Origin of the sequence: Butyrivibrio sp. LB2008 (genome assembly GCF_000621565.1) — a bacterium.
GTDB lineage: Bacteria > Bacillota > Clostridia > Lachnospirales > Lachnospiraceae > Butyrivibrio.
The window spans coordinates 134,937-192,607 of the sequence record NZ_KK211305.1; the positions used below are offsets into that span (position 1 = coordinate 134,937).

Annotated in this window: 47 protein-coding genes (1 of these 47 only partly in view); all 47 read left to right on the forward strand. The window is 41.5% G+C overall.

All coding sequences use genetic code 11. From position 1 onward, the window contains the following. On the forward strand, positions 1-1,833 hold a 1,833-nt coding region (locus T356_RS0110590; protein WP_026514458.1), incomplete at its 5' end, for a hypothetical protein. Between the two features lie 2 nt (positions 1,834-1,835). Then, entirely contained in the window at positions 1,836-2,375 is a 540-nt protein-coding gene (locus tag T356_RS0110595) for a hypothetical protein (protein WP_026514459.1), read from the forward strand. 115 nt (positions 2,376-2,490) lie between these two features. Beyond that, the gene (locus tag T356_RS0110600) at positions 2,491-3,693 is read left to right on the forward strand and encodes an ATP-grasp domain-containing protein (RefSeq protein WP_026514460.1); all 1,203 of its coding nucleotides are present in this window, start codon (positions 2,491-2,493) and stop codon (positions 3,691-3,693) included. Continuing rightward, the gene (pseF, locus tag T356_RS21715; protein ID WP_081777812.1) at positions 3,690-5,612 is read left to right on the forward strand and encodes a pseudaminic acid cytidylyltransferase; all 1,923 of its coding nucleotides are present in this window, start codon (positions 3,690-3,692) and stop codon (positions 5,610-5,612) included. Before T356_RS0110600 ends, pseF begins: the two co-directional genes overlap by 4 nt. A gap of 20 nt (positions 5,613-5,632) precedes the next feature. Next, positions 5,633-6,700 carry a pseudaminic acid synthase gene (gene pseI, locus T356_RS0110615; protein WP_330370928.1) on the forward strand — a complete coding sequence of 356 codons (1,068 nt, stop codon included), beginning with the start codon at positions 5,633-5,635 and terminating at the stop codon, positions 6,698-6,700. Between the two features lie 16 nt (positions 6,701-6,716). Continuing rightward, positions 6,717-7,802 carry a UDP-2,4-diacetamido-2,4,6-trideoxy-beta-L-altropyranose hydrolase gene (pseG, locus tag T356_RS0110620; RefSeq protein WP_026514462.1) on the forward strand — a complete coding sequence of 362 codons (1,086 nt, stop codon included), beginning with the start codon at positions 6,717-6,719 and terminating at the stop codon, positions 7,800-7,802. Continuing rightward, entirely contained in the window at positions 7,799-8,860 is a 1,062-nt protein-coding gene (locus T356_RS0110625) for a glycosyltransferase family 2 protein (protein ID WP_026514463.1), read from the forward strand. Before pseG ends, T356_RS0110625 begins: the two co-directional genes overlap by 4 nt. Positions 8,861-8,863: 3 nt before the next feature. Then, on the forward strand, positions 8,864-9,940 hold the full coding sequence (locus T356_RS0110630; RefSeq protein WP_026514464.1) for a glycosyltransferase family 52: 1,077 nt from the start codon (positions 8,864-8,866) through the stop codon (positions 9,938-9,940). A gap of 39 nt (positions 9,941-9,979) precedes the next feature. Further along, positions 9,980-11,743, forward strand: coding sequence for an ABC transporter ATP-binding protein (locus T356_RS0110635; protein ID WP_026514465.1), 1,764 nt, complete (start codon positions 9,980-9,982; stop codon positions 11,741-11,743). Positions 11,744-11,779: 36 nt separating this feature from the next. After that, the gene (locus T356_RS0110640) at positions 11,780-12,913 is read left to right on the forward strand and encodes an acyltransferase (protein ID WP_026514466.1); all 1,134 of its coding nucleotides are present in this window, start codon (positions 11,780-11,782) and stop codon (positions 12,911-12,913) included. Beyond that, complete coding sequence (locus T356_RS0110645) at positions 12,907-14,679, forward strand: hypothetical protein (RefSeq protein WP_026514467.1); 1,773 nt, start codon at positions 12,907-12,909, stop codon at positions 14,677-14,679. The genes T356_RS0110640 and T356_RS0110645 overlap by 7 nt, the downstream gene beginning before the upstream one ends. A 3-nt stretch (positions 14,680-14,682) precedes the next feature. Further along, positions 14,683-15,159: a GtrA family protein gene (locus tag T356_RS0110650; protein ID WP_026514468.1), complete on the forward strand. Its 477-nt coding sequence runs from the start codon at positions 14,683-14,685 to the stop codon at positions 15,157-15,159. 35 nt (positions 15,160-15,194) lie between these two features. Beyond that, positions 15,195-16,331, forward strand: coding sequence for a dTDP-4-amino-4,6-dideoxygalactose transaminase (gene rffA, locus T356_RS0110655; RefSeq protein WP_026514469.1), 1,137 nt, complete (start codon positions 15,195-15,197; stop codon positions 16,329-16,331). Positions 16,332-16,346: 15 nt separating this feature from the next. After that, the gene (locus T356_RS0110660; protein ID WP_026514470.1) at positions 16,347-18,119 is read left to right on the forward strand and encodes a hypothetical protein; all 1,773 of its coding nucleotides are present in this window, start codon (positions 16,347-16,349) and stop codon (positions 18,117-18,119) included. Positions 18,120-18,121: 2 nt separating this feature from the next. Beyond that, positions 18,122-18,658, forward strand: a complete 537-nt coding sequence (locus T356_RS19160) for a GNAT family N-acetyltransferase (RefSeq protein WP_051563374.1) — start codon at positions 18,122-18,124, stop codon at positions 18,656-18,658. Between the two features lie 50 nt (positions 18,659-18,708). Continuing rightward, positions 18,709-19,659: a glycosyltransferase gene (locus T356_RS0110670; protein ID WP_035780971.1), complete on the forward strand. Its 951-nt coding sequence runs from the start codon at positions 18,709-18,711 to the stop codon at positions 19,657-19,659. Then, positions 19,646-21,313, forward strand: coding sequence for a DUF6020 family protein (locus T356_RS0110675; protein WP_026514472.1), 1,668 nt, complete (start codon positions 19,646-19,648; stop codon positions 21,311-21,313). The genes T356_RS0110670 and T356_RS0110675 overlap by 14 nt, the downstream gene beginning before the upstream one ends. A gap of 86 nt (positions 21,314-21,399) precedes the next feature. Further along, positions 21,400-24,018, forward strand: a complete 2,619-nt coding sequence (locus T356_RS0110680) for an O-antigen ligase family protein (RefSeq protein ID WP_026514473.1) — start codon at positions 21,400-21,402, stop codon at positions 24,016-24,018. Between the two features lie 12 nt (positions 24,019-24,030). Next, complete coding sequence (locus T356_RS19165) at positions 24,031-25,983, forward strand: polysaccharide biosynthesis protein (RefSeq protein WP_035780973.1); 1,953 nt, start codon at positions 24,031-24,033, stop codon at positions 25,981-25,983. A gap of 50 nt (positions 25,984-26,033) precedes the next feature. After that, on the forward strand, positions 26,034-27,257 hold the full coding sequence (locus tag T356_RS0110690) for a DegT/DnrJ/EryC1/StrS family aminotransferase (RefSeq protein ID WP_442856038.1): 1,224 nt from the start codon (positions 26,034-26,036) through the stop codon (positions 27,255-27,257). A gap of 31 nt (positions 27,258-27,288) precedes the next feature. Further along, a complete protein-coding gene (locus tag T356_RS0110695; RefSeq protein ID WP_304412646.1) occupies positions 27,289-27,909 on the forward strand; it encodes a sugar transferase in 621 nt (206 codons plus the stop codon). A 4-nt stretch (positions 27,910-27,913) separates the two neighbouring features. Continuing rightward, the gene (locus tag T356_RS0110700) at positions 27,914-28,909 is read left to right on the forward strand and encodes an ATP-grasp domain-containing protein (protein WP_035780975.1); all 996 of its coding nucleotides are present in this window, start codon (positions 27,914-27,916) and stop codon (positions 28,907-28,909) included. Positions 28,910-28,911: 2 nt separating this feature from the next. After that, positions 28,912-30,009: a glycosyltransferase family 4 protein gene (locus T356_RS0110705; RefSeq protein ID WP_026514477.1), complete on the forward strand. Its 1,098-nt coding sequence runs from the start codon at positions 28,912-28,914 to the stop codon at positions 30,007-30,009. Positions 30,010-30,112: 103 nt separating this feature from the next. Then, a complete protein-coding gene (locus T356_RS0110710) occupies positions 30,113-31,429 on the forward strand; it encodes a nucleotide sugar dehydrogenase (protein ID WP_026514478.1) in 1,317 nt (438 codons plus the stop codon). Between the two features lie 106 nt (positions 31,430-31,535). Continuing rightward, entirely contained in the window at positions 31,536-32,510 is a 975-nt protein-coding gene (locus T356_RS0110715; protein ID WP_026514479.1) for an SDR family oxidoreductase, read from the forward strand. After that, entirely contained in the window at positions 32,507-33,256 is a 750-nt protein-coding gene (locus T356_RS0110720) for a DUF2334 domain-containing protein (protein WP_026514480.1), read from the forward strand. Before T356_RS0110715 ends, T356_RS0110720 begins: the two co-directional genes overlap by 4 nt. 6 nt (positions 33,257-33,262) lie before the next feature. Then, positions 33,263-34,705 carry a glycosyltransferase gene (locus T356_RS19170; protein ID WP_051563376.1) on the forward strand — a complete coding sequence of 481 codons (1,443 nt, stop codon included), beginning with the start codon at positions 33,263-33,265 and terminating at the stop codon, positions 34,703-34,705. Continuing rightward, positions 34,705-35,904 carry a glycosyltransferase gene (locus T356_RS0110730; RefSeq protein ID WP_026514481.1) on the forward strand — a complete coding sequence of 400 codons (1,200 nt, stop codon included), beginning with the start codon at positions 34,705-34,707 and terminating at the stop codon, positions 35,902-35,904. Before T356_RS19170 ends, T356_RS0110730 begins: the two co-directional genes overlap by 1 nt. Beyond that, on the forward strand, positions 35,904-36,839 hold the full coding sequence (locus T356_RS0110735; protein WP_026514482.1) for a methionyl-tRNA formyltransferase: 936 nt from the start codon (positions 35,904-35,906) through the stop codon (positions 36,837-36,839). The genes T356_RS0110730 and T356_RS0110735 overlap by 1 nt, the downstream gene beginning before the upstream one ends. Positions 36,840-36,841: 2 nt before the next feature. Further along, on the forward strand, positions 36,842-37,945 hold the full coding sequence (locus T356_RS0110740; RefSeq protein WP_035780977.1) for a glycosyltransferase: 1,104 nt from the start codon (positions 36,842-36,844) through the stop codon (positions 37,943-37,945). A gap of 13 nt (positions 37,946-37,958) precedes the next feature. Next, a complete protein-coding gene (locus T356_RS0110745) occupies positions 37,959-38,720 on the forward strand; it encodes a hypothetical protein (protein ID WP_026514484.1) in 762 nt (253 codons plus the stop codon). Between the two features lie 9 nt (positions 38,721-38,729). Then, positions 38,730-40,673, forward strand: a complete 1,944-nt coding sequence (asnB, locus tag T356_RS0110750; protein ID WP_026514485.1) for an asparagine synthase (glutamine-hydrolyzing) — start codon at positions 38,730-38,732, stop codon at positions 40,671-40,673. A 15-nt stretch (positions 40,674-40,688) separates the two neighbouring features. Next, complete coding sequence (locus T356_RS0110755) at positions 40,689-40,934, forward strand: acyl carrier protein (protein ID WP_026514486.1); 246 nt, start codon at positions 40,689-40,691, stop codon at positions 40,932-40,934. 4 nt (positions 40,935-40,938) lie between these two features. Next, positions 40,939-41,328: a VOC family protein gene (locus tag T356_RS0110760; protein WP_026514487.1), complete on the forward strand. Its 390-nt coding sequence runs from the start codon at positions 40,939-40,941 to the stop codon at positions 41,326-41,328. Next, entirely contained in the window at positions 41,315-42,526 is a 1,212-nt protein-coding gene (locus T356_RS0110765) for a glycosyltransferase (RefSeq protein ID WP_026514488.1), read from the forward strand. The genes T356_RS0110760 and T356_RS0110765 overlap by 14 nt, the downstream gene beginning before the upstream one ends. 17 nt (positions 42,527-42,543) lie before the next feature. Then, positions 42,544-44,337 carry an HAD-IIIC family phosphatase gene (locus T356_RS0110770; protein ID WP_330370930.1) on the forward strand — a complete coding sequence of 598 codons (1,794 nt, stop codon included), beginning with the start codon at positions 42,544-42,546 and terminating at the stop codon, positions 44,335-44,337. Positions 44,338-44,397: 60 nt separating this feature from the next. After that, on the forward strand, positions 44,398-46,287 hold the full coding sequence (gene asnB / locus T356_RS0110775) for an asparagine synthase (glutamine-hydrolyzing) (RefSeq protein WP_026514490.1): 1,890 nt from the start codon (positions 44,398-44,400) through the stop codon (positions 46,285-46,287). A 62-nt stretch (positions 46,288-46,349) separates the two neighbouring features. Then, a complete protein-coding gene (locus tag T356_RS0110780) occupies positions 46,350-47,903 on the forward strand; it encodes an MBOAT family O-acyltransferase (RefSeq protein ID WP_026514491.1) in 1,554 nt (517 codons plus the stop codon). 71 nt (positions 47,904-47,974) lie between these two features. After that, the gene (locus T356_RS0110785; RefSeq protein ID WP_026514492.1) at positions 47,975-49,183 is read left to right on the forward strand and encodes a hypothetical protein; all 1,209 of its coding nucleotides are present in this window, start codon (positions 47,975-47,977) and stop codon (positions 49,181-49,183) included. Between the two features lie 381 nt (positions 49,184-49,564). Then, complete coding sequence (locus T356_RS0110790; protein ID WP_026514493.1) at positions 49,565-50,437, forward strand: alpha-1,2-fucosyltransferase; 873 nt, start codon at positions 49,565-49,567, stop codon at positions 50,435-50,437. 37 nt (positions 50,438-50,474) lie between these two features. Continuing rightward, complete coding sequence (locus tag T356_RS0110795) at positions 50,475-52,274, forward strand: ABC transporter ATP-binding protein (RefSeq protein WP_026514494.1); 1,800 nt, start codon at positions 50,475-50,477, stop codon at positions 52,272-52,274. 92 nt (positions 52,275-52,366) lie between these two features. Next, entirely contained in the window at positions 52,367-53,410 is a 1,044-nt protein-coding gene (locus T356_RS0110800) for an alpha-1,2-fucosyltransferase (RefSeq protein ID WP_026514495.1), read from the forward strand. Positions 53,411-53,454: 44 nt separating this feature from the next. Next, positions 53,455-54,216, forward strand: a complete 762-nt coding sequence (locus tag T356_RS19175) for a DUF5672 family protein (protein WP_242846594.1) — start codon at positions 53,455-53,457, stop codon at positions 54,214-54,216. Then, on the forward strand, positions 54,213-55,253 hold the full coding sequence (locus tag T356_RS0110810) for a glycosyltransferase family 2 protein (protein WP_026514496.1): 1,041 nt from the start codon (positions 54,213-54,215) through the stop codon (positions 55,251-55,253). Before T356_RS19175 ends, T356_RS0110810 begins: the two co-directional genes overlap by 4 nt. 2 nt (positions 55,254-55,255) lie before the next feature. Beyond that, a complete protein-coding gene (locus T356_RS0110815; RefSeq protein WP_026514497.1) occupies positions 55,256-56,209 on the forward strand; it encodes a glycosyl transferase GT17 family protein in 954 nt (317 codons plus the stop codon). Positions 56,210-56,214: 5 nt separating this feature from the next. Beyond that, the gene (locus tag T356_RS0110820; RefSeq protein WP_026514498.1) at positions 56,215-57,390 is read left to right on the forward strand and encodes a hypothetical protein; all 1,176 of its coding nucleotides are present in this window, start codon (positions 56,215-56,217) and stop codon (positions 57,388-57,390) included. Then, positions 57,383-57,671 carry the beginning of a DUF3329 domain-containing protein gene (locus T356_RS0110825; RefSeq protein WP_026514499.1) on the forward strand. 1,160 nt of this gene lie beyond the right edge of the window, so only the first 289 of its 1,449 coding nucleotides appear in the window; its start codon is at positions 57,383-57,385; its stop codon lies beyond the right edge, outside the window. Before T356_RS0110820 ends, T356_RS0110825 begins: the two co-directional genes overlap by 8 nt.

The following is a 57,671-nucleotide window of genomic DNA, read 5'->3' on the forward strand; positions in this document are numbered from 1 at the left end:
AAACTTGAAATGTTCGATGAATATGCAGAGTCGATGATGTTCAAAAAAGATATAACGGGAAAATCAGCTTTACTTCAGGATAATATCAGAAACACTGCAGGGGCTCTTGATGCCATGAAAGTATACAATCCAAGTATTGCCCACAATTCTGTAGGACTTGTTGCACTTGGAGCAAATGCGTCATATCTTGATAACGGGCTTGCATCTTTGTGGGCTGCAGCTTCAAATGGCACAAAGATGAATGTTAAGATCTTTGCTACTGACAAAGATGCAGCTGAATATCTTGATGCACAGATGAAAATTCTTTGCGATGATGACGATTCAAATGACGCAGCTGCTATAGCTAACATCAATGCTACTGTCCAGGGATTCTTATATATGGAAGTTGTTGACGGCAAAAAGTATGTTGCATATGACCAGCAAAAGATTGAAGGTACACTAAAACATCTTGAAAAGGGCGGACTTGCGTATCAGCTATTATCTTCAGTTGATGAGCAAATAAAGGAGAATAAGAAGAAAGGCGTTGCTGTTCCTAATGCAATAACAAAGTTAGGAATTGGCGGACGATTTGAAAATACAAAGCTTGAAGTAAGGAAAGACGGCGCAGGTGTTCGATTGGAGGTAACTTCAAATAATGATCTTTTTCCGCTTGATGAGATAAAGCATAAAATGGTAGCTTATGCTGCAACAGAAGAATCGGCAAAGAACTACTTTATGAATGGAAAAAGCTACGATTGGGAGGCTATTGAGGCTTGGTATAAAACTGAGGATGATTGTAATGATAACTATCATCATGAGTCGATAGAATATGATGTATTAGCATTTGAGATAAATAATATGAGTGATTATGATGTTACACATTTAATTAATTCTGCCGTATATAGTAGTGATCCTCGACAATTAGTATATGGTGTTTCCGTAAAATTAGATTATTTAACAGATAGATATATAGTGCAGATGCAGCAATTAAGACTAATGGATGCTGAGGCACAGGCCCAAATACTTGGCGAAACAGGGATGGCTTTTGAAGATAAATATACTAGAGCTGTTCTTATAAGAACGCTTGCTGAACAATTGGAACGAGCAGATAACTTTTACAAACATAATGTTGATATTAGTTATTCGATTAATGATTATGGTAAAAAAGTGTATATTGGCAATGTTAATAGAAACAAAACTACGACAAGTGATCCCAATATGCTAGAAGCTTATGATGCATATACAGACAAAGAAACTGTTACTGTATATCCTTATAGTGATTATAGGGAAATAGATAGTAATATAGATAAAGGTGTTAGTACTACTGCTAAAAATATGTCTTCTTCTGTTTCGAAAGAAGCAAAAAGTTTTGTTTTTGATCAGAGTTTAGGTTATCTTACGGGAAAAGTTAATGCCTATTATCCATATGCGCTTCTTTCTGAGACGAAAAATTTAAGAGATGCATACACGTCAGAAGTTTCTGCTAAAGGGATACAAGACGCTCTAGAATATGGGAATGCAGCTCAAAGTATGATGATGAAAGGTGCAACTGTTGAAATAATAGGAACTGACGTTAATTCATTCTATGTGTTTATGCCTGATTATGATGATAGAAGACTTGTTTTTAATGTTGCAGCATATAATGAGGAAAAAGGGACAAACTATACAATAGAACAGATGAAAAAAGAATATGAAAAGGGTTCGGAGGTATTTAACAGTTATAATACTTGGTGCATTCATGAAGGAGAAAAACAAAGCTTAGAAATGTATAAGAGAATAGTAAAAGAAAAGGGCGTTGATGAAGTTGAGGATATGAGTATAGATGAAATAGAACAATATTTTAAGGAGAATTAAATTTGAAGCGGAAAACTATATTTATGCTTGCAATATTGCTGACTACTTTTTTGATTATGATTATTATTTGTTGTATGCAAAAAGAAAGATCGATAAAACAAGCGGAAAGAAAAGAACAGGAACAGTTATATTACAAACAAAATACAGCTTTCGAAGTGTGTGATGATCTTATTGAAAGGCAATATTATCATGGAGTTGATAAGCTAAGATTGAATAGAATATTTGTTGATTTATATGTTTATAATGGTAGTCAAAAAAAATATAATATCTCAATTAATGACGTTGTAGATTATTTTTGTAAAGAATATGATTCTAATGGAAAAAAAAGAGTGTATTATATACCACAAAATATTAATGACTATATTGCGTGGTATTACAACGGCGGAGAAGATAAAATATGGAGTTTTTGTAAAGGGTTTAATAAATATTTATTAGCGAATGGATATGAAATGTATTGGGATATTAGTTATGAAGAAGTTGTTGTCGCGCTGGATGAATATAAGAACAGTTCTGAATATATTCCACCAGAACAGGAAAAATAACATGATTTCTATCTAGAAAGGGAATATGTCAATTCTCTCAATTTTGACCTTTAATCTGTCATATATTATACTAAAGATGCGTAGTTTAGCACCTTTTTAAAGGAGGCGTAGGTATATGACAGCAGCAGTAATCGGAGCAAGCTCCGAATCAATTTATGTGATAAATAAGGCAAAAGAGCTCGGACTTAAAGTAGTGGCTCTTGACGGAAATCCGGAAGCACCTGGTCTTAAAGCGGCCGATGCTTCCTTTGTTGTAGATATAAGAGATCCGCAGAAGGTTTTTGATATATTGGACAAAGAAAAGCCCGACGTGGTTCTCCCCGTTCCGATCGGAAGATACCTGACTACGACCGGCGCGGTTAATGACAAATACAATCTTTGCGGCGTATCTTTTGATGCCGCAAATACATGCACAGATAAATATGAGTTCCACAAAGTTCTTGCTGCGGAAGGTCTTAGAAAAGCAGAACTTTATCTGATCCCTGCGGGCGAAGAAAATACAGATGTTGATGAGATAAATACAATCTATCCCGTAATAGTTAAGCCCAGATTCGGCTCGGGCAGCCGCGGTGTTGAGATGTACAACACTCCGAAGGAACTTAAAGAGAAGTTCCTCTCGGGCCAGCCTTATGATGAAGACTATTGCGTTGAGACCTGCGTTCCCGGAACTGAGTACGGAGTAGACGGAGTCTTTGTGGACGGAGAATTTAAGCTCATCCTCCTTAGAGGAAAAAAGAATACACCGCCTCCGTACAGGGAGTGTGTCGGATATTATTCCGTGATCGAGACTCAAAAGAATGCAGAGTTTTTCAGAAAGACACAGGAGATTATCTCAAAGGCGGGAGAAGCAATAGGCTTTAAGAGCAATATTATTCATGCGGACATAATAAAGGATAATGACGGAAATCCCTTTATTATTGAGATCTCTGCGAGACCGTCCGGACATAACCTTCATAATCTCTTTACACCTCTTGCAAGCGGTGTTGATGAGGTTACGGAGTTTATTAAATACGCCGTTCCCGCACTAAATAAGACATATTCTTTTGAACCCGATGTGGAAAAGAATATGCTCATCAGATATTTTGACTTTGAAAACGTGAGAGTAAATAAGGTTCCCGATGAAAAGGAACTTTTCAAAAAATATCCGTTAAAGGCCTGGTGCTGCAATCTCAAAAAGGGTATGTATCTTGGTAAAGTCACAAACGGAGCTTCAGTCATGGGAAGAGGATATTTCTGTGTTGAGGCGGATTCACCTTTTGAACTGGACGGATACAGCGATGCGATCCTAAGTGAATTTGAGCTGGAGGATAACAGATGAGTTCTGTTGCAATAATTACTGCAAGAGGCGGTAGTAAAAGAATACCGGGAAAGAATATAAAGAATTTTTGCGGAAAACCCATAATAGCTTATTCAATAAGTGCCGCGATAGAAAGTGGTGCATTTGATGTCGTAATGGTATCGACGGATGACGAGAAGATAGCTGAAGTTGCCAAAAAGGCAGGTGCGGAGATACCGTTTTTCAGATCTGACGATACTGCCGGAGACTATGCGACGACCGATCAGGTTATTGCGGAAGTTCTTAATACATACAGAGAAAAAGGGCAGAATTTTGACAAATTCTGCTGTATTTATCCTACGGCGCCATTCATAACAGCTGATAGGCTTAAAGAGGCGATGGATAAGCTTGATGAGCACGAGTCTGTCACACCGGTTTGTCAGTTTTCTTATCCACCTCAGAGAGGCTTTGTTGTGGAAAACGGTCGTCTTGTGAGGAAATATCCTGAGTTTTCAACGGTAAGATCACAGGACCTTGATAAACTATATCATGACAGCGGACAGTTTTATGCATGCAGGACGGATGCTTTCTTCAGAGACGAAACAACCGATGTTGACGATATGGTTCCTTTGATTCTCGATGAGGACGAGGTTCAGGATATAGATACTTTCAAGGACTGGGAGATTGCGGAAGCTAAGTTTAAAAGGCTTTGCGCAGAGGGCAAAAGAACTTTGCCTGCAAAAGAATCTTTTTCCAAATATGATGACGCATCACTGAAAACACCTTATTACAGAGTCGATGAAAGTCAACTTGATGCGGACATCGATATGCTAAAGTCCGCTCTGGAAAAGGGATGGAACAATTACATATGTTCTTTTTCCGTAAAGACAAACTCACTTCCCTGGCTTCTTAAGCATTTTAAGGACAGCGGATTTTATGCCGAGGTTGTTTCTGGGGAAGAGTACGAGCTGGCAAAGAGACTTGGATACATACCGGATCATGTGATATATAACGGACCGATCAAGGACAGAGAGTCGTTTGAAGAGGTCGTTCTTGGCGGCGGTATTGTGAATCTTGATTCCAACTATGAACCTGAGTGGGTAAAAGAGATTGCAGTCGCAAACAAGGATAAGAAGATCAAAGTCGGACTCAGAGTAAATTATGATATTCAAAAGCTCATCCCCGAAGAAGTGTTTGCAGATGAAGAGGGAAGCAGATTCGGATACTGCTATGAAAACGGTGCGCTTAAGGATGTTATTGAGAAACTTAGGGCAAATGAGAATGTTGAGATAGTAGGACTTCACCTCCATTCTTCAACAAAGTCCAGAACGATAAATGCGTTCAAGGCTCTTGCTAAGGTTGCGCTTATTGTTTCTGATGAATATGACCTCAGCCTTGAATATGTTGATATGGGCGGCGGATATTACGGCGGAGTTCCGGGTAAGCCTGATTTTAGGGATTACGTTCCGGCCATTGCGGAAGTTCTTTCAGAGAAGTTTGATATGAGCAGGACAAAGCTTATTATGGAGCCCGGTGTTTCCATGGTTTCATCAAGTTTTGATTTTGTGACAAGTGTTATTGATACAAAGAAGGTCAGAGAGCACACTTACGTAGTGATCGACGGAAGCAGGGTTAACTTAAATCCGCAGGTCACAAGAAGAGTGTATCCTCACAGACTTGAATATAAGAATGATGAGAACAGAGAAGTTATTCCAACTCAGATGATATGCGGTGCGACTTGTATGGAATACGACAGATTGTTCCCGGCAGAAAATGAGCGTGAGCTCAAGACGGGAGACAGAGTCATCTTCACAAACGCAGGTGGATACACGGTTTGCCTGACTCCTCTTTTTATCCATTATTTCCCGGCCGTTTATGTAAAGAAGAAGGACGGCAGTTTGTTCGTTGCAAGAGAGCCGTGGACAAACGATGAATATATGACAAAGAACAGGTTTGAGTAATTTTTTGGAGGACATAGGAAATGTCTATGTTTGAACTTAATCAGAGGATCAAGCTCGCAGATCACTATATCGGAGCAAACGATCCAGTATATATTATTGCTGAGATGTCAGCGAATCATCTTCAGGATTATAACAGAGCAGTTGAGATAATACATGCCGCAAAAGAAGCAGGCGTAGATGCCATAAAGCTGCAGACTTACACGGCTGATACGATAACAATCGATTCCGATAAGAGCTATTTTCAGATTACGGGCGGAACTATCTGGGACGGAACCACTCTTCATAAATTATATGAGGAAGCTTATACTCCCTGGGATTGGCAGCCTAAACTCTGTGAAGAAGCTGGGAAGCTTGGGCTTGATTGCTTCTCGTCTCCGTTTGACAGCACGGCTGTTGATTTTATGGAACAGATGGATATGCCCGCATACAAGATAGCATCTTATGAGATAACGGATATTCCGCTTATAAGACAGTGCGCTTCAAAGAAAAAGCCTATGATCATCGCTACGGGAGTTGCAAGAGAAAGCGATATAAGGCTTGCAATAGAGGCTTGTCTGTCAGAAGGCAATAAAGACATCATTCTTCTTAAGTGCACATCCGCTTATCCGACACCATATGAAGATGTGAATCTTAATATGATACCTACGCTTGCGCAGGAATACGGCTGCGTTATGGGGCTTTCCGATCACACTATGGGAAGTGCCGTTGCAGTGGCTTCGGTTGCACTTGGAGCAAGAATGATAGAAAAGCATCTTACGCTTAAGAGAAGCGATGGCGGCCCTGACGGAGCTTTTTCAATGGAACCTCAGGAATTTGCCGAGCTTGTAAAAAATGTCCGAATGGTCGAGAAAGCACTTGGAAGCAAGGAATACAAGCTTACTCCCGTTCAGGAGACGGAGAGAGAGGGAGCAAGATCTCTTTTTATAGTAAAAGATATCAAGCAGGGCGAAGAGCTTACCTGCGAGAATATCAGATCGATACGTCCGGGAAACGGACTTCCGCCTGTAGAATATGACAATGTTGTCGGGAAAAGAGCATCACACGACCTTTTCAGAGGCGAACCGCTCAAATACGAAGATTTCAATTGATTGTCAGGAGGACTAAATGGGAAAAAGAGTCTGGATCAAAGCTGACGGTAACGGAATAATTGCGACGGGGCATATAAGAAGGTGCATGACGATTGCAAAAGAGTTATCAGATCTGGGGGCTGAAGCGGAATTTATATTGGCTGATGACAGCAGTGCCAATCTGCTTATGAACTTGTCCGGTGAAGACGGAGTATGTTATCACGCGAGGATCTTGAATTCTGTTTTTTCCGATCCGATGACGGATTTTCCTGTCATTAACGAGATGCTTGCCTCGGAGAAACCAGATTTTTTCCTGATAGATTCATACTTTGTGACTGAAGAGTACTATGAACTTCTGAAGGAATCCATTAAAGAGAACAGTCCCAAAACAAAACTCGGATATATTGATGATCTGTGCAAGTTTGATCATCCGGTTGACATTGTTGTCAATTATGACCTTATTGTCGATGAGGATATGTATCATGCGCCGGTAAAGCTGCTTGGCGGCGAGTATGCCCCGCTTAGAAAGCAGTTTGGCAACATAGATTACAAGGTAAAGGATGTTGCGGAGAGAGCGTTTCTTTCTACGGGAGGAACCGATCCGTATCATGTTATAGGAAGAATCCTTGAGAGTGTATATGAAGATTTTAAGATCAACAGGAAGGCACTTCAAGATCTTTATCATATTTCCTGTGATGTTATAGTTGGAGCTCTTTTTGAAGATGATTACAAGCAGGAATTATACGAGCTGTCCAAAAAGTATCCAGAGATTACGCTTCACGAATATGTGACGGATATGTCAGAGCTTATGAAAAAAGCAGATTTTGCCGTGACAGCGGGAGGAACAACGCTTTATGAGCTTTGCGCGATCGGAGTTCCGACAGTAGTGTTTAGTATGGCGGATAACCAGACGGATTTTGTGAAAGGCTTTGATAAAGTGGGAGCTGCCAAGTACGCCGGAGATGTTCGCGAGGATGAAAAGGTGATACGCAAGATAGTTACTTGGGGAGTTGCCTCTGTGGATAACAGTTCATTCAGACAGAAGATGAGCGATGAAGCAAGAAAAATAGTCGGAAGAGACGGGGCAAAAAAGATAGCTGAGGCAATTTTGGAGCTTACATGAAAAAACTGAGTATAATAGTGCCTGTTTACAACATGGCAGCAGAAGGAAAACTTGATTATTGTTTAAAAAGTCTTGTGGCACAGACGCTGGATCCTAAGGACTTTGAGATAATAGCGGTCGATGACTGCTCGACGGATAATTCTTATGATATACTTCTTGATTACAGCAAGAAGTATCCGGAGAATTTCATTGCACTTAAATCAGAAGTCAATCACCATCAGGGCGGAGCTAAGAATATCGGACTTGCTGCAGCTCAGGGTGAGTGGCTTGGATTTATAGATGCCGATGACTGGATTGTTCCCGATTACTACGAAAGGCTTATTAAGAAGGCCGAAGAGACGGGAGCTGACATGGTCGGATGTGACTACTGCTTTGTGGATAAACATACCTTCGAAGTCGGAAAGGTAGTCCACAACAACAATTTTTCCCAAACAGGCGTTATGGATAAAGAGCGCTATAAGAACCTACTTATAGAGACAGGAAGTCTTGTTGTAAAGGTTTATAAAAGAGAGATCATAGTCGGAGATTATGTTCCGGGAACAAAAGAAAAACTGGATGTTTTCCCCGAAGATATTTTTTACGAGGACAATGCGGTAAGTAATACCTGGATGATAAGGTCCAAGCATTTCGAATATATTGAAGAGCCGCTTTATTTTTATTATCAGCACAATGCTTCGACGGTTCACAGCATTTCCGAGAAGAACCTCGAAGACCGAATGACCGCCGGAAGACAGATACTTACGGAAGCTAAGGAAAACGGTTACTTTGATGACTATAAAGACGAGATTGAATTCCAATACACCGTGTTATTTTATGTGAACACACTTTTTTCCGTAATGCCCAGGAAATCAGGGATTAAGAACAGCTACGGCTTTGCAAAGAAGCTTGCAAAAGAAATGAAAGAGACTTTCCCGGGTTTTCAGAACAACAAATATTATATTGAAAAAGTCCATGCGGAAGAAAAGAAGCTTATTAAGATGCAGATGAAGTCACACCTTCTGTTTTATATTTATTACAGACTGTTGTGGTTTTACAGAGATCTAAGGAACGGAAGATAAGAGATGTTCGATAGAATTTATGTCTGTCACACTTTTTACCATGTGTATGTGGCATGCTTAAAAGAATTTTATATTGCTGACGGCGGAAAAGCTTCGCTTGTTCTTTCCAAGATGTCCAATAAATTCGGAAATATGGTGGAGAGAGCGAAGAAGAGCGATATCTTTGAGGAAGTCTTTGAGTACGACGAGAAGGAAGATACTTTTTTCCCTGAGCTCAAAGAGCTTAAGACTGATTCGGGAAATATCGCGGCGAACATGATAAAGAGAATGAAGTTCTGCAGGAAATTCGGCAAGCTTCAGGAGAAGTATATTCCCGTTGATTTCAGGAAATACAAAGATATTTATGTTTTCTGTGATTCAGATCCGATAGGCTATTATCTTAACTACAAGAAGATAAGATATCACGCTGTTGAGGACGGACTCGATTGCATAAGATATTACGATACGGCCAGATATGATAACAGAGGTCATTTTAAGATCAAAGCATTTATCGCATCTCTGGGACTTATCCATATCCAGAACGGCTACGGAAGATATTGCATAGACATGGAAGTTAATAACATATCGGTGCTTCCTTATCCTTGTAAAAAATATGTCGAACTTCCGAGGAAGATGCTCACGGACAGACTTACTTCGCAGGAAAAAGAGAAGATGCTGGAACTCTTTGTCGATGATATTAAGGAACTTAAGGATAAGCTCTTTAAGGAAAAAGACGGAAAGACACTTCTTGTTTTGTCAGAGCCTCTGTGCGATCTGGAGACCAGAGAGCGTATATTCAGAGACATTATTGACGCCTATGGTAATATAGATGGAAGGGATGCTGTGGTAATGATAAAACAGCACCCGAGAGATTACCTCGATTATACCAAGGCATTTCCCGATGCGATCGTGCTTGACGGATCATTTCCCATGGAGATGCTCAACTTTATAGAGGGACTTTCATTCGACAGACTTGTGTCTGTATATACAGTTGTTGATTCGATTAATTTTGTAAAAGAAAAGCATTATCTCGGCGATGATTTTATGGACAAGTACGAAGCGCCCGAGATACACAGGCAGAACGAAGCGATAACGGATTAAAGCATAATGTAAATAAGTCGGAAGGGTTTAATTGATTTTATGCGTAAAATTTATAAGAAACTGATACTCTTGCTCGATGCAAGGCAGAAAAAGCAGATGGTGGGCATGGTTTTCATGATGCTTGTGGGAGGTATGCTTGAAGCCATCGGAATTGCGCTTATATTGCCGATACTAAAGATTATTTCCACTCCGAAGGAGATAGCAAAGAGCAAATATTTATCTTTTGTCTGCAATGTGCTTAATATTGATTATTCAGATGTTGGGCGTCTTACAGGAGTATTTTTGGTAGCAATTATATTGGTTTTTGTCATAAAGAATGTATTTTTGTTTTTTATGAATAAAGCTCAGCTAAAATTTGTTTATACCAACCAGTTTGCGACATCCAGAAGAATGATGATCAATTTTATGCAGCGCCCGTATGAGTATTATCTCAACGCCGATACCAGTGTTATTCAGCGTAACATCACATCGGATGTAAATAATATGTATGGACTTATTCTTAGTTCACTGCAGCTTATAAGTGAAGTCATCGTATTTATTTTTATCGTAATATTCCTTTTGAAAACAGATGCAATCATGACGATTTCAATTGCATCACTTCTTGTTATCGTTCTTTTGCTTGTTAAGTATAAAATAAAACCTGTTATGGTTAAGGCGGGACAGGAGAATCAGGACTATTACAGCGGGCTGTACAAGTGGATCGATGAGTCTGTGACAGGTATAAAAGAGATCAAGATTGCAAATAAAGAGAATTATTTTATAAATGGATATGCTGATTGCGGAGCAGGTTATGTTAATGCGGTACAGAAGTATAATCTGTACAATTCGACTCCGAGACTTCTTATCGAGACTGTAGCAATTATAGGATTGATGGGATATATGCTGTTTGACATGGCTGTGCTTGGTGCGGATATCAAACAGCTTGAGCCGCAGCTTGGTGTACTTGCCGCAGCTGCAGCACGTCTCCTTCCAAGTGCCAACAGAATTAACAACTACCTCACAAGTATCGCCTATTTTGAGCCTTTCCTCATGAATGTAAGCGACAATCTTCAGGAGGAGATTAACGACAGCTCTATTTCATACAACAGCGAAGATTACAGGAAGAAGCTTGAGACCAAGAAGCTTCCCGTTAATAAGACCATTTCACTTAAGGATATCACTTACAAATATCCGGGGGCTGACAGATATGTGCTCAATCATGCGGACATGGAAGTTCCTGTAGGAAAGTCCGTAGGTATCGTTGGTACATCAGGTGCGGGCAAGACTACGATTGTAGACGTTATGCTCGGACTCCTTCAGACAGAGAGCGGACACATCTATGCCGACGGTGTCGATGTAATGGAGAACTACAGCGGATGGCTCAAGAATATTGGCTACATTCCGCAGACAATCTTTATGATTGACTCAACTATCAGAAAGAATGTTGCTTTTGGTTATGCCGATGAAGACATCGATGATGCCAAAGTATGGCAGGCACTGAAAGAAGCATCGCTCGATGAATATGTTAAGTCTCTTCCCGAAGGTCTTGATACCAAGATCGGAGAGAGAGGAATACGTCTTTCGGGCGGACAGAGACAGAGAATCGGTATCGCGAGAGCTCTTTTTGAAGATCCGGAGGTACTTGTTCTCGATGAAGCAACTTCAGCTCTCGATAATGAGACTGAGGCAGCTATCATGGATTCAATAAACAAGCTCCATGGAAGAAAAACGCTTGTTATTATCGCGCACAGACTTCAGACAATTGAGAAGTGCGATATGGTTTACAACATCAAAGACGGCAAGGCTGTCGTAGACAGAAAATAAAGATATAAGACCGGCTGAAATATAAACGGAGGTGCAATGGACAGTCAGAGTATTACGAAAAAAAAGAGGGATGCGAATATCGAACTTCTCAGAATCGTAGCCATGCTTATGATCATCACTCTCCATTTTAACAACCAGTCAAAAGCACTGCTTGTGCTTGGGGAGCCTGCTTCGAATGTGCAGATTTTTGCAACGGTACTTGAAGCCATTGCGATCACCGGTGTCAATGTCTATGTGCTTATCAGCGGATATTACCTGTCTTCTTCGAAAGTGAAACTCAGTAAGGTATTACTGCTTATTTTGCAGGTTTATTTCTATACACTGCTCATTTCATGTGCAATGATGTTTGTCGGAGCATATTCTGTTAAGCCTGAAGATAAGCTCGACAGGGCTTTAAGATATCTTTTCCCGATATCGAGTGAGCACTACTGGTTTGTGACGGCGTATGTGATCATGTATGTGCTGGCACCTGTTATGAATGCGGCGGTGAATACTCTTAAGAGAAAACAACTTAAGACAGTTATAATAGGACTTCTTACATGGTTCTGCTTTATCAAGAGCATTGTTCCCGTAAAGTTTGGCACAGACAGAATGGGATATGATTTCGGCTGGTTCATCTGTCTTTATCTTATCGCGGCATATATCAGAAAATACAATGTTGTTCTTTTTATAGATGCCAAGAAAAGCGCTCTTGTTTACCTGGTGTCGGTTGTTGTTATAGCTGCATTCAGCCTGGTCTTTTATATGATCAATCTTGCGACGGGCAATTTTAATTACTACGCAGAGGTTCCTTGCCACTATAATTTCTTCTTTGCCCTTACCGGAGCACTCGGGCTCTTTTCGGTATTTAGATTTATGAGGTTAAAAGAAAATCTTCTTGCCGAAGTGATAAGGATAATAGCGCCATATACTCTTGGCGTATATCTTCTTCATATGCACTTTGAAATAGCGGACAGATGGGTTGAGTGGATAGAGCATATTATCGGAGAGACACCGCTTGATAATGCGCTTACTTTCTTTATCCATCTGGTTGTCTCGGTTCTTATAGTGTTCTTTGCCGGAATCTTTGTGGACTGGATCAGAAAGTATATTTTTAACTTTTTCGGAAGAGTACTTGGAGATACGAAGGTATTCAGACTTATTAAACGTGTGGATGAAGACTTATGTTAAAAAATATCAGAAGCTATTTTGCGAAATTTAAGGGATTTAGGCGTCCGCTTGAAAGATACTTCTTTCCGGTGGTTCTGTTGCTATATCCCTTTTTTGGTATAACAAGGGGACTTGATATTGTTGATACAACGTACAACTTAGGGAACTATGAGTTCATGGGAAGTGTCGATCCGATGTGGCTCTTTTCCACATTTCTGTCGAACCTTGTCGGAAGTATCATCATGAAATTCCCCGGCGCGGGAACTATGCTTGGTTTCTCTGTCTATTGCACTTTCATAATTAGTGCAATGGCACTTGTATCATACTATCTGCTTCAAAGATGGATTCCGGCTTGGATAATATTCGTCGGGGAACTCATCGCTGAAAGCCTTTGCTGGGCACCGAGAGTGATCCTGTATCATTATCTCCCGTATCTGATGGTGACACTGGGAACGCTTTTGCTTCTCTTAGGTATTTTTTCAAAAGAAAAACAGAACATTTTTCTTTTTGCGGCAGGAGCGTGCCTGGGACTTAATATACTGATGCGATTCCCTGCAATCCTTGACTCCGGGCTTATCCTGGTTCTGTGGTTCAATTCGTTTATTGCAAAAGATAAGTTTGCTGATGCGGCGAAAAAGACAGGCACTTGCATTGCGGGTTACGCCGCGGGATTTGGCCTGCCGCTTTTACTTATATCTTTTAAATACGGCTTTAACGCATACCCCGATGCGATAGGTAAGCTTTTTGCCATGACAGGCGAAGCTACAGATTACTCATCGGGCGGAATGCTTACGGATATCCTGGAAGCATATACACATACTCTTGGAAATATGCTCATAATGATTCCGTGTCTTATCGCAGGTATCATTATGTTTCGTGTGGCAAAAGATAAATTTGTAACACTGAAAAAGTGTCTTTATGTTGCAGGACTTCTTTTGCTTGCCGTGTATTATGTGAAAAAAGATGTGTTCTCAAGAAACTATTATTACTATGAATCAATGTTCCAGGCGGCAATGATGCTTTTGATAATAATCGTTATCGTCTCGATTGCGGCAGCATGTGGATTTCTTAAGACCGGGAATGAAGAAAGAACGCTTTCGTGTGCGGCTCTTATGTTGATATTTATTCTGCCGGTCGGAAGTAACAATCGAACAATGCCGCTTGTGAACTGCCTTTTTCTCGTTGTCCCGATTGGATTGTGGATAATACGAAGATTTATGCAGAAGTTTGTGGATAATAAATGGAATTTCGCGTGGCAGGCGATGATAACGGGAGTTATCGTTGTGCTTCTGGTGCAGGGCGCAATTTTCCATGCCAGTTTTTCTTTTGCAGATCATAATGAGGCTACGCCGGAATTAAATTTGGATACTAAGGTTACGGATATAGCCAAGGCAAACGGGCTTGTGACAACGAAGGATAATTACGATTCTGTTTGTGAACTTAAGACTTGTCTTGAGGACAATGGACTTATGCAGAATAAGATCCTGACCTTTGGCAACGTTCCCGGAATAGCATATATCTTTGACATTGCACCTGCCATCGATACTACCTGGCCCGATCTCGACAGCTATTCGATTAATAGCTTCAAAAGCTCGATTGATAAGCTCGATTCGCCGGATGAACCGAAACCGACTGTAGTAATTGGAAAGCTTGATGCGGTCATGCGGGACAATCCCAATATCATGGCCAAGAATGAGATGTTATTGGACTATATCGACAAAAACGATTATAATAAAGTCTTTGAAAGTGATAGATTTACGGTTTACGCCGTTGGAAGTGAGGAATAACGGATGGATATGGAAAATATTGAGAAAAAAGATATTTTTGACAAGATCATGTCATTACCTGTTTTGAATATTTTTGAACCTTTTTACAAAAAATATAAGGAAGCCCTTCTTTATCTGTTTTTTGGAGGATTGACTTTCTTTTTGAGCATTTTCCTGTTTTGGTTTATGGATGAGGTGCTTCATATTCACGAGCTTATCAATAATACCATTGACTGGGTGATCTGTGTGGCATTTCAGTTCTTCACCAACAGAACCTGGGTATTTGATGCAGAAGTTGATAATAAAAAAGATTTTTGGAAACAGGCAGGTTCATTTACCGCCGGAAGACTGTTTACGCTTGGAGTTGAAGATGGTCTGCTTCTTATTTTCGTAACCATAATGGGACTTCCCAAGATGCCTATTAAGCTTGGGGCAACCTTTATTGTAATAGTGCTCAATTATATTATCAGTAAACTGATCGTTTTCAAGAAAAAGGACTGATCGGACCTAGGCACAGAGCCTTGGAGGAGTAGAGTATGCGTATAAATTTCAATGTACCGCCTTATACGGGAAAAGAATTTGATTATATAAAAGAGTGTGTGGAAGCTCAGAAGATCTGCGGAGACGGTAAGTACACAGAACTTGATAATGAGTGGATTGAGAAAAAGACAGGTGTTTCAAAAGCACTTCTTACCACATCATGCACACACGCAACAGAGATGGCTGCTATTCTTGCAGAGATAAAAGAAGGCGACGAAGTTATCATGCCTTCTTACACATTTGTATCAACTGCAAATGCCTTTGTTTTAAGAGGAGCCAAGGTCGTATTTATCGATATAAGACCTGATACAATGAATATCGATGAGAAGCTCATCGAGCAGGCAATAACACCTAAGACAAGAGCAATCGTTCCTGTTCACTATGCAGGTGTCGGATGCGAGATGGATACCATCATGGATATCGCAAAGAGACATAATCTCCTTGTTATCGAGGATGCTGCTCAGGGCGTAATGTCAACATACAAGGGTAAGGCACTTGGCGCAATCGGTGATTTCGGCAATTACAGCTTCCATGAGACCAAGAACTACAGCATGGGTGAGGGCGGAGCACTTCTTATAAGGGATGAGAAGTATGTCGATGACGCCATCATCATAAGAGAGAAGGGAACAAACCGCACTCTCTATAAACTTGGCAAGGTTGATAAGTACAGCTGGATAATGCCCGGTTCTTCGTTCCTTCCAAGCGATATGAACGCCGCATATCTCTATGCACAGCTTCAGATGGCGGATGAGATCAATAATGACAGATTAAAGAGCTGGAACAGATATTACGAGGAACTTACTCCGCTTGCAGAAAAAGGACTTATAGAACTTCCTTATATTCCAAAAGAGTGTGTTCACAATGCGCACATGTTCTATATCAAGTGTAAGGACTTTGAAGAGAGAAAGGGGCTTATTGATTATCTTATGTCCAATGATATTCTTCCTGCTTCTCACTACGTTCCGCTTCATTCTTCAAAAGCCGGAGTTAAGTACAGCGAATTCAGAGGCGAGGACAAATATACAACCAAGGAGAGCGAGAGGCTCCTTCGTCTTCCTTTGTATTACAAATTATCGGAAGACGATCAGGAAGAAGTCATCACCAGAGTTAAGGAGTACTACAAGTTTAGCTGATATACGGAGCTTTACATGAAAAAGACCAATATAACATCAAATTTCATAATATCTATAGTGTTGGTGCTGATAGCAGTTCTTTTCATGGGATATGTTGGAGATTATTTTTTTGATCTTAATGATGATGTCCTTATGAAGGACTTACTTTCGGGAGCATATTCAGGTGCTCCCGAAGCTCATAATATACAGATGCTGTATCCGATAAGTGCTATTATTTCTCTGTTTTACAGGGCGGTAAGGAGCATTGACTGGTATGGCATTTTTTTGTGCGTTTGTCAGTATCTGTGCGTGTTTGTTATTTCCTATAAGGCCCTGAATGCATGCAGAAAGCTTGAGCACAAGATTCTTTCCGCACTATTTGTGCTTTTTTTTGCACTTGGAGTTATCGGCGCGCATTTTCTTTTTGTCCAATATACATTTACATGCGGCTTCATGTCGGCTACGGCTGCATTTCTTATTCTCACGCATGAAAAAGATTTGGATAAAAACTTTGAGATGGCATTCGCATTTATTTTAGTTGCATTTTGGCTCAGATCAGAGATGCTTCTTTTGACTCTTCCCATGGTATGTGTTGCTATTTTTATCAGATGGATGCTTAACATGACCAAAGAAGAGTTTTTTGCCTGCCTTAAGCTCTTTGGTGCGATCGTTGCTATTCTTGCACTTTCACTTGGCATACATAAAATGGCATTTTCATCTCCCGAGTGGAAGAAATATTGTGACATTTTTGATGCCAGAACGGTACTCTATGATTATCAGTACATTCCAGGTTATGAAGAAAACAAGGATTTCTATGACGGGATTGGGCTTGATAAGAGTGAATATGAGCTGCTTGTAAATTACAATTTTGCTATCGATGATGAGATAGATGAGAAGGTATTAAATGAAGTTGCTGCCTATGCAGATAAGATAAGGAACGACGAAGAGCCGTTTGCACAGCATTTAAAGGGCTCTGTTTCCAAGTATATCTACGGGCTTCACAATTTCTCCGGACAAAAGAATTATGACATGGCTTCGGAGAATTATTATCCGTGGAATCTTATTGCTATTATTCTTTATCTGGGAGTGCTTCTTTCGTATATTTTCCCGAGGAAGGACAGCAGCAAAAAAGAGACTATCCGCGTGGTCTTATCTCTTATTCTTTTGTTTATGTGCAGAACAACTCTGTGGGTTTACATTATAATGGGAAGAAGAACGCCGATAAGGATCTCACATCCATTGTATCTTATCGAGATTTTTGTGTTGTTTGCGATGCTGCTTGGACGTGCGGAGAAGAGCAGGATTTTACCTTACAAGTTTGTGGCGGTAGCAGCACTTTTGTCACTTATCGCAATCCCGAATCAGAAAGCGGCGATAGATGAGGAACTGCATTCAAGAGAGCTTATGAGAGCACACTATGATGCACTCTATGATTATTTTGCAGCCAACAGGGACAACTTTTATTTTATTGATGTTTATACATCCGTTTCGTGTGAGGAGGAAATGGAGCAGGGAGAAGCTACTTTTTCAGAGAAACTTTTTGAAAGAGTGGACAACTCATATGCCAATCATGATCTTATGGGCGGCTGGGGAGCGAAGAGCCCTCTTACGGACAAAAAGCTGTCAAGAGCGGGCTATAATGACATGCAATCGGGGCTTTTGTCACAAAATGCATATATGGTGCAGACAAAGTCAAAGAGCGTCGATTGGATAATTGATTATTACAAAGATAAAGGCATTGATGTTACAGTTGACCGTGTGGAAGATGTAGCCGGTGCTTTTGCGATTTATTCGGTCAGGGAGAAATAAGAATGGAAAGAGACACAAAGGACTTTGTTATCTGTGGAGAAAAGGTATCTCTCAGAAAGATTACCTTAGAAGATACAGAGCTTATCGTAAAGTGGAGAAATAATGAGAGAGTAAGAAACAATTTTGTTTTCAAAGAAGTATTTACAAAAGAAATGCATGAGAACTGGTTTAAGACCAGGATCATGACGGGAGTTGTAGAGCAGTTTATCATATGTGAGAACGATAATGACAATAAACCTGTTGGAAGCGTGTATTTCAGGGATATCGACAGGGATGAAATGTCTGCGGAGTACGGAATATTCATCGGTGAGGATGATGCCATCAGTAAAGGCTACGGCAACGAGACCGCAGTTCTTGCGCTTACTTATGCAAAAGAGAGTATAGGTCTTAAGAGAGTTTTCCTTAAAGCGTTTGCCTATAATAAAGTTGCGATAAAGAGCTATTCAAATGCGGGATTCGTTAAGGTTAAGGACCTTACACAGGTAGAGTGCAGTGATGGGCAAAAAAGTGATATGATACTTATGGAAAAAATGTTATAAGATCGCTCCGCTACGGATGCAGACCATAAGTCGAAAGGTTTTGGATTAGAATGCAGAAAAAATCAGTAAGTTTCATAATTCCATGCTACAGATCCGAGAACACACTTGGTGAAGTGGTGGATGAAATTGTAGATACAATGAAGGATTCCGATGAGTACACATATGAGATCGTGCTTGTAAATGACGGATCACCCGACAATACGTGGGGAACTATCAGTGAGATTGCTAAGAAACATTCCGATATCGTTACCGGAATCAATTTTGCCAAGAATTTCGGTCAGCACGCAGCGCTCATGGCAGGCCTTAATGCTGCGAAGGGTGATTATGTCGTATGTCTTGACGATGACGGACAGACACCCGCGGGTGAAGTATTTAAGCTCCTTAATGCACTCAGAGACGGCGCGGATGCCGTATATGCAAGATATGCGCACAAGCAGCACAACGGCTTTAGAAATTTTGGAACCGCAATGAATGAGTGGATGGCGGAAGTTATGCTTGGTAAGCCCAAGGAACTCTATGTTTCCAGCTATTTCGGAGTGAGAAGATTTGTTGTTAACGAGATGATCAAGTACGATAGCTCTTTTCCCTATGTTATCGGCCTTGTGCTCAGAACAACGAGCAATGTTGTAAATGTTGATGTCAATCACAGAAAAAGAGAAGTCGGACAGAGCGGATATAATCTCGGAAAGCTCTTTATGCTTTGGATAAACGGCTTTACTGCGTTTAGTATCAAACCGCTCAGACTTGCGACTATGGTCGGATTTCTTTTGTCTGTAGCCGGATTTTTGTTCGGTATTTATACGATCATTTTGAAATTTGTTTATCCGTATGCATCAAATTATAAAGGATATTATGCTCTTATGTCCGCATTGGTATTTATCGGCGGAATGATACTTTTCATGCTTGGAATGGTGGGAGAGTATGTCGGAAGGACATACATTGCGCAGAACAAGAATCCTCAATATGTAATTCGAGAGACGACACGAGATGATAAAGAGTAACTTGGGGTTAGATCAAGATAATAACAAAAAACAAAACGTATTAGCCTGGCTTATGTCAGGCTTATTTGGCATTTTATCGGGTGTTTTTCTGGTATTTGGCTATCAGCTTGAAAAATATGACAATGTAAACTTTAAAGACGCCGGAACCTTTGCATTTGTTCTGTGCCTTGCGCTCATTCTTACGATAGATGTCAGGTATGTCTGGAAAAATTATGACGCCGCAAGACATGGGAAGAAGCTCTTTGGTTTTATAACTTTAAAAGAGGCGGCTGAGCCTGCAGAAGATAAGAATTTTATGTTTAGGGCCTGGGCTGTTATGGCGGTTCTAAATACGATTGTCATACTTGCCGAGTATCCGGGATTTTTTGTCTATGATGCGCAGGAGGAACTAAATGAGGTTCTGACAAGAAGCTTTACAACGCATCATCCTCTTTTGCATGTGCTTCTTTTGGGCGGCACGATAGCATTCTTTCATAAACTCACGGCGGATTGGAACCTGGGAATATTTGTATATACTTTTTTCCAGATGCTCGTGATCACGCTTATTCTTGCATATGTCATGGACTATATGAGAAAAAAAGGAATCGGAAAGCGCTCGCTTATCGCATGGATCCTGTACTACGGTATCTTTCCCGTTATTGTCATGTACAATCTCTGTTCGAGCAAAGACGGTCTTTTCACCGCTTTTTTACTGTATGTGACATTGTCGCTTGTTAAGCTTGTCGAGGACAAAAAAGCCTTTTTAAAGAGCAGGTTCTGCATCATAAGCTTTATTGCGGCAGCTGTTCTCATGCCTTTATTCAGACACAACGGCTTTTATGCTTATCTTGTATTTTTACCTTTTGCATTTATATATTTCAGAAAAGAGCTAACAAAGAAACTTTCGATTATTCTTGTCATCCCCGTGGTGGCATATATTGTTATAAATGCAGCTCTTTCGGCAGCCTTTTCCACAAAAGGAACAGATCATCAGGAGATGCTCACGGTGCCGATAATGCAGATGGCAAGGGTATATACCTATGAAAGAGACTCTGTATCTCCTGAGGATATTGAGCTTCTTAAAGCTTATATTCCTGAGGAGAATCTGGCAAATTACACGCCACGCGTCTCAGACCTTGTAAAATTCGGCTTCAACAACGAATTATATGAAAAGAACAGCGGCGACTTCCTTAAGCTTTGGGCAAGGCTCGGAGTCGGACATCCCGCCACATATCTTAACGCATGGCTTCTAACTTCGTACGGATACTGGTATCCGCCGGCTCTTATCAATGTGTATAAGGGGACTACGGTATTTACGTTTACCTATACTGACAGTTCTTATTTTGGTTATGAAGTGGAACAGCCCGGAAAGCGTGCCAGCTTTATTCCTGCGATAGACAAGCTGTACAGATACATATCCATAGGAACCTTCCATAAGGACGCACCGGTATTGGCACTTTTGTTTTCGCCCGGATTTTGTATGCTCCTGTATCTTTTTGTCATGTTGTACCGCTTATCAAAAGCAAGGTTTGGCGGTGTTCTGCCTTTTATGCCGATAATACTGACATGGATGACAGTTTTGCTGGGGCCCACATACCTTGTCAGATACGTGGCTATACTGTGGTATGCCCTTCCTATATTGTTTGTGGCACAGCCGGGTACTGCGCGTTCATAGTGTGTGCATGTTTGATTAAGAGGGTTAGGTATGATAATATTTAACTTGGCTTAGTGCCTAACAAAAGAGGGAAAAAACATACTTGTATGAGAAAAATAGTTGACAGAAAAACAGCGTACAGAGCAGTACTACTCATATTTGCCTTATTGGCCGTTTTGAGTATCTGGCCTTGCCGCCTTTGGACTGAGGTTATGGAAACTTCCGCAGGCGGAACAAGGATGGAAGAGGATCTGGAAGTAAATCCGGATCATATATATACACAGAGATTTGTTGCAAGATATGACAGATTGAATTCTGTGGATGTTTACATCTCTGAGATGGAGAAGGGAAGCTACATTGATATTACGATATGTGATCTTAACGAAAAAGAACTTGTTAAGACTGCGGTTGATACCGACGGAATGGCGATTCCGGGGTATGTAAGAGCTCCTCTTGAGTTAAACGTAGAAGTTGGAAAAGAGTATGTTCTTTGGATAAGGGGATGCAGGTCCAAGTTTTTCATAAATCTTGAGACGGTTCCCGACAATTCGGAATATATCGGAAGCATGTTTGAGAACGGTATTGAGATTCCGGGAATGCACGTAGCTGCAAGATATAATTACAGACTTCCGATATCGAAGAAAATCTCAGTTGTGATCATTGCCGCTATCGCTGCGGTTACCGCACTTTTATACGGGCTTATCGGATTTTATTTTTCGAAACGTCCGGACAAAAACAATATCATTACTGTCGAAAAGTGTGTGAAATGTACAGCAAATCCGATAGCTGCGATTTTTTACATTACACTCATGATCATGGTATTTCCGCTTAAGATTTTTGATATAAGAGTTGCGGATATTATCTTTTATGAATTGGGACTTATTGTGGCAGCAGGTATAACCTTCTATGCCATTAATCATAAAGCCGTAAAGAGTGAAGCAGGTATTTCATTTATCGACGGAATTGATGCCGGTGAAAAAGTGAGATACTTCTTTATCATGCTTTCAATGGCAATGGCAATCTGGTATGGATGCGAATATATGAACGGTATGGCTGATATATTCCACACATTATCGGAGAGAAGAATGGTTATCTGTCTTGCGGTTATGATCATTCTTACATTTACCGCAAAAGAAGCATTTAACGCGATAAATCTGGTATGGCTTGTTGTGTCAGGGGTAGCCGGTGTTTATTACTACAGGCAGAATCTGTTCCCTGAGACGGAAAAAGAGTTTGACTTAAAGAATGCAGCCTTAAAATATGCTGTGATAATTGCTGTTTTGGGCGGATTTGTTGCTATAAATCTTATAAAGCTCCTTGTAAATTACATTCAGGAGAAGCTTAATAAGAATATCCGTGTCAATGAAGAAAGAGCAAGCGTGTCCGCTTACGGAATATTGGGATATCTCTTGTTTGTTGTTCTTATCATCATGAAAAACAACAGATGGTGGGAAGTTGCACTTGCTGTCACATTTAGCTGTCTGTATATAAGAGGGCTTGTGTGGAAGGGAAGAAAAGACTGGCTCTACATTCTTTCGGGCGGTCTTATGCTCAACTTTGTTATCTCACTTGTGTACAGTCTTTTGCACAGATGCTTTGCGGGATATACGAGCGGAAGATTTGGTTTCCTGTTCGGAACACAAACGGTAGCGGCAGAATATCTGACGGTGATCGGAGCGACTGCGGCAGTTCTTCTGGCAGTTAAGATTGTTTCACTTCCTCAGAAAGCGGGAGTAAAAATACTTATTCAGACTTCATGGAAAGAGTTGCTGCTATTTGGATGGGTTTCGTCATATGCAATATTTACCGTTTCAAGAACGGCTTATCTTTCACTTTTTGTCTGTGTTTTCTGTATACTTATATACTATAGAAAGAAATTTATTAATATTCTGGCGTTGATGATCGTATCCGTAGTTGTATGCTTTGCGCCTGCGTTTACTTTGCAGAGAATGGTTCCTGCAATAGTGGGAGATCCGGTATTACTGGAAGTTGACGATACCGATCCTTTTGTAAGAGGCGGAGCTGCTTGGGGAAGCCCCAACTATATGTGTGTTGAGCGTTTTGTCAATCTCTTTGCCGGTAAGATATTCGGACTTGATGTGGATACTTACAATTATCCGCATGATATAAAGAATTACGATCCCGAAACGGGACTTCCGTATTGTGATCTTTATGGTAATCCGATCGAGGAAGGCGGGGAAGAAAGCTATGAAGAAGAGGAAACAACCGGAATGGCAGAGCCTGCAAATACCGATAATCTTCTTGCATCGGCGCAGTTTACACACGCAGAGGCTGTGATGCTCCTTGATGCTTTGAATGACTACGTGGATGAGTCAAACAAATGGGATGTTATATCTAACGGCAGGATCACTATATATAAGACATATTTAAGTGAACTTAACATGATCGGACATGATGTACAGCCTACACTTCCAAACGGAGAAATAGCGCTTCATGCTCATAATGCATATCTGCAGGTTGCATACGACAGCGGAATTCCGGCAGGAGTCTTGTTTGCGGCATTTATTATAGGCGGTTTTGGCTGTGGAATCATCTTTTGCAAAAGAAATGAGAAGGTTCAGCCCCTTGCGCTTGTACCTTTTGCGATAATAGTAGGCTTCATGGTTGCCGGAGTGAGTGAATGGGTATTCCAGTTCAGCAATCCCACAACTTTGGCACTTATGCTTTCAATCTTTCCTTTGATGCAGAATAACAAATCAAGATAACAGAGAATGGCTATGGATAAAAAGAAAAAAGAACCTTTCAATTTTCAAAAATTATATAGGCGTACGGGACTTATTATCTATGATGTGATAAGTATAATTTTTGTCAGCTATATCGCGGTAATCATGAGAACGGATTACTTTAACGTTGACAGAGTTGAACCGCACTTTTTGACTGCTATAAGCGGGTATTTGCCTTTTAACATAGTAATTACTCTGATCATATTCTATGTGTTTAAGTTATATGACAGTTTGTGGGCATATGCAGGAGAGAGAGAACTGCAGAATCTTGTAATGGGATGTACCGTTTCAAGTGCCATCACCGGAATCGGAGTTCAGTTCTTTAAGGTTCCCGGCGAGGAACTTGCGGTTCCTATGAGTTATTATTTCCTTTACACCTTTTTGCTAATAACTCTGATCTTCGCAAGCAGATTCTCATACAGGTTCTTACGCAGTGCAAAGCACCATGCGGAGAAGAATAAAAATGCCAAAGCAGTAATGGTGATAGGAGCGGGCGAAGCTGCAAATATCATCATAAAAGATATTATCAAGAGCAATTACAATACAATGTCGATTAAATGTATCATCGACGATGATTCTGACAAATGGGGCAAGTATATCCAGGGAATCAGAGTTGTCGGCGGAAGAGACAGGATCGTTGAATGCGCTGATCTCTATGATATCGATGAGATCATTGTTGCGATGCCTTCTGTTTCAAGACAGGAGCTTAAGAAGATTCTTGATATTTGTAAGAATACACACTGTAAGATGCGTGCACTTCCCGGAATGTACCAGCTTGTAAACGGTGAGGTGAATGTATCAAGACTTCGTGATGTTGAAGTAGAAGACCTTTTGGGAAGAGAACCCATTGCGGTTGATATTGATTCAATAGCAGGTTATGTCAGAGGCAAGACTGTCATGGTAACGGGCGGCGGCGGCTCCATCGGATCGGAGCTCTGCAGACAGGTTGCCGGACATAAGCCTAAGAGACTCATAATAGTAGATATATATGAGAACAACGCTTATGACATTCAGCAGGAGCTCAAGACAAAGTATCCCGAGCTCGACCTTGTTGTCCTGATCGCATCTGTAAGAAATACGCTCAGGATCAATATGATATTTGAAAAGTATAAGCCTGAGATCGTATACCATGCGGCTGCGCACAAGCACGTACCTCTTATGGAGGACAGCCCGAATGAAGCTATCAAGAATAACGTATTCGGAACCTGGAAGACGGCTATGGCGGCAGCTACGAACGGTACAGAGAAGTTTGTTATGATCTCGACGGACAAGGCTGTTAATCCCACAAACGTTATGGGGGCAAGTAAGCGAATCTGCGAGATGATCGTACAGACTATGAATAAGCACTACAATACTGAGTTTGTGGCTGTAAGATTCGGAAACGTACTTGGTTCAAACGGTTCGGTTATACCTCTTTTTAAGAAGCAGATTGCGGCAGGCGGTCCTGTGACCGTTACCGATCCTAATATCATCAGATATTTTATGACAATCTCTGAGGCAGTTTCTCTGGTACTTCAGGCAGGAGCCTTTGCGAAGGGCGGAGAGATATTTGTCCTTGATATGGGTGAGCCTGTCAAGATACTTGATCTTGCCGAGAACCTTATAAAGCTTTCCGGCTATAAGGTTGGAGAGGATATCAGAATTGAGTTCACGGGACTTCGGCCGGGTGAGAAGCTCTATGAAGAGATGCTCATGGATGAAGAAGGGCTTCAGGATACCGAAAACAAGATGATCCATATCGGAAAGCCAATCGAGCTTGACGAAGCCAAATTTTTCTCAGAACTCGAAAGACTTAATGTTGCGGCAAAAGAAGAATCACCCGAGATAAGAACTCTTGTAAAAGAGATTGTTACTACATATCATCCTGCCAATAATGAGGCGGATAAGACAGAAGAGCATAAGGAAATGCTCAAACAACTTGCAGAAAAAATCAACACGGAGGAATGATCGTGGATATTAAACCTTTTGAGAAAAAAATTTGGCTTTCATCTCCCACAATGCACGGCGATGAGATCGCATACGTGCAGGAAGCATATGAAACCAACTGGATGTCTACTGTCGGAGAGAATATCAATCAGACAGAAAAACTTATATGTGAAAAAATAGGATGCAAGGACGCCGTTGCGCTTTCTTCCGGAACAGCAGCACTTCATCTTGCCATAAAACTTGCAGGAGAAAGACTTTATGGTCAGCCAAGACCGGGACACGGAACACTTGAAGGAAAGAAAGTATTCTGTTCGGATGTTACATTTGATGCTACTGTAAATCCCGTTGCCTATGAGGGCGGAGAAGCAGTATTTATCGATACCGAAGAAGATACCTGGAACATGGATCCCGAAGCTTTGGAAAGAGCTTTTGAGATATATCCCGATGTTAAACTTGTAGTTGTAGCACATCTCTACGGAACTCCCGGAAAGATGGACGGAATCCAGAGAATCTGCCGTGCACACGATGCGCTTATTGTTGAGGATGCGGCTGAATCTCTCGGCGCAACATACAAGGGAAAGCAGACGGGACTTTTTGGTGATTACAGCATTATTTCTTTTAACGGAAACAAGATAATCACAGGTTCTGCAGGAGGAATGTTCCTCACAAACAGTACAGAAGATGCTCATAAGGTGCGCAAGTGGTCAACTCAGTCAAGAGAGGATGCGCCCTGGTATCAGCATGAGGAGATCGGTTACAACTACAGAATGAGTAATGTTATTGCCGGTGTTGTAAGAGGACAGATTCCTTATCTTGAAGAGCATATCGCTCAGAAAAAAGCGATATACATGCGTTACAAGGAAGGCCTCAAGGGACTTCCCGTAAAGATGAATCCGTATGATAAAAAGAACAGTGAGCCAAACTTCTGGCTTTCATGCATGATCATAGATGAAGATGCAATGTGCAAGCAGGTTCGAAGCGATAAAGACGTGCTCTATACACCCGAGCCAGGAAAGACCTGCCCGACAGAGATCCTTGGAGCAATTGCAGCAAATAATGCAGAGGGTCGTCCTATCTGGAAGCCTATGCACATGCAGCCAATCTACAGATCTAATGCATTTATCACAAAGTTTGGTAACGGAAGAGCCCGCAGCAATGCGTATATTGAAGAGGAAGGCTTCATTGATGTCGGAGCAGACATTTTCAACAGAGGCTTATGCCTTCCAAGTGACAACAAGATGACCAAAGATCAGCAGGATATGATCATTGAGATCATCAGAAGATGCTTTGATTAAGAATGCTTGAATACAACACTTTTCGGAGTAGATGATGATATATTCGAAATTTATTAAGAGATTGATTGATATAATACTGTCCTTATTGGTGCTTGTGCCGTTTTGCTGGTTGTATCTCATACTTGCGATACTTGTGAGAGTTAAGCTCGGAAGTCCTGTGATCTTCAAACAGCCAAGACCGGGGAAAGACGGAAAAGTTTTTAATCTATACAAGTTCAGGACAATGACTGATGCGAAGGATGAAAACGGAAATCTTCTTCCGGATGAGGACAGACTTCCCGAGTTTGGCAAAAAACTCAGAGCGACCAGTCTTGATGAACTTCCCGAGTTTATCAACATTCTTAAGGGCGATATGAGTTTTATAGGTCCCAGACCTCTTTTGGTAAAATATCTTCCTCTTTACAACGAGGAGCAGAGACACAGACATGACGTAAGACCGGGACTCACGGGATGGGCACAGGTCAACGGAAGGAACCTCCTTAGCTGGGAGGACAGATTTGAAAAGGATGTTTACTACGCAAGGAATATCTCTTTTCTTTTCGATCTCAAGATATTTTTTATGACCATAGCGGTCGTGTTCAAACATGATGATATAAACAGTGCTACGGATGCCACAATGGAGGCTTTTACCGGCACAAAACCAAAGGAGTAACAAAATGAATATTTTATTTTGCAGTGTCGGAAGACGCTGTGAACTGTTAAAAGATTTTAGAAAAACATTGGGAGATAAAGTGCGCATGGTTGTTACAGACAACAGCGTATATGCGCCTGCACCTGCATTTGCGGATGTATGCTACAGAGTTCCGCTTATAACGGATCCCGATTATATCCCTACAGTACTTGAGATATGTAAAAAAGAGAATATCAACGCGGTGACAACACTTATCGATCCGGAGATATCAATTCTTGCGGCTCACAGAAAAGAGTTTGAGGAACTTGGTGTGGAAGTGCTTGCTCCCTATGAAGAGACCGCAAAGCTCTGTTTTGATAAGTACGAGATGTACAAATATCTTACGGAGAAGGGAATCAATACCGTTAAGACATACGGATCTTTTGCCGATTTCGACAAGGATTACAAAGAGGGAAAGATAAATCTTCCTGTCTTTGTTAAGCCCAGAACCGGAAGCGGAAGTGTCGGAGCACGCAAAGTTGATACATATGAACTTCTTAAAGAGGTTACTGAGAAAGATCCGGGGCTCATCATTCAGGAGCTCATGACCGGAAAAGATATGGATGCCGACGTTTATGTCGATACAATAAGCCACGAGGTTATAGCAATCTTCTCAAAGAAAAAGATTTCAACAACAATCGGAGGCGCAAACAAGACAATCTCATTTAAGGATGAAAAGCTTTTTGAATTTGCCAAGAAAGCACTTGAGGTATTTAAGTTCAACGGACCTCTTGATATGGATCTCTTTTATCAGGACGGCGAGTATTACCTCTCTGAGATAAATCCCAGATTTGGCGGAGCGTACCTTCATGCTTACGGCGCGGGAGTTGATTTCCCTTCGTTTATCTACAGAAATGTTGAGGAGAAAAAAGAAAATACTCAGCAGATAGGCATGTATGACGAAAACGTCGTTATGATGATGTATGACAGCGTTGTCATAGATACATTGGATAATCTTAATGATCGAATGAGAGAAATCTGATAATGACTATATTAATTTTGGCAAACTATGCGAACGGTCTTTTCCTGTTCAGGAAAGAACTGGTGGAGTCCTTTATGAAAGCGGGACACAGGGTTATAGTCTCTGTTCCGTTTGATGAGAATGTGCACAAGCTTCGCGATATGAATGTGGAACTTGTGGATACTCATCTTGAAAGACACGGGATGAATCCGTTAAAAGACATTAAGCTGTTTGCAAGTTACATTAAAATAATGAAAAAGACACGGCCCGATGCTGTTCTTACATACACGATAAAGCCAAATATCTATGGAGCATCGGCTGCCAAGTTTTTGAGAATTCCGTATATCTGTAACGTCACGGGACTTGGAACCGCGATTGAAGGCGGAGGAATGCTCAGCAAGGTTCTTGTGAAGATGTATTCATTTTCAATGAATCGGGCAAAAAAGGTCTTTTTCCAAAATGAGAGAAATCTCGAATTTATGAAGAAGATGGGAGTTGCTACAAAAAATGCAGCTCTTTTGCCGGGATCGGGAGTAAATCTGACGGAGCACCCCTTCAGGGAATATCCTGCGGAAGAAGGCGGAATACACTTCCTTGCGGTTATAAGGATAATGAGGGATAAAGGAATCGGAGAATATCTGGAGGCGGCAGAGATGATAGCTTCCGAGGATAGAAATGTCTTTTTTGACCTTGTCGGTGAGTATGAAGAGGACGAGAGAGAAAAGTATGAATCCAAGATTCTTGACCTTGAAAAAAGAGGGATCATCAAATATCACGGGCATCTCGACAGCGTAGAACCTGTCATGGCACAAAGCCATGTGATCGTGCATCCTTCCTATCATGAGGGACTTTCAAATGTACTTCTTGAAGCGGGAGCGTGCGGAAGACCTGTCCTTGCAACCGATGTGAACGGATGCAAAGAAACTTTTGAAGAGGGTGTTACGGGAATCGGATTTAAACCCGGAGATTCAAAAGCGCTTGCGGATGCAATACGCAAGATACTGGCTCTTTCAGAAAATGACCGAAAAGAAATGGGACGGAAAGCCAGATCTTTTATTGAGAAAAATTATGACAGAAAAATTGTCATTTCAACTTATGAACAAACGCTTGCCGATTTGTAAAAACAGGACTTTTACAGAAGTTTGACATGCGTAGTATAATAGATAATTATTAAATAACTTTAATTTGATAACATTGAAATGTTAAAAAGTTTGGAGGATTCAAATGAGTTTGTTTGAAAAACTTCTCGCCGGAGAAGAAAAACTGTCATTGGTTGGACTTGGTTATGTAGGCATGCCTATCGCTGTGGCTTATGCCAAGAAGATAAAAGTAGTGGGATATGATTTTAACGCAGCTAAGGTTGAGCTTTACAAGAAGGGCGTTGATCCTACAAGAGAAGTGGGCGATGAGGCCATTAAGAATACAAGCGTTGAGTTTACCGCAGATCCTGAGAAACTTCGTGAATGTAAATTCCACGTTGTTGCTGTTCCCACACCTGTAAATGACGACCATACACCCGATCTTTCACCTGTTGAGGGTGCCAGCCACACACTCGGTAAGTATCTTACAAAGGGAAGTATCGTAGTATACGAGTCAACCGTATATCCCGGAGTAACAGAGGATATCTGTGTTCCTATTCTTGAGCAGGAGTCCGGACTTAAGTGCGGTGTTGATTTCAAAGTCGGATATTCACCTGAGCGTATAAATCCCGGTGATAAGGTTCACAGACTTGATACCATTACAAAGATTGTTTCAGGTATGGATGAAGAAACTCTTGAGGAAGTTGCAAACGTATACAGTCTTGTTGCACTTGCAGGAGTTTACAGAGCACAGTCTATCAAGGTTGCCGAGGCCGCAAAGGTTATTGAGAACAGCCAGAGAGATATCAATATAGCATTTATGAACGAGCTTTCCATGATCTTCCACAAGATGGATATCGATACAAAGAGCGTTCTTGAGGCTGCCGGAACAAAGTGGAATTTCCTTAAATTCTTCCCCGGTCTTGTAGGTGGTCACTGCATCGGTGTTGACCCTTACTACCTCACATATAAGGCAGAAGAACTCGGATATCATTCACAGATCATTCTTTCGGGAAGAAGAATCAATGATGATATGGGTAAATATATTGCGGAGTCATGCGTAAAGAATCTTATTGCAAATGACATAGCTGTTAAGAATGCAAAGGTTGCAATCCTTGGATTCACATTCAAGGAGAACTGCCCCGATACACGTAACACCAAGATCATCGACATTTACAACGAGCTTGGTGAGTACGGAATCACTCCCGTAGTTGTAGATCCTCAGGCTGACGCCGATGAGGCTAAGAGACTTTACGGTATCGACTTCGATACAATGGATGCCGTTAAGGATATGGATGCCGTTATCGTAGCTGTTGCTCACAAGGAATTCGAGAGCTACAAGCCTGCAGATATCGCAAAATTCTTCAACGCAAAGCATAAGACAAAGGTGTTCATGGATCTTAAGGGAATCTACAACCTTGACGATTACAAGGCTCCGGAGTTTGATTATTGGAGGCTTTGAGCACTTAGCGAGGTTCTTGCGAGCTTAGTGCGAAAGCCGTTCCGGCGAGCGAAGCGAGAGCGGAACCTCCTTATTATTTAAATTTGAGATTGGTGGTAATAAATCAATGGGTTTTAAAGAACTTAAATTTGACGAAGATAGTTTATTCCTGGTAACCGGCGGAGCAGGTTTCATCGGTTCCAACATTTGTGAGGCCCTTCTTGATATGGGCTACAAGGTAAGATGCCTTGATAACCTTTCAACAGGACATATCGAGAACATTCAGCCTTTAATGGAAAATAAGAATTTCACCTTTATCGAGGACGATATCAGAGACCTTGATGCTTGTATGAAAGCAACAGAAGGTGTTACATATGTTTTGAACGAAGCTGCATGGGGAAGTGTTCCCAGAAGCATCGAGATGCCTCTTCTCTATGAGGAGATCAATATCAGAGGAACACTCAACATGATGGAGGCATCAAGACAGAACGGAGTTAAGAAGTTTGTATATGCTTCAAGCTCATCTGTTTACGGAGATTCAACAGTTCTTCCCAAGAAAGAAGGACAGGAAGGAAATGTTCTTTCTCCTTACGCACTTACAAAGAAAGTTGATGAAGAGTACGGAAAGCTCTATAAGAAACTTTACGGACTCGATACTTACGGACTTCGTTATTTCAACGTATTCGGAAGAAGACAGGATCCCAATGGTGCATATGCTGCGGTTATTCCAAAGTTCCTTAAGCAGCTTATGAACGGCGAGACTCCTACTATCAACGGTGACGGAAAGCAGTCACGTGACTTTACTTATGTTGATAACGTAATTGAAGGTAACTTGAGAGCTTGCCTCGCATCATCTGATGCAGCCGGAGAAGCATACAATATCGGAGCAGGCGGAAGAGAGTTTCTTATCGATGTATATCATCATCTTACAGATGCACTCGGACTTGATGTAGAGCCTATCTACGGACCTGCAAGAAAAGGCGATATCAGAGATTCAAACGCCGATATCACAAAGGCAAGAGAGAATCTTGGATACGATCCTTCTTATGATTTCAAAGCAGGTATAGAACTTGCAATTAACTGGTACAAAGAGAATCTATGAAAATAGCGATACGAATGGATGATATAACTCCGGCAATGGATCTGGAGAAATTTGACAGATTTAAAGCAATTCTCGATAAGCACGGCATCAAGCCGCTTATCGGGGTTGTTCCCGAATGCAAGGATGAAAAGCTCAATCTCTCTGAACCTATCGAGGACTTTTGGAAGTTTGTAAAAGAGCTTCAGAAGAGCGGCTGGATTATTGCAATGCACGGTTTTAACCACGTCTATACGACCAAGGAAGCCGGAGTATTTCCCATCGGAGGAAAATCGGAGTTTGCAGGCCTTTCCTATGACAGGCAGGATGATATGCTGAGAATGGGAAAGCGCATCATGAGGGAAAATGATATATTGACTGATATTTTCATGGCACCCTCACATTCATTTGACAGAAATACAATCAAAGCTCTTAAGAAAAACGGTTTTTCCAAGATCACGGATGGCTTTGGACGAGCACCGTATAAGAGATCGGGACTTATTTTTTACCCGCTTTCTCCCAAGAGATCGGGGACACTCTCGGATAAGAGAGACGGAATAGCCACCTTTGTATATCATACGAATACAATGGATGAGAAAGAGTTTGAGGATTTTGAAAAACTTTTGGATAATGCACAGGTTGTGTCATTTTCCGAATTGATGGACATGGAAGCTACAGAGCAGGGGATACTCGGTTACATTTTCGAGTATATTTTAGCTAAGGCCAAATACACTATTGTTAATCTGAGAAAAAACAGAAACATAAAGTGAGGAGTTATGGAAGATAACTATGGACAGATAAGAGTCTTACACGTTTTAGGGGGGCTTGGAGTAGGCGGAGCTGAATGTCGCATAATGGATCTATATCGTAATATGAATAGGGACAGGGTACAGTTTGATTTTCTTGTCCATTATTCGCCTGAAAAAACAGGGAAAAAGAGTCCGACTTCTGATGAACTGATGGCAGTTCGAGAGCCGGACTATTTTGATAATACGGTATATACATTGGGCGGTCGTATTTTTTGCATTCCCAAATTTGTGGGAACAAATATGATTGATTATAAAGCTGCGATAAAGCGGTTTTTTAAAGAACACCGGGATGAGTGGAAGATCGTGCAGGGGCACATGACAAGTACTGCGGCTATATACCTTCCTATCGCAAAAAAGGCGGGAATCCCAATATGCGTTGCGCATGCAAGAAGTGCGGGCGTTGATAAGGGTGTAAAAGGAATTGCGACTAATTTTTTGAGGACGCCGCTTCGCAAAGGCGGACTGACGGACTTTAATTTTGCCTGTTCAAAAGAGGCCGGAATAGCGGTTTTTGGAAATACACTGATGGAACAGGGCAAGGTAAAGATAATTCCCAATGCCGTCGATTTGAGGAATTTTGCCTATAACGAGGAAAAAAGAGAGAAGATCAGGAAAGAACTTGGTGTTTCAAACGCACTTGTAATCGGGCATGTCGGGAGTTTCAGATATGCCAAGAATCACGAGTTTTTGATCCAGGTATTTTCTAATGTATGCAAGATGCTTGAAAGCGACAATGAGCACAGATACAGTATGCTCCACGGAATAAGGATCAAGCTCCTTATGCTTGGAATGGGGCCTCGCATGGATGAGATGAAAGATCTTGCGGAAAAACTTCACGTATATGACAAATGTATTTTTGCGGGAAACAAGAGCAATGCTGCCGATTACTATCAGGCAATGGATTATTTCTGCTTCCCTTCAAGATATGAGGGACTTCCCGGAAGTGTGATCGAAGCTCAGGCAGCAGGACTTCAGTGTCTTGTGTCCGATTCGGTAACGCATGAAGTTGATGTGACTGAACTTGTATCCATGATGGATATCAATTTAAGTCCCAAGGACTGGGCAAAAAAGATTTTGGACGACCTTGTATTTGCGGAGAATGACAACACAGACATACTGTCGGAAGAGATAAAACTCAATAAGACCGTTACGGCAATCGCCGGAGAGAGAAGAGAGAGCGTTTTTGAAACGGAGGATACTCCCGATTTCGATCTTCTTGATAAAGATACGGGATTTGAGACTCTCAATGTTCCCGATAAAGGTGCAAACATTAAGAAAGATGCCGAGTATTCCATAGGAGACAGGGAAGGATCGTCTGAATATATTTTGAATAAATTGAGAAATGCCGGATTTGACGTAAAAGTCCAGGCAAAACTCATGGAGTACTTCTACGAAAGAGGACATTTTTAATGGCAAATAACAAAAAGAATCTCATGCTCATGGTTCCCATGCTTCACCAGGGCGGCTTTGAGCGTGTCTGCATAAAAACAGCAAGACTTATGCAGGATTATTACAACGTATACATACTTATCTTCAGTTCCAAGGACATTAACTTTGATATTACGGGGCTTGAAGTTATCGATATTGACGTGCCGGCTAGGAAAGGCATCGTAAATAAAGTATTCAATGTAATAAAGAGAGTTATAAAGACAAGAAAGATAAAGAAAGACCTTGGAATCGATATCGCATACAGCTTTGGAAGTTCGTCAAACTACGTAAATGTTCTTTCCAAGGGAAAAGAAAAGGTTCTCACGGGACTTCGTTGTCAGACAGACATGGAGAATCCCAAGAATATAAAGATGTTCTGCAAAGGATCTGATCAGGTTCTTTCATGTTCAAAAGAAATCGTAAGACAGCTCCTTCGCGACTTTGATTACAACAGGAGCACCTATATCTACAATCCGCTTGATGTTGAGGATGTAAGGGCAAAGGGCAATGAGAAGAGTGACGATATGCCTTTTGCGGGCGAAGATGTAAAGATCATATCCTGCATGGGACGAAATGACTATATCAAAGGAATCTGGCATCTCGTAAAGGCGTTTTCAATTGTTTATAAGAAACATCCCGAGGCGAGACTTGTTGTACTTGGTGCGGGAAACTGGTCGGGATATGAGACTCTCTCCGAACAGCTTGGAATCAAGGGAAAAGCTTCTTTTCCCGGAGTAAAAAAGAATCCGTTTACTTACGTGGCGGCTTCCGACATCTATGTGTGCAGCTCAAACCACGAGGGATTTCCCAATGCCGTTCTTGAAGCTATGGCGCTCGGAAAACCTGTTATTTCCGCAGACTGTAAGACGGGCCCGAGAGAGATTCTTTTGAGCGAGAGTGAATACGATAAACTTATCGAAGAGATACCAAACGGAGACAGCACAAAAGAAGCTATAGAGGGAACTTACGGAATTATTATTCCGGACCTCGGCGAAAATGTGGATATGGATCCGAATAACATAACAGAGGGTGAGAAGCTTCTTGCGGAAAAAATAATCAGTCTCCTCGATGATGAGGAAAAAGCTTTAAAGTACGCAGAGAAGGCTTATGAGAGAGCGATGTTCTACGCACCCGAAAAATATAAAGAAAGTATACATGAGATTTTTAAGAGGTATGAATAATGCATTATAAAGTTGTAGTCTTCGGAGTAAAAGATACGTCTGAAAATATAATAGATTTTATCGAAAAAGAACTTTGCAAGGTCGATCTTGTAATGACAATTGCGCCGAAAGTTCTCGAACACAATCAGGTTTCGGGATTTAAGGGGCTTACATTTCTTACTGAAAAGTACGGAATCCCAGTATTCGAAGCAGATAGCTATTTCCTTAATGATGAAAAGACAAAGAAATTCATTGAGGAGAACACCTTCGATCTCGGAATTGTAATGGGATGGCAGAGACTTATCCCCAAGGAAGTTCTTGATGCATTTAAGAGCGGAATATACGGATTCCACGGAAATTGTGGATATCTTCCCTTCGGAAGAGGAAGATCTCCGCTTAACTGGTCGGTTATTCTCGGAGATACGAGATTTAATCTCAATTTATTTCGATATGATGAGCATGCGGACAGCCCGAATGTTTTTGCTACAGAGATGTTCCAGATAAACGAGCATGACGATATCAGAACCGCTCAGTACAAGAATATGATCTGTTCCAAGAATCTCATCAGAAAGCTTGTTACAACATATATGGAAAAAGGTGATATTCCGATTCACACCGATTCAAAAGATTATGATTCATGGTACAATAAACGTACCGCGAAAGACGGAAAAATCGATTTCAAAGACAGGACCAGAAATATATATAATCTCATAAGGGGCGTTGCTGCGCCTTTCCCCGGAGCATTTTGCTATGCGGGATCTGAGGATGAGAAGAACAAGGTTACAGTTTGGGAAGCACATCCTTTTGATGAGATGATTGATTTTTCGGGATTTGCTCCCGGTGAGATTGTGGACATATTCGACGGAAAGCCGATTGTCCGCACGGTTGACGGTTCTATCAGAATAGACAGATATGAGTCTGAAGCAGAATTAGAAGTAGGAACGGTACTTTTATAATTATGAAAACAATAGCATTTCACTTGAACTGCCTTGTACAGGGCGGTGCCGAGCGCGTGGTGTCAAACCTCGCCAATCAATTTGCCAAGGAAGGCTATAAAGTATATGTCGCCACCGAGTGGGTGGATGAGAATGAGTTTGCTCTTGATGAGAGAGTCACAAGAGTGCACGTGGGCCTTCGCGAAGGTGATGAAAAGAAGAACAGGATAGCAAAGTTCTTTTTGCGCGTGAAATATCTCAAAGAATTTGTGAAAAAATATCATCCCGACGTGCTCATAGCATTTGCGCAGAGAGCCAATTACAGAGCGCTCATGGCAGCGGGCAAAAGTGACGTGCCTGTCGTAATATCCATAAGGACAGACCCCGTTGGACATTATGACGCATTTTCTGATAAAGTACAGATAAAGTGGTTGTTCCCGAGGGCAGCAGGTTGTGTATTCCAGACAACCGGGCAGAAAGAATTCTTTAAGCCATACCTTCAGGATAATTCAGCCATTATATTAAACCCGATCAATCCAAAGTATTTCGGACTAAAGAAGCCTGAGACCAGAGATAAATCCGTTGTGCATCACGCAAGGCTTGTAGACTTCAAAAATCAGCCGATGCTCTGCGAAGCTTTTATAAAGGTTCATGAGAAACATCCCGATTATGTTCTTAAGATTTACGGTCCGGATTCTTTTGACGGGACAAAAGAGATACTTGATAAGATCATCGCGGATAACCACGCGGAAGATTATATACTTCTCATGGGCGGAAGTGATGAACTTGAAAAAGAGATACCAAAGGGTGCGGTCTATGCATTCTCTTCCGACTGGGAGGGACTTCCCAATTCGCTTCTTGAAGCTATGGCGATGGGAATGCCTTGCGTAGCTACGGATTGTCCTTGCGGCGGTCCGAGAACCGTTATGAGAGATGGTGAGAACGGACTTCTTGTTCCGATAAAGAATCCCGATGCTCTTGCCGAGGGTATTTGCAAACTTATCGAGGACAGGGAACTTGCGGAGCGCCTTGGAGATGAGGCGGCCAAGATAGAACAGATCGCCAATTCCGAAGCTGTATTTGTTCAGTGGAGGGACTATTTGGAGAAAATCATAGAGAATAAATAGGAGATAAGTGAAAATGTTTTCATTTGATGATTACAGAGAAATAATTCGTGCCATAAAGGCTACGGGACGTTATGCCACTTACGAGGAAGCTCTTGAGAAAGACAGTTTTGTCATCATGAGACATGACGTTGAATATTCTGTTGAGAGAGCGCATGCTCTTGCTAAGGTTGAAGAGAGTATGGACTTTAGGTCTACATTCTTTTTTCAGTGGACAAACAATTCCTACAATATCCTTTCAAGAAAGAACAGGGATATTCTCTCAGATATGCATGAGAGGGGACAGCACATCGGTCTTCACTTTGCGCTTAACGGAATGACTGATATGAGAGTGATAAAAGAGAGAATCAAGCAGGAGATCGATATGCTCAGCAATATGCTCGGCTTCGAGATCAATTCTTTTTCCATACACAGACCGTCACCTGACGTTCTTGCGGAGAATATCAAGATTTCAGGAATTATCAATGCATATCAGGATGATTTCTTTACATTCGATCCCAAGGCAACACCTGAGTCGGAGCTTGATGTAAAGTACCTTTCGGATGCCAACCATGTTTGGAGATACGGTTATCCCGATGAAGAAACGATCAATAAATATGACAAGGTTCAGATCTTGACACATCCTTTTGCATGGACCAAGAAGGGATATGACAACCTTGAGAACTACAAGACACTTGTAAACGAGAAATATGTCGAGCTTATCGATTCTATAGACAATGAGTGCAAGGACTTCGGTGCGCTTCGCGATAACTTCGAGAAACTACCTGTGGAGCTGTAAATATAAAGAATGTGCGGAATTTGCGGATATATATCAAAAAAGAGAATAACTGAAGAACAGCTCAGGATCATGAATGATACCATGTATCACAGAGGTCCTGATGACAGCGGTGTTGAGATTTATGCAGGAGCAGATGATTATGTCATAGGCTTTGCCCAGAGACGTCTTTCCATTATGGATCTGTCTCCTTTGGGCCACCAGCCTATGCACTCCGAGAACGGCAGGATATCTGTTGTTTATAACGGAGAGCTCTACAACTACCGTGAACTCAAGGAAGAACTTTCTGACTATGAGTTTAAGTCAAATTGTGACACCGAGGCTTTGATCGCTGCCTACCTAAAGTGGGGAATAGACATGGTGGATCACATCCACGGCATGTTTGCGATAGCAATATATGACAGAGAGACATCCGATGTTTATCTCATAAGAGACAGGATCGGCAAGAAGCCTCTTTTTTACTGGGTAGACGGAGAGAATCTTGTCTTTGCTTCGGAGCTTAAGCCTATTCTGAAGTGCCCCGGATTTAAGCCGGAGATTAGAAAGCAGGTTATTTCAAGATTCCTTCTTCAGCAGTATATTGCTGCACCCGATTCAATTTTTACCGATGTGTACAAGCTTGAAGCGGGTTCATATATCAAGTTTAATGCAGGAAATATCACCAAGAAGAAGTATTGGGATATAAAAGAAGTTTACAAAGAGATGTCCCAAAATCCCGTAAGAAGCTATGCGGAAGCAAAGGAAGGACTTAAAGAGAGACTTAAAAAGTCAGTTGCTTCAAGAATGATAGCGGATGTTCCGCTCGGAACATTTTTATCGGGTGGATACGATTCATCTCTTGTGACTGCGATTGCACAGGAACATTCCGACAGACCTGTCAAAACATTCTGTATAGGTTTTGATGTTCCCAGATACAACGAGGCGGAGTATGCCAAGGAGATTGCAAAACACTTAGGTACGGACCACACAGAGCTCTATATCTCGGAAAAAGAGATGTTTGAGCTTGTGAGCAGTATTCCTCAGTACTATGATGAGCCTTTTGCGGACAACTCAGAGATTCCCACCATGCTTGTAAGTAAACTTGCAAAGCAGGATGTTACCGTAGCTCTTTCGGGTGACGGCGGAGATGAGTTTTTCTGCGGATATAATATATATGACAATGTGAGAATCGCACAGCTTTTGGATGTTCCCGGAGCAATGGTACATAAGCTTTCGGGTATCAAGAGCGGAGACGGAACTCTTCTTGATAAGATGCCTTTCAGAGTAAAGGTTGTCGCAAATAACAGAGATCCCGAAACAAAGACACAGCTTGTTTCAGAAGGTTATATAAGAGCTGCACATGCCTTTATTTCAGGCAATGAAGAAATGGATATTCAAATGAGTGCGGCGCAGTATCTGGCAACGGATTACAATCTCGGAAGCAATCCACAGCCCGTGCTTTATCCTGTGGAGAGCCTCTACGGAGTAAACAACTTCCAGATAAGAAGAATGCTCCTTGATATGGACACATATCTTCCGGAAGATATTCTTGTAAAGATGGACAGGGCGTCCATGAAATATTCGCTTGAAGCAAGGTGTCCTATAATGGATACTGATGTTATGGAGTATTCATTCAGGATACCTCACAAATATAAGTACTTTAAGGGCGACAAAAAGCATATCCTTAAAGATATTGCTTATGACTATATACCCAAGGAACTTTTGGAAAGGCCCAAGACCGGATTCGGTGTTCCGATGGATGAGTGGCTGCGCGGACCGTTGAGGGAACAGCTTCTTGACTACAGCAGCACCTCGTTCCTCAGCAGACAGGATATTTTTGATGTAAACTATGTTTCAAAGTTCATCAATGATTATGTTGTAAAGGGAGACGGAGGACCTGCAACAGGAGCCAACTACAGCAAGGTTGCGTGGGCGTTCTACATATTCCAACAGTGGTACAACTATCACATGATTTGATAAAAGGAGATACAAATGACAAGAGAAGCAGTTTTTGAGAAATTAAATGAAGTGTTCAGAGATGTTTTTGAAGATGACGAGATCACAGTTGAGGATTCTACAACAGCAGCAGATGTTGACGGTTGGGATTCACTTGAGCACATCAATCTTATAAATGCCATTGAGCAGGAGTTCGATATCAAATTCAACATGGGACAGATCGTGTCCATGAAGAATGTCGGAGAAATGGCAGACATTATCATCAGCAAATTACAGGGATAATAAGATGAAAATACATCATATAGGCTACCTTGCCAAAAGCATAGACAAGACGGAAAAGAAATTTTTTGAACTTGGCTATGAAGTTGAACATGCCACCAAGTACGATGAGATAAGGGATATTAAGATTGAGTTTCTGAAAAACGGAGATTACAGAGTTGAGCTCATTGAGCCCATGGGTGAGAATTCCCCGATGTATCCGCTTTTGAAGCGCTTTAAGAATACCCCTTATCATTTTTGCTATGAAGTGGATGATATGGATAAGGCTGTAAAAGACCTTGAGAGCAAACACTACACTGTCATACATGAGCCGCAGATCGCGCCGTGTATAGACGGCAAAAAGGTCGCATTTTTAAATAATATCAGTATGGGGATAATCGAACTTGTCGAATTCTGAGAATAAAAAGCATATTGCCATGTATATAGGCTCGCTTGAGAAGGGCGGAGCCGAGAGAGTTATGTCCAATCTTGCGGATTATTTTTTTGAGCAGGGGTACAAGGTTACTCTCGTTACCACTTACCTGGCGGCAAATGAATACGAAGTAAAACATGCAGCATGGAAGCGTGTTCCCGCGGGGGCACCAAACGCTGTTCATGTCGCAGATCTTGATGAGAACCCTGTGTGGGTTGATCTTGAAGGCGGCGAAAAGGGCGGCATCAGAAGAGTCTTTTCCGCACTTCTGAAAGAAGAACAGGCGGGAAGAGTAGCCAATCTCAAGAACAGATATGAAAAGCTTAGGAATATCTGGAAGGAACTCAAGCCCGACCTGGTACTGAGCTTTCTTGGCAAAAATAATATAATGGCACTTTCTACCGCAACGCGTGAAGGAATCAAGGTTGTGGTATCCGTGCGTGCGGACCCCGATATGGAATACGGTACTGTGGGACTTAAGTCGGCTATGCTTGCGACTTTTGGAAAAGCGGCGGGTGTTGTCGTGCAGTCTAAGGGCGCAAGGGCCAAATTCCCCAAGTATATTCAAAAGAAATGTATTATCCTTCCGAATTCCATTAACCCCTCTTTTATCAGAAAGCGCTATATAGGCGATCGCGAGAAGAGGATCGTTATGGTCGCAAGGATCAACAGTAACAAGAACCAGGAAATGGTCATGCGTGCATTTAAGGATGCGGCGGGAGAAGCATTTCCGGATTACTCGCTTGTTTTTTACGGAGACGGTCCCGACAGCATTAAGCTGCAGAGGCTTGCTTCGGAACTTGGAATAAGAAAAAGAGTTGAATTTAAGGGCAATGTGAGCAATGTGGCAGAACATATTGAAAAAGCAGCGCTCTTTATTCTTGCATCCAATCATGAAGGAATGCCGAACTCGCTTATTGAGGCGATGTCATTGGGACTTCCCTGCATCTCGACGGACTGTCCGTGCGGAGGACCGAGAGACTTAATTCAGGACGGCGTAAACGGTCTGCTTGTTCCCGTCGGTGATAAGGATGCGATGGCACGCGCCATTACTAAGGTGCTTTCAGATAAGGAATTTTCTGAAAAGCTCGGCGCAGAAGCTACTAAGATACAGGAAATTTGCAGTCCCGACGTTACCAATTCGAAGTGGAAAAAGTACTTTGACAGGATAATGGAAGGATAATAGAGGAATAAGTTTTAATGATGAAAGAACTGGAATATCCGTTTGACAACAGTTACATAATGAAAAAGTCCAAGTCAATAAAGAAGGCTCTTCTTGCCGACGGCTCGGACAGGATAAAGAAAAAGATAGCGGTGCTTGGAGGTTCCACAACTCACGATATTATAAGGATTCTGGAGCTCTTTTTGCTTAACTATGATATAGAGCCTGTTTTCTATGAATCTGAGTACGGACAGTACTGGCAGGACGCTATGTTTCCTTCGGATGAGTTAAAAGAGTTTGCGCCTGACATTATCTTTATCCACACAAGTAACAGGAATATAACGGACTATCCCACAATGGATGACAGCGAGGCTGCGGTGCAGGATAAGCTAGACGGAATGTTTAAGCATTTTGAGACGATGTGGCACAATCTGCATGAACTTTATCATTGCCCGATCATCCAGAATAATTTCGAGGCGCCTTTTTACAGGCTTATGGGAAACAGGGACGGATATGACATTCACGGAAAGCTTTCGTTCATAAACAGACTGAATCTCATGTTTGCCGAATATGCAAGAAAGGCTTCGGGAGACGAAGGAAGCTTTTTTATAAATGATATAAATTATCTTTCGACTTGCTACGGTCTTGATGCGTGGTCAGATCCTCTTGCATGGCATATGTACAAGTATGCGCTTTGTATTCAGGCTATACCTACGCTGAGCTTTAATGTGGCAAATATAATCAAGTCAATTTACGGAAAGAACAAGAAGGGACTTGTTCTTGACCTCGACAATACACTGTGGGGCGGCGTTGTCGGTGACGACGGCCCTGACGGAATCGAGATAGGACAGGAGACCAATTTAGGTCAGGTATATCTTGAGTTCCAGAATTATATCAAGGCTCAGAAGGAGCTCGGCATCGTACTTGCGGTTGATTCGAAGAACGATGAAGAGAATGCGCTTGCGGGACTTAATCATCCCGACGGAGCGCTTAAGCCCGATGACTTTGTATTTATAAAGGCAAACTGGGAGCCAAAGAGTGAGAATATGAAGGCAATTGCTTCAGAGCTCAATGTGCTTCCGGAATCACTTGTTTTTGTGGACGACAATCCGGCTGAGAGAGCAATTGTTACGGGACAGATCCCGAAGGTGAACGCACCTGAGATCGATACGCCCGAGCACTATATAAGGATTCTCGATCACTCGGGATTTTTTGAGACAACATCCATTTCTGAGGATGACAGGAAAAGAAATGAGATGTACATGGCAAACAGGAAGAGGACAGAGCTTCAGGAGAGCTTTAAGGATTACAGCGAGTACCTTAAGTCTCTTGAGATGAAGGCTGTCATAGCTCCTTTTGAAAAGATGTACATTCCAAGGATCGCGCAGCTTACAAACAAGAGCAATCAGTTTAATCTTACAACAAAGAGATATACTCCCGATGATATTGAGAAGACCGCAAATGACAGCAGTAACATCACTCTTTACGGTCGTCTTGAGGATAAATTCGGGGATAACGGAATAGTTTCGCTTGTAATAGGCAAGCAGGATGGCGAAGAGCTTCATATTGACTTGTGGCTTATGAGCTGCAGAGTGTTGAAGAGAGATATGGAATTTGCCATGATGGATATGCTTGCAAAGAAAGCAAGTGAAAGAGGTATTAAGACTGTTTACGGATATTATTACCCAACAGCCAAGAACAAGATGGTCAAGGACTTCTACTCACTTCAGGGATTTGAGCTTGTGAAGGAAGATGAAGAGGGTAATAAGACTTATAAGCTTGACCTTACGGGATATACAAATAAAAACAACGTTATAGACGTGGAAGATTGATGAGGTTTTAAGCTGATGTGGTATCAGCGGAAAGCTTTATCAGACATCGATGGAGACATTATGTGTGGAATAGCAGGACTTATCGGGTTTAAAGGTGACCTTAAGGGAAACATCGGAAAGATGAATGACAGGATGCTTCACAGAGGCCCCGACGACGAAGGAATCTATATAAGTGAGAATGGAAAAGTGGCGCTTGGGCACAGGCGCCTTTCTATTGTGGACTTATCAAAAAAAGGTGCCCAGCCCATGATGTCTCATTCGGGAAGAAAAGTTATCGCCTACAACGGCGAGATATACAATGCATCCGTGGTAAAAGATAAGCTTATCGCGGAGGGAAAAGTTACAGAATTTAACGGCACTTCAGACACAGAGATCCTTATAGAGGCAATTGATGCCTATGGCATGGAAGAGACTTTGACCATGTGCAAGGGAATGTTTGGAATTGCCGTTTATGATATGGACAAAAACACCGTTACCTTTGCGCGTGACAGAGTCGGAGAAAAGCCTTTGTACTACGGAAACGTTGGCGGAGCATTTGCATTTGCATCGGATATCGGATGCCTTCGCGTGATAGACGGCTTTGATAATGAGATAAACACAGAGGTTCTTGATATCTATTTTACAGAAGGATATATTCCCGCGCCCTATACGATTTACAAGGACATTTATAAGCTTGAAGCGGGAAGTATCATGACAGTAAATGTCGACGATCTTTCTTCCGAGACAAAGAGCTATTTCTCTATGACAGAGACTGCCGTAAAGGGGCAGAGTAATCTTTTCAAGGGAAGTAAAGAAGAAGCGGCTGAAGAACTTGAAAGACTCCTTAAAGAGTCTATAAAAGGACAGATGGTTGCCGATGTTCCGCTTGGAGCTTTTTTGTCAGCGGGAATAGACAGCAGTACGATCGTTGCACTTATGCAGTCGGTTGCGCCCGGCAAGGTAAGAACATTTACCGTCGGAATGGAAGATAAGAAGTTCAACGAAGCCGAGCAGGCAGGCGAGATAGCAAGGCACCTGGGAACAATTCATACCGAGGAATATATAACCGAGAAGGATGCCAAAGAAGTGATACCGCAGCTTTCATTTATGTTCGGTGAGCCTTTTGCGGATTCTTCACAGATTCCGACATATCTTGTTAGCAAGATGACAAGAAAACATGTTACCGTATCGCTTTCCGGCGACGGCGGAGATGAGCTTTTTGCCGGATACAGATCCTATGAATCGGTTGAGAGAGTGTGGGGGAAAGTTGGAAAGCTCCCGTACTTCATCAGAAAACCCGCATCAGTTCTTATGCTTAACAGCCCTTATTCAAAGAGCGAAGCCGGGATGGCCAAGTCTATGTACATGGGAGCCAAAGGCCCAGGAGATGTTCACAGGCTGGAGCATGAGGGTGATCCTATTGTAAAAAAGATCGCACTTAAGAACGGAGCAAAATCTCTTTCATACAAATATACCGAGATGGATACGAATCTTCTTGCAGATCCGTGTCACAATGCGATGCTCATGGATATGCTTGTTTATCATCCTGATGACATTCTTGTCAAAGTCGACAGGACGGCAATGGCGGTTTCTCTTGAAACCAGAGTGCCGATGCTGGACAGAGATATACTTGAATTTGCGTGGAGCCTTCCTAGGAACTACTTGAGGGAAGGGAATGTCGGCAAGCAGGTCCTTCGAAACGTGCTCTATAAGTACGTTCCCAAGGAGATGGTCAACAGGCCGAAAAAAGGTTTTTCGATTCCGATAGACAAATGGCTTCTTGATGATAAAATAAGGCAGTGGGCAGAAGCTCTTCTTGATAAAAATAAGATAAGGCAGCAGGGTATACTTGACCCCGATGTTGTCGAGAAGATCTGGACCGATTTTACACAGCGCGGAATTTACAGGATACAGATATGGTATATCCTTATGTTCCAGCAGTGGTATGAGAAAGAGTATATGATCAAGTAATATATATTTAGTGGCAGGCGCCTGTTTTATAATAAGGGTGCGTGTTATATGAAAGATTTTTTATGGGTATAACTTCGTTTTATTTTCTGTGCTTTTTTGCACTTGTGTTAATTGCATATTATACGATTCCTCTTTTGTTCAAAAAAAGAGGTCAGTGGGTGGTGCTTTTATTTGCGAGCATCATCTTCTATTTGTTTTCCGTAAATGGAAACTATGTGCAGATTGTCTTTCCGCTTGCAGCCTCGTTTACGACATGGGTGCTTTTAAAGCTTTTGGAATGCACAGAAGAAAAAGAGCTTTTAAAAAGAAGGCTGATACTTGCGGCGGAGCTTGTTGTTCTTCTTGGAATACTTATCGTGTTTAAGTTCTATAAGTTCATAACAGGGGGCGGTATTACACCTCCTACGGGGCTTTCATTCTATACATTTATTCTTTTGGGATACTTCATTGAAGTTTATAACGGCATCGGAGTAAGAAGGGACAGCCTTCTTGAGACAACTCTCATCGGTATGTTCTTTCCGCTTGTGGTTCAGGGACCTATTATAAAAACCCGCGAACACAGTGGACAGTTGTTTGAATATCACAAAGCGGATTTTAAGAATCTTACATTCGGAGCGCAGAGAATGCTCTGGGGCTTCTTTAAGATGCTTGTTATATCGCAGAGACTTCGCACTATAGTTGATGAGATTTATGCCGTTGATGCAGAGTACACGGGAGCATATATCTGGCTGGGTACTGTGTGTTTTGCGTTTGAATTATATACGAATTTTTCGGGTGGAATAGATATTGTGATCGGTTTGTCCGAGATGCTTGGAATCATTCTTCCCGAGAACTTTACGACGCCTTTCTTTGCTAAGAACATAAGCGAGTATTGGAGAAGATGGCATGCTACGCTCGGAATCTGGATGAAGGACAATGTCTTTTATCCGCTTCTTAGAACCAAGATGATAATGGGGCTTGGAAAGAAGCTTAAGAAAGTCTGTGGTAAAAAGAAAGGTAAGCAGCTCACTACTTATGTTGCAATGTTCATCTTATGGTTTTCTGTAGGTTTATGGCACGGAGGAGAGGCAACTTTTGTTATCGGTTCAGGTCTTTTGCACTGGGCATATATCGTGCTCGGAGAAGTGACACTTCCGTTCTTTACATGGATTTTTGAAAAGAAGATGCACATCAATCTGCAGAGTAAATTTGCAAACGGATTCAGGGTTGTGAGAACATTTTTCTTTGTATGCATCGGAGATCTGTTCTTTAGATCAAAGAGTATTCCGCATGCGCTTGGATTGCTTAAAAGAAGCGTGAGTGCGTTTAATCCGCAGATCTTTATTGACGGTAGCTTGTTGAATCTCGGACTTAGTATTTACGAGTGGGGAGTGCTTCTTGTATCACTTGCGGTGCTCATTACGGTTTCAACTATTCAGTACAGAATGGAGCTATCGCGTGACGGTAAGATTACAGGCAGCAGATTTGAAGGATATTCAAACTTAAGGGAGTATATTGCGTCCAAGAAGCTTGTGATCAGATGGCTTGTATATTTTGCACTGTTTTTCACAGTACTTTTACTTGCCGAGTACGGACCGGGATTTAATCCTGCGGATTCGATATATGATGATTTTTAATATATGTGGTAGGGAATGTACCACGGCAGAAGTGTCGGTTATTGGTTTATAAGGATTTCAGATAAAAAACTATGAGTAAGAAACAGATATTTAAGATAATAATTTTCATAGTGGCGGTTATGTGGCTTATCCCTCATATCACTTACTGTATCAGAACCCCCAGTGATGCGAAGGATAGGTTTGTCGGTTTTTATGCGGAAAAAAAGAATACGATAGATGCTGTTGTTATCGGTTCAAGTCCTGTTCCTTATTGTATTGCTACACCGAGGATTTACGGCGATATGGAGATAACCATGTATCCTCTTTCTACAAACATGCAAAGACCGGTTGCAGCAAAGTATCTTGTGGAAGAGGCTCTTAAGACGCAGGATCCGGATCTTTTTATCTTTGAGATGAAGATGTGGCAGGCAGAGGATGAGCAACTTATAAATGCAGATAAAGATAAGAACATGGGGCACACAAGGGAAGTTACGGATAACATGAAGTATTCTCTTAACAGGATTCGCGCCATCAATGCGATGGTAGATGAAGATTATGCAGATGATGCAGAAGATTCTGAGAATGATGAAGATAATGCAGAGAATGCTGAGAGTGACGATGGCGGCAAAGTTAATGAGGATATGAAACGCATTAACTTTTACTTTGATATTTTTAAGTATCATTCAAATTGGAAGACGCTTGTAATGTGGAGCCAGCTACGTGCGTTTTTTTATGAGTATCCTGATGATCTGAAAGGTTTTACGCCTTCCGATGAAGTAGGACCTGCTGAAAAAGGAAATTTCAGCAGCGTTACGGACGTAGAGAAGATGCCCCCGGAGCAGGAAGAGTATTTGGCGGATCTTATTTCATGTCTAAAGAAGCATAATAAGGATGCGCTCTTTATTATTACTCCTTTTACCGTAAGTGAAGAGGAGCAGAAGAAAATCAATTATATCGGTGAGTATGTAACCGAAAGAGGATACAAGTTCCTCGATATGAACAAGCATCTTGATGAAATCGGCTTTGATGAGACTACCGATTACAAAGACGGCGGAACTCATGTGAATATCGTCGGCGCCGATAAAGTGACGGTTTGGTTTGAAGATTACTTGTCAGAGAACTATGTTAAGACAGGCAAACTTGGCAAACATGACAGAAGACACGGCCGCAATTACAATTCCTGGAAGAAGTCTTACGACCTTTGGATGGAAGAACTCTCCCGCAGCGAAGATAAGATCCGTGAACGAATCGCGAACGGAGATTATTGGAAATCGGAAGTAAATGACGACGCGGAAGAATGATAGTGTAATTGTAACCGTTATACACTGAACGAAAGATGCAAAAAATGAATACAATGAAAAATTACGTCCCTCTCAGACAGACCGAAAGGGACGTAACTTTTTTTATGCTATATACAACATTATTTTTTGTATCTATATGATTTGGTAAATGTCAAAAAAGAAAAAGAAGCGGGTACCCCGTCTGGGCAATAGCCGTACGGTAACAAACTCGCTTCTAGTAAGCATAGTATAGTGTATTGATATTAAAATGTAAAGAAAAATATTAGTCGATTCCTTGATTAGGTATCCATAGATGTTTGAGTATATACACATTCTGGGTTATAATAATGTAGTGTATGCAATAAATTAGATGCTATACTGGGGACTTCATTCGGAGGGTGTATGATTATCATTCAACTTAAGGGCGGTCTGGGTAACCAGATGTTCCAATATGCGCTGTATACGGCACTGAAAAACAGAGGCAAGACCGTAAAGATTGATGATGAGACGGGATTTGTAAATGACAAACTCAGAGTTCCGGTTCTTTCGGGATATGGCATAAAGTATGATAAGGCAACAAAAGAAGAGATTGTCGCGCTTACGGATTCCAAGATGGATATTTTCAGCCGTATCAGAAGAAAACTTACAGGCAGAAAAACTTTTAGGATAGATGAAGTGTCGGGTAGGTTCGATCCCAAGATACTTGAACTTGAAGATGCTTATCTTGTGGGATATTGGCAGAGTGATAAATATTTTGCAGAAGAGAATGATATCAGGGATATCAGACATGCTTTTGAGAAGAGACCTCAGGAACTTATGAACGACGCAGTAAGCTGGTCTGTGCTTCAGCAGATTGAGTGCTGTGAATCAGTCAGCCTGCATGTTAGAAGAACCGATTATATTGATGCGGAGCACAAGCCGGTTCATAATCTGTGCTCTGAAAAGTATTACAAAGATGCGATAAATAAGATTATCAAGGAATATCCCAACGCGGTATTCTTTATCTTTACCGATGATAAGAAGTGGTGCAAAGAGCACTTCAAGGGGCCTAATTTCAATGTTGTTGAACTTGAAGAGGGTGAAGGCACCGATATAGCCGAGATGATGCTTATGAGCAGGTGCAAACATCACATTATAGCAAACAGCTCTTTCAGTTGGTGGGCTGCGTGGCTTAACGATGCACCTGATAAGATCATACTTGCTCCGTCCAAGTGGATAAACAATAAAGATATGGACGATGTCTACACGGACAGAATGACAAAGATTGCAATTTAAATAATACAAAAGAGGAATACAAGAAAACGTACAGATTATGAGTAATACCGATAATAAAAAAGTCAGTTTATTTTCAAAACTCAGATATATATTTGATAGAAAGCAGAAGGGACAGTTGGTTGTATTGGCTGTCCTTATACTCATTGGGGGTATTTTTGAGACATTCAGTGTTTCTATGATGATTCCCGTTATGACGGGAATTCTGGACCCGAACGCTATGCAGGATGTTATTGAGAAATACAGTGCGCTAAAGCGTATTGTGAAATTCTTTAATCTCGGTGTCGATGCTGAATTTGCTAAAAAACTTGCCGTAGCAATGATTATTTTGTTTTTTGTAAAGAATGTATATCAGATATTTCTTATTCACAGACAGAATACATTTATAACACGTGCCAGAAATGACATGATCAGCAGGGTTATGAGAGAGTTCCTTAACAGACCGTACGAGGACTATCTCGGAGCTGATATTCCCACTGTTTTCAGAATAACAGACAGTGATATCCCAAGAACATTTACATTAATGTTGTCGCTTTTATCACTTGCAACAGAGCTGATCGTTTCTATAGGGTTGGGTGCAGTAATCCTGATTATGCAACCGATGATGACGATTATTTGCGTAATTGTTTTTATTCTTTTGACACTATTCAATAGCAAGTTGCTTAAGCCAAGGCTTAATAAGATTGGAAAAGAGAATCAGGAGACACAGTCCAGGATTGCCAAATGGAGACTTCAGGCAATATACGGACTTAAGGATGTAAAAGTACTTAACAGACAGGATTTCTTTATAAGAAATTATTATGAATCCGGAAAAGTCGGTGCAGATCTTGCAAGAGACTATGCCGTTATGAACAATATTCCCAGAATTCTTATAGAGACTATATTTGTGACGGTTATTTTGGTATATGTATTATTTTCAATGTTAACAAGCGGAAATACAAAAGATGTGCTTGCGCAGTTGACTGCAATCGGACTGGCTGCTGTCAGGATTATGCCTGCCGTAAACAGGATAAACACATATCTTGCAGAGATTGCCTACAACCAGTACAGCCTTGATTTTGTATATAACAATCTCACGGATTCAATGAAGACGGATAAGGCGATGAGAGCGGAGAGAGCTGCAATCGCAGGTCCCGAGCTTCATTTGGAAAAAGAGATTGAGATAAAAGATATCACTTTTGCTTATCCGGACGCTGAGACAAATATATTTACCGGAGCAAATATGGTTGTTCCTAAGGGAAAATCAGTCGGTATCATAGGACCTTCGGGTGCCGGTAAATCAACTGTTGTGGATATTATCCTCGGCCTTTTGCATGTGCAGAGCGGTGAGATTCTCTGCGACGGAAGCAATATATTCAGTAATTACGATTCATGGCTTGCGCAGATAGGTTATATTCCTCAGACAATCTACATGGTTGATGAGTCTATAAGAGAGAACATTGCATTCGGTATAGATGCAGACAAGATTGATGAGGACAGAATCTGGGAAGTTATGGAAGAAGCCCAGCTTGCTGACTTTGTTAAGAGCCTTCCCGAAGGACTAGATACGAAGATTGGTGACAGAGGTGTGAGACTTTCAGGCGGACAGAGACAGCGTATAGGAATAGCGAGAGCTCTTTATCATAATCCCGAGATACTTGTGTTTGACGAAGCTACAAGTGCTCTTGATAATGAGACAGAGGCAGCAGTTATGGAGGCTGTCAACAGCTTCCACGGCAAGAAGACAATGATCATCATAGCTCACAGGCTCAATACTATTGAGAACTGCGACATAATCTATGAGGTCAAGGACGAGAAGATCACGCAGACTACTCTCGAGGGCAGAAACGTTATTCACTGACGCTGTGCAGGGATGTGCGGTTTACAGAACGGCGAATATTAGTTTTGCAATACCGCCCTCGAAATGCTTTCTTCTCAGAAGGAAAAGATAATATGATCGGAACAGAATTTATAAAAGGATACGGACTTGGAAATCAGCTCTTTTTCTATGTTGTGACAAGGTGCATGGCTGAGGAAAAAGGTGTGGATTTCGGTTTCATAAACCCCGGTCAGGTGGGAAACGTTTTTCACTCGAATAAGGGAATGTACTTTATGGACATTGACCTTGGAACTGAGATACCGCCTGAGGACAGGGATAAATACACAATCTTTAACGAGCAGGACGATCGCCTTTACATGGGCAATTCAAGGCACGACATGAGTAACGGGTGTTACATAAGCGGTGCGGACAAAAGACTTTTTGAGATTGAGGACAATACTCTTATCTACGGAAATCTCCAGGATGAGAGCTATTTTGAAAAATACAGAGACAAGATAAAGGACTGGCTCAAGGTTAAGCCCGAGGCCGAGTCGTATGAGTATACAAGCGATGACCTCTGCATTATCAACATAAGAGGCGGCGAGTATACAAATCATCCCGAGCTCTATCTTGACAGAAAATACTTTTTAAATGCGATAAAGCATATGAAGAAGATAAATCCAAATATGAGATTCATGGTGGTGACTGAGGATGAGGAAGCTGCAAGAAAGGTGCTTCCGGAGTACGAATGCCATCATTTCGACATGGGAAAAGATTATGTTACTTTGAAGAATGCGAGATATCTGATCTTGTCGAATTCATCTTTTTCCATAATGCCTGTGCTCTCAAGCACCGAGCTTAAGTATGCGATAGCGCCGAAGTACTGGGCGAGACATAATATCTCGGATGGTTTCTGGTCTTCCGAGCAGAATATATACAGTTTTCTTCACTATCAGGACAAAAAAGGCAGGATCTTTGAGGCGGATGAGTGCCGCAGGGAACTTGAGGAATATAAAAAGAGATCGGCACTTTACGCCGGAAGAAATATAAGACCGGGCAAGATAAGGCTCTTTTGCCAGATAATCAGAAGAAAGAGCCTGTACGGTGTCTTTTACCTAAAGAAGATTATCAGAAGCCTTGAGAAGAGAGTCGGAATTATCAAGAAATATCAGTATTGATCGGATTATAAATTTGATCAAAGTGCGATAGACAGAGGAACAAAATGGAAAAGAAGATTAAGCTCCCTCAGGTTACGCTCTGCGCAATGACAAGTGTCAATGTCTACGAGACTGTGCAGGCGCTTAAATACAGCATGAGGGAAATCGAGTTTGGTGACGTTGTTCTGGTATCGGATAAGAAGCCTTTTTATCTGCCCAAGAATATCAGATTCAGCTATACTTCAAAACTCGACAGCATTGATAAATTTAATTACAAAATGGTCTATGAACTTAAAGACCACATAAATACTGATTTTGTGCTGCTTGTTCATGCGGACGGATTTGTTATTCATCCCGAGAACTGGAATGATGAGTTCCTTGAGTACGATTACATCGGTTCGCCCTGGCCGCTCCCCAAGAACGATTATGCATACAGGGACAGCAAGGGCACGATATGCAGAGTCGGAAACAGCGTCTCCATAAGGTCCAAGAGACTCTTGGAATTCCCTTCCAAGTACAACCTTAAGTGGGAGAGGGTTGACGACGGATTCTACAACGAAGATATTTTTATCTGCTGTCATTCCAAGAATGCAATGGAGGAAAAGGGCTTTAAGTGGGCACCTTTTGAACTCGCACTTACATTCGGAAGAGAACATCCCTTACCTGAAAACAAGGGCATAGAGCCGTTTATTTTCCACAAGTGGTGGGGAGAAAATGCAAATTATCCCAGATTTTACAGCCCGAAGAAGCGCTTTAAGATGGCTGTCAGACCGTTCCTGTTTTGGAGAAAGACCAAAAAGTGGAAAGAGGAGCATAACATTACATGATCTTTTCAATCATAGTTCCCGTGTGCAACGGTGAGAAGTATATCCGCGAGGCGGTTGATTCTGCACTTGCACAACAAGTTAATAGTAAGGATATGTTTGAGATCATTCTTTCCGAGAACGGTTCGAGCGATAAAACGCCTGCAATATGCGACGAGTATGCCGCTGCGAACGATAATGTTTCCGTCATCCACAAAGGAAAGATAGGGCTTTATCAGGCAAGGCAGGAGGGAATAAAGGTCAGCAAAGGCGATTATATTCTTGCTCTTGATGCGGATGATAAGCTTGTTCCCGGAATGCTGTCAAAGCTTGCGGATCTTATCAGGGATTATGAGAAAAAAGGCCATGCTCCCGAGCTGATTTTTTTCAATGCGACAGAGCTTGGCGGCGATAAAAAAAGGCTTAAAGATTTTTCTTTTACAAATGGGAAAATCTACAGCGGCGAAGAGAAGCGTGCATTTAAAGAGCTTGTATTAAAGGGCGATTATCTTAATGCCATGTGGATAAAGTGTATTCACAAGAGCATTGCGCTTATAGATGTTGAGAGAATCGGACTTAACTATGGCGAAGATCTTCTGCAGACCGCGGAGTATGTCGACAGAGCGGGCGGAATAGCCTACATAGATGAGATTCTCTATTATTACAGAAGAAACGAGCAGAGTCTGACTGCGAGTTACAACAGAGCTTTTCTTGATAACCAGAAGATTGTTTGGGGAGAAATAGACAGAATAGGCGATAAATGGGGGCTTACAGATCTCTTTGATGTTCTTGATAAGAGAAAATCCCTTACCTGTGCCATCGCTGTGGCAAAGATTGTTTACTCCGGATTGTCATACGGACAGAAGAAGAGCAAGCTTTCAGAGCTGTTTGCGGATGACTTTTACAAAAAATATTTTGAGACAGATCTTCCGGATTTCGCACCCGAAGAGGATATACACGTTCATGGTCTTATGACTGTAAACGGCGGAAAGAGTCTCTACAGAGAAGCTTTTGTAAGTACTGTTAAGACTGCGATTAAGAAGATGATAGGCAGGGCATAAAGATGGTCTATGATTTGATACCATTTTTTAACGAACTTGATATATTGAAGCTAAGGCTTGGAATTCTTGATAAGTATGTGGATAAGTTCATTATTGAGGAGTCCACGGTTACTTTTTCAGGGGAACCCAAGGAACTTTGTTTTGATAAGAACAGAGAGCTTTTTAAGGACTATCTTCACAAGATAGTTTATATAACGGTTGATGATACACCTATGGATATCTCAACGCATGAAAGAGATTATTATCAAAAGAACTGCTTAAAGCGCGGACTTGAAGAAGTGGGCGCGACGGCAGACGATGTGCTGATATTCGGAGATGTCGATGAGATACCGAATCCGTCAGTTCTTGAGAATATCATTGCAAACTTTGACAAGAATAAGGTCTATCACCTGGCTCAGAGAAATTTCTATGTCTACATGAACATGGAAGAGAAGTCGGGAAAGCTTTTGTCCATAACGGGAGAGTTTCCGGAAATAGCTGAAAAAGACAGAAAGTGGCTTGGAACCAAGATCACTTCACTTGATAATATCCCTAAGGAAGGTATTGTAAGGCTTCGTGATATCATTCCCGTAACGGATGAGAGATCGGTCAGAGTTGCAGACGGCGGCTGGCATTTCGGATATATGGGCGGATACAAAGAGACCAATCCTGCTAAGAGGATAGGAGTTAAGGTCAAAGCTGCTGCTCATCAGGAGCACAATGACAAAGAGGTTCTTGCTGAGACTATGGATCATCTGGTTCTAGGGCAGGATATCTTTGGCAGAGCCGCAAAATTTGAAAGGGGCGAGATAGACGATTCATATCCTGCATATCTTCTTGAGCATATGGATGAATACGGACATCTTGTTATGCCCGGGATAACTGCCGCATCAAAGCTTTATCATTACTTGGATATTACGGCGGGAAGATTTATGAGAAAAGCTTTTCGCAAGATAAAAAGAATTCTTAGCAGGTAGATAACATGAACTTTTTAAGCGAAGAAAAAAGGGCTAAACTTAGTGAAGTTTTATTTTACGTTGCGCTTACCATAGAGCTTGGTATAATGCTTTTGGATAAGAGTGAGCTTTATTTACGTAATTTTTCAACTTATGTTTTTTATGTTACTTTCGCTATTTCGTTAATTGTTGTGCTTCTTATGGAGCATGACAAAAAAGAGTGGATAGTTTTAGGAGTGATATTTGCCTTTTCTTTTATATGTTGGAGGATCACAAGGCGAAATGACATCTTAAGATATACTGTATTCGTGATGGCTGCAAGGGATGTGGACGTTAAGAAGACTATGAAGTATGTGTTTTATGTCATGTCTGCCGGATTTGCATTTATAGCTCTTATGGCCGAATTGAAAATATACGGGAATATGGCGCTTCCGCTGCAGGATTTTGGAAGAGGCTATGAAGAAACAAGATATACACTTGGTTTTGGACATCCCAATGATTTCTATTCATGCATATTTTCAATCGTGCTACTCTGGATGTGGGTTTATGGTGAGACCTCAACGCTCAGGGAATGGATATTTGTATTTTTGATGAATTATGAAGCGTGTATACTTTCTCAGAGCAGAACAGGTAAGTATATAAGTCTTATTGCTTTCTTTGCGGGCTTTTTGGTAAAGTATGCGAAGAAATTCAGGGACAGCAAGATTGCTTACGTTCTTGCAGCAATAGTATCGCCGGTTTTGTGCGTGGCATTTTCCGTCTGGGCGGCAATTGTAAGCTATATACCCAGGTACGAGCTGGGGCACAAATACTATAATATAATAAGCAGTATTGATGATAAGCTGACCGGCAGGATACATGCACTTTCGCATGCGTACAGTAAACCTGCGGGAGCTATTGAGACATGGAAGCTTTTTTCAGACATATCGAGCGATGAAGCTTTTGATATGGGATGGGTTAAGATTTTTTACCAGTTTGGAATTATTCCGGGGATTGTGGTAGTAGCCATTGTTATTTTATTGATCGCTATCTGCTACAAGAAAAAAGATGTTTGGACATTGATCGTAATAATGTCGCTTTCTATTTATACTGTTGTTGAGGCGATATTTGTATCAAGGTTTATGGGAAGATTGTTTATTCTTCCTGTTGTCGGAGCTTATCTTGGGGAATTTGTACGAAAAAGGATAGGAGATAATGTCTGAAAAGATAAGGAAAAAGATTTTTTATATACTGATTGGCGTAGCCTTTGTTTCAGTGTTGATATATGCATTTTTTACTCCGAATATGTCTGATGATCTGAATTATATGAATGATGTGGCGGAAGCCAACAATTTCTTTGATCTCTTCAGGCAGGAATATGAGCACTACATGGGACACGGCGGACGAAGTGTTGCACATTTTATTCTCAGAGTCTTCCTGTATACGGGGACCAAGAATGTGTTTAATGTAGTTTCGGCGCTTGTATTTACGATTGAGTCACTTC

What these genes read in the sequence shown, in the direction of transcription:
- T356_RS0110740 (WP_035780977.1), top strand. Translation starts at nt 36,842, where the DNA reads ATGAAAACAATAGCATTTCACTTGAACTGCCTTGTACAGGGCGGTGCC.
- T356_RS0110770 (WP_330370930.1), top strand. Translation starts at nt 42,544, where the DNA reads ATGATGAAAGAACTGGAATATCCGTTTGACAACAGTTACATAATGAAA.
- T356_RS0110640 (WP_026514466.1), top strand. Translation starts at nt 11,780, where the DNA reads ATGGACAGTCAGAGTATTACGAAAAAAAAGAGGGATGCGAATATCGAA.
- T356_RS19170 (WP_051563376.1), top strand. Translation starts at nt 33,263, where the DNA reads ATGGAAGATAACTATGGACAGATAAGAGTCTTACACGTTTTAGGGGGG.
- T356_RS0110800 (WP_026514495.1), top strand. Translation starts at nt 52,367, where the DNA reads ATGATCGGAACAGAATTTATAAAAGGATACGGACTTGGAAATCAGCTC.
- T356_RS0110660 (WP_026514470.1), top strand. Translation starts at nt 16,347, where the DNA reads ATGAAAAAGACCAATATAACATCAAATTTCATAATATCTATAGTGTTG.
- T356_RS0110645 (WP_026514467.1), top strand. Translation starts at nt 12,907, where the DNA reads ATGTTAAAAAATATCAGAAGCTATTTTGCGAAATTTAAGGGATTTAGG.
- rffA (WP_026514469.1), top strand. Translation starts at nt 15,195, where the DNA reads ATGCGTATAAATTTCAATGTACCGCCTTATACGGGAAAAGAATTTGAT.
- T356_RS0110635 (WP_026514465.1), top strand. Translation starts at nt 9,980, where the DNA reads ATGCGTAAAATTTATAAGAAACTGATACTCTTGCTCGATGCAAGGCAG.
- T356_RS0110720 (WP_026514480.1), top strand. Translation starts at nt 32,507, where the DNA reads ATGAAAATAGCGATACGAATGGATGATATAACTCCGGCAATGGATCTG.
- T356_RS19160 (WP_051563374.1), top strand. Translation starts at nt 18,122, where the DNA reads ATGGAAAGAGACACAAAGGACTTTGTTATCTGTGGAGAAAAGGTATCT.
- T356_RS0110795 (WP_026514494.1), top strand. Translation starts at nt 50,475, where the DNA reads ATGAGTAATACCGATAATAAAAAAGTCAGTTTATTTTCAAAACTCAGA.
- T356_RS0110820 (WP_026514498.1), top strand. Translation starts at nt 56,215, where the DNA reads ATGAACTTTTTAAGCGAAGAAAAAAGGGCTAAACTTAGTGAAGTTTTA.
- T356_RS0110790 (WP_026514493.1), top strand. Translation starts at nt 49,565, where the DNA reads ATGATTATCATTCAACTTAAGGGCGGTCTGGGTAACCAGATGTTCCAA.
- T356_RS19175 (WP_242846594.1), top strand. Translation starts at nt 53,455, where the DNA reads ATGGAAAAGAAGATTAAGCTCCCTCAGGTTACGCTCTGCGCAATGACA.
- pseG (WP_026514462.1), top strand. Translation starts at nt 6,717, where the DNA reads ATGGGAAAAAGAGTCTGGATCAAAGCTGACGGTAACGGAATAATTGCG.
- T356_RS0110670 (WP_035780971.1), top strand. Translation starts at nt 18,709, where the DNA reads ATGCAGAAAAAATCAGTAAGTTTCATAATTCCATGCTACAGATCCGAG.
- T356_RS0110760 (WP_026514487.1), top strand. Translation starts at nt 40,939, where the DNA reads ATGAAAATACATCATATAGGCTACCTTGCCAAAAGCATAGACAAGACG.
- T356_RS0110785 (WP_026514492.1), top strand. Translation starts at nt 47,975, where the DNA reads ATGAGTAAGAAACAGATATTTAAGATAATAATTTTCATAGTGGCGGTT.
- asnB (WP_026514490.1), top strand. Translation starts at nt 44,398, where the DNA reads ATGTGTGGAATAGCAGGACTTATCGGGTTTAAAGGTGACCTTAAGGGA.
- T356_RS0110680 (WP_026514473.1), top strand. Translation starts at nt 21,400, where the DNA reads ATGAGAAAAATAGTTGACAGAAAAACAGCGTACAGAGCAGTACTACTC.
- T356_RS0110815 (WP_026514497.1), top strand. Translation starts at nt 55,256, where the DNA reads ATGGTCTATGATTTGATACCATTTTTTAACGAACTTGATATATTGAAG.
- T356_RS0110810 (WP_026514496.1), top strand. Translation starts at nt 54,213, where the DNA reads ATGATCTTTTCAATCATAGTTCCCGTGTGCAACGGTGAGAAGTATATC.
- pseF (WP_081777812.1), top strand. Translation starts at nt 3,690, where the DNA reads ATGAGTTCTGTTGCAATAATTACTGCAAGAGGCGGTAGTAAAAGAATA.
- T356_RS0110700 (WP_035780975.1), top strand. Translation starts at nt 27,914, where the DNA reads ATGAATATTTTATTTTGCAGTGTCGGAAGACGCTGTGAACTGTTAAAA.
- T356_RS0110695 (WP_304412646.1), top strand. Translation starts at nt 27,289, where the DNA reads ATGATGATATATTCGAAATTTATTAAGAGATTGATTGATATAATACTG.
- T356_RS0110710 (WP_026514478.1), top strand. Translation starts at nt 30,113, where the DNA reads ATGAGTTTGTTTGAAAAACTTCTCGCCGGAGAAGAAAAACTGTCATTG.
- pseI (WP_330370928.1), top strand. Translation starts at nt 5,633, where the DNA reads ATGTCTATGTTTGAACTTAATCAGAGGATCAAGCTCGCAGATCACTAT.
- T356_RS0110735 (WP_026514482.1), top strand. Translation starts at nt 35,904, where the DNA reads ATGCATTATAAAGTTGTAGTCTTCGGAGTAAAAGATACGTCTGAAAAT.
- T356_RS19165 (WP_035780973.1), top strand. Translation starts at nt 24,031, where the DNA reads ATGGATAAAAAGAAAAAAGAACCTTTCAATTTTCAAAAATTATATAGG.
- T356_RS0110630 (WP_026514464.1), top strand. Translation starts at nt 8,864, where the DNA reads ATGTTCGATAGAATTTATGTCTGTCACACTTTTTACCATGTGTATGTG.
- T356_RS0110600 (WP_026514460.1), top strand. Translation starts at nt 2,491, where the DNA reads ATGACAGCAGCAGTAATCGGAGCAAGCTCCGAATCAATTTATGTGATA.
- T356_RS0110690 (WP_442856038.1), top strand. Translation starts at nt 26,034, where the DNA reads ATGCACGGCGATGAGATCGCATACGTGCAGGAAGCATATGAAACCAAC.
- T356_RS0110780 (WP_026514491.1), top strand. Translation starts at nt 46,350, where the DNA reads ATGGGTATAACTTCGTTTTATTTTCTGTGCTTTTTTGCACTTGTGTTA.
- T356_RS0110745 (WP_026514484.1), top strand. Translation starts at nt 37,959, where the DNA reads ATGTTTTCATTTGATGATTACAGAGAAATAATTCGTGCCATAAAGGCT.
- asnB (WP_026514485.1), top strand. Translation starts at nt 38,730, where the DNA reads ATGTGCGGAATTTGCGGATATATATCAAAAAAGAGAATAACTGAAGAA.
- T356_RS0110650 (WP_026514468.1), top strand. Translation starts at nt 14,683, where the DNA reads ATGGATATGGAAAATATTGAGAAAAAAGATATTTTTGACAAGATCATG.
- T356_RS0110625 (WP_026514463.1), top strand. Translation starts at nt 7,799, where the DNA reads ATGAAAAAACTGAGTATAATAGTGCCTGTTTACAACATGGCAGCAGAA.
- T356_RS0110755 (WP_026514486.1), top strand. Translation starts at nt 40,689, where the DNA reads ATGACAAGAGAAGCAGTTTTTGAGAAATTAAATGAAGTGTTCAGAGAT.
- T356_RS0110675 (WP_026514472.1), top strand. Translation starts at nt 19,646, where the DNA reads ATGATAAAGAGTAACTTGGGGTTAGATCAAGATAATAACAAAAAACAA.
- T356_RS0110730 (WP_026514481.1), top strand. Translation starts at nt 34,705, where the DNA reads ATGGCAAATAACAAAAAGAATCTCATGCTCATGGTTCCCATGCTTCAC.
- T356_RS0110705 (WP_026514477.1), top strand. Translation starts at nt 28,912, where the DNA reads ATGACTATATTAATTTTGGCAAACTATGCGAACGGTCTTTTCCTGTTC.
- T356_RS0110715 (WP_026514479.1), top strand. Translation starts at nt 31,536, where the DNA reads ATGGGTTTTAAAGAACTTAAATTTGACGAAGATAGTTTATTCCTGGTA.